63 protein-coding genes, 1 tRNA gene, 1 other RNA gene and 2 pseudogenes (1 of these 67 running past the window's edge) are annotated in these 57,671 nt (G+C 42.7%); 10 read left to right on the top strand and 57 right to left on the bottom strand.

Annotation, left to right across the window (positions count from 1 at the left end):
- The 4 genes from KVG29_RS05585 to KVG29_RS05570 all read right to left on the bottom strand — a co-directional run.
- A protein-coding gene (locus tag KVG29_RS05585) for a 4Fe-4S double cluster binding domain-containing protein (RefSeq protein WP_252227253.1) crosses the window boundary here: on the bottom strand, positions 1–1,041 show its 5' portion. Its footprint begins 81 nt before the window's first position; only the first 1,041 of its 1,122 coding nucleotides appear in the window; the start codon lies at positions 1,039–1,041; its stop codon lies beyond the left edge, outside the window.
- Positions 1,042–1,090: 49 nt separating this feature from the next.
- Positions 1,091–2,086, bottom strand: a complete 996-nt coding sequence (trpS, locus tag KVG29_RS05580; RefSeq protein WP_276576418.1) for a tryptophan--tRNA ligase — start codon at positions 2,084–2,086, stop codon at positions 1,091–1,093.
- Positions 2,087–2,337: 251 nt separating this feature from the next.
- Positions 2,338–2,976, bottom strand: coding sequence for a uracil-DNA glycosylase (locus KVG29_RS05575; protein WP_252227251.1), 639 nt, complete (start codon positions 2,974–2,976; stop codon positions 2,338–2,340).
- Between the two features lie 53 nt (positions 2,977–3,029).
- On the bottom strand, positions 3,030–3,611 hold the full coding sequence (locus KVG29_RS05570) for a uracil-DNA glycosylase (protein WP_252227250.1): 582 nt from the start codon (positions 3,609–3,611) through the stop codon (positions 3,030–3,032).
- Positions 3,612–4,048: 437 nt separating this feature from the next.
- Between KVG29_RS05570 and KVG29_RS05565 the strand changes: the two genes are divergently transcribed.
- Complete coding sequence (locus KVG29_RS05565; RefSeq protein ID WP_252227249.1) at positions 4,049–4,345, top strand: DUF6951 family protein; 297 nt, start codon at positions 4,049–4,051, stop codon at positions 4,343–4,345.
- A 214-nt stretch (positions 4,346–4,559) separates the two neighbouring features.
- Here KVG29_RS05565 and KVG29_RS05560 read toward each other — a convergent pair whose 3' ends face one another.
- From KVG29_RS05560 to KVG29_RS05490, 15 genes are all read right to left on the bottom strand, one after another.
- Positions 4,560–5,495, bottom strand: a complete 936-nt coding sequence (locus KVG29_RS05560; protein ID WP_252227248.1) for a thiamine pyrophosphate-dependent enzyme — start codon at positions 5,493–5,495, stop codon at positions 4,560–4,562.
- 12 nt (positions 5,496–5,507) lie between these two features.
- Positions 5,508–6,689 carry a pyruvate ferredoxin oxidoreductase gene (gene porA / locus KVG29_RS05555; RefSeq protein WP_252227247.1) on the bottom strand — a complete coding sequence of 394 codons (1,182 nt, stop codon included), beginning with the start codon at positions 6,687–6,689 and terminating at the stop codon, positions 5,508–5,510.
- 17 nt (positions 6,690–6,706) lie between these two features.
- On the bottom strand, positions 6,707–7,015 hold the full coding sequence (locus KVG29_RS05550; protein ID WP_252227246.1) for a 4Fe-4S binding protein: 309 nt from the start codon (positions 7,013–7,015) through the stop codon (positions 6,707–6,709).
- Positions 7,012–7,590: a 2-oxoacid:acceptor oxidoreductase family protein gene (locus tag KVG29_RS05545; protein ID WP_252227245.1), complete on the bottom strand. Its 579-nt coding sequence runs from the start codon at positions 7,588–7,590 to the stop codon at positions 7,012–7,014. The genes KVG29_RS05550 and KVG29_RS05545 overlap by 4 nt, the downstream gene beginning before the upstream one ends.
- 284 nt (positions 7,591–7,874) lie before the next feature.
- Positions 7,875–8,150 (bottom strand): pro-sigmaK processing inhibitor BofA family protein, encoded by a 276-nt coding sequence (locus KVG29_RS05540; protein ID WP_252227244.1) that lies wholly within the window; start codon positions 8,148–8,150, stop codon positions 7,875–7,877.
- 273 nt (positions 8,151–8,423) lie between these two features.
- Positions 8,424–8,693 (bottom strand): YaaL family protein, encoded by a 270-nt coding sequence (locus KVG29_RS05535; protein ID WP_252227243.1) that lies wholly within the window; start codon positions 8,691–8,693, stop codon positions 8,424–8,426.
- Between the two features lie 159 nt (positions 8,694–8,852).
- Entirely contained in the window at positions 8,853–9,440 is a 588-nt protein-coding gene (rbr, locus tag KVG29_RS05530; RefSeq protein ID WP_252227242.1) for a rubrerythrin, read from the bottom strand.
- Between the two features lie 238 nt (positions 9,441–9,678).
- Positions 9,679–10,062 (bottom strand): desulfoferrodoxin, encoded by a 384-nt coding sequence (locus tag KVG29_RS05525; RefSeq protein WP_252227241.1) that lies wholly within the window; start codon positions 10,060–10,062, stop codon positions 9,679–9,681.
- Positions 10,063–10,253: 191 nt separating this feature from the next.
- A complete protein-coding gene (locus KVG29_RS05520; protein WP_252227240.1) occupies positions 10,254–11,105 on the bottom strand; it encodes a glycosyltransferase family 8 protein in 852 nt (283 codons plus the stop codon).
- A gap of 37 nt (positions 11,106–11,142) precedes the next feature.
- Complete coding sequence (locus KVG29_RS05515) at positions 11,143–11,967, bottom strand: MBL fold metallo-hydrolase (RefSeq protein WP_252227239.1); 825 nt, start codon at positions 11,965–11,967, stop codon at positions 11,143–11,145.
- A 35-nt stretch (positions 11,968–12,002) separates the two neighbouring features.
- Entirely contained in the window at positions 12,003–12,506 is a 504-nt protein-coding gene (locus KVG29_RS05510; RefSeq protein ID WP_338084619.1) for a GAF domain-containing protein, read from the bottom strand.
- A 248-nt stretch (positions 12,507–12,754) separates the two neighbouring features.
- Positions 12,755–12,997 (bottom strand): (2Fe-2S) ferredoxin domain-containing protein, encoded by a 243-nt coding sequence (locus KVG29_RS05505; RefSeq protein ID WP_252227238.1) that lies wholly within the window; start codon positions 12,995–12,997, stop codon positions 12,755–12,757.
- 31 nt (positions 12,998–13,028) lie between these two features.
- Positions 13,029–14,726: a 2Fe-2S iron-sulfur cluster binding domain-containing protein gene (locus KVG29_RS05500; protein WP_252227237.1), complete on the bottom strand. Its 1,698-nt coding sequence runs from the start codon at positions 14,724–14,726 to the stop codon at positions 13,029–13,031.
- 6 nt (positions 14,727–14,732) lie between these two features.
- A complete protein-coding gene (locus tag KVG29_RS05495; RefSeq protein WP_252227270.1) occupies positions 14,733–16,598 on the bottom strand; it encodes an NADH-ubiquinone oxidoreductase-F iron-sulfur binding region domain-containing protein in 1,866 nt (621 codons plus the stop codon).
- Positions 16,594–17,082, bottom strand: coding sequence for an NADH-quinone oxidoreductase subunit NuoE family protein (locus KVG29_RS05490; RefSeq protein WP_252227236.1), 489 nt, complete (start codon positions 17,080–17,082; stop codon positions 16,594–16,596). The genes KVG29_RS05495 and KVG29_RS05490 overlap by 5 nt, the downstream gene beginning before the upstream one ends.
- 349 nt (positions 17,083–17,431) lie before the next feature.
- On the opposite strand from KVG29_RS05490, the gene KVG29_RS05485 reads away from it, so the two are divergent.
- Complete coding sequence (locus KVG29_RS05485; RefSeq protein WP_252227235.1) at positions 17,432–18,601, top strand: iron-containing alcohol dehydrogenase; 1,170 nt, start codon at positions 17,432–17,434, stop codon at positions 18,599–18,601.
- A 100-nt stretch (positions 18,602–18,701) separates the two neighbouring features.
- On the opposite strand, the gene KVG29_RS05480 is transcribed toward KVG29_RS05485, so the two are convergent.
- From KVG29_RS05480 to KVG29_RS05455, 6 genes are all read right to left on the bottom strand, one after another.
- Positions 18,702–19,415: a LytR/AlgR family response regulator transcription factor gene (locus KVG29_RS05480; protein WP_252227234.1), complete on the bottom strand. Its 714-nt coding sequence runs from the start codon at positions 19,413–19,415 to the stop codon at positions 18,702–18,704.
- Entirely contained in the window at positions 19,384–20,445 is a 1,062-nt protein-coding gene (locus tag KVG29_RS05475) for a sensor histidine kinase (RefSeq protein WP_252227233.1), read from the bottom strand. The genes KVG29_RS05480 and KVG29_RS05475 overlap by 32 nt, the downstream gene beginning before the upstream one ends.
- A 26-nt stretch (positions 20,446–20,471) precedes the next feature.
- A complete protein-coding gene (locus KVG29_RS05470) occupies positions 20,472–21,644 on the bottom strand; it encodes a SpoIIE family protein phosphatase (protein ID WP_252227232.1) in 1,173 nt (390 codons plus the stop codon).
- Positions 21,641–23,380 carry a [Fe-Fe] hydrogenase large subunit C-terminal domain-containing protein gene (locus tag KVG29_RS05465; protein ID WP_252227230.1) on the bottom strand — a complete coding sequence of 580 codons (1,740 nt, stop codon included), beginning with the start codon at positions 23,378–23,380 and terminating at the stop codon, positions 21,641–21,643. The genes KVG29_RS05470 and KVG29_RS05465 overlap by 4 nt, the downstream gene beginning before the upstream one ends.
- 314 nt (positions 23,381–23,694) lie before the next feature.
- A complete protein-coding gene (locus KVG29_RS05460) occupies positions 23,695–25,362 on the bottom strand; it encodes an FAD-dependent oxidoreductase (RefSeq protein WP_252227228.1) in 1,668 nt (555 codons plus the stop codon).
- 213 nt (positions 25,363–25,575) lie between these two features.
- Positions 25,576–25,731, bottom strand: a complete 156-nt coding sequence (locus tag KVG29_RS05455) for a hypothetical protein (RefSeq protein WP_252227226.1) — start codon at positions 25,729–25,731, stop codon at positions 25,576–25,578.
- A 968-nt stretch (positions 25,732–26,699) separates the two neighbouring features.
- Here KVG29_RS05455 and KVG29_RS05450 point away from each other — a divergent pair.
- The gene (locus KVG29_RS05450) at positions 26,700–27,572 is read left to right on the top strand and encodes an EamA family transporter (RefSeq protein ID WP_025748657.1); all 873 of its coding nucleotides are present in this window, start codon (positions 26,700–26,702) and stop codon (positions 27,570–27,572) included.
- Between the two features lie 645 nt (positions 27,573–28,217).
- Here KVG29_RS05450 and istB read toward each other — a convergent pair.
- A pseudogene (istB, locus tag KVG29_RS05445) lies at positions 28,218–28,769 on the bottom strand (IS21-like element helper ATPase IstB); the annotation flags it as partial.
- A 529-nt stretch (positions 28,770–29,298) separates the two neighbouring features.
- On the opposite strand from istB, the gene KVG29_RS05440 reads away from it, so the two are divergent.
- The 4 genes and pseudogenes from KVG29_RS05440 (at position 29,299) to KVG29_RS05420 (ending at position 31,141) form a co-directional block, all read left to right on the top strand.
- The gene (locus KVG29_RS05440; protein WP_252227224.1) at positions 29,299–29,520 is read left to right on the top strand and encodes a hypothetical protein; all 222 of its coding nucleotides are present in this window, start codon (positions 29,299–29,301) and stop codon (positions 29,518–29,520) included.
- Between the two features lie 154 nt (positions 29,521–29,674).
- A pseudogene (locus KVG29_RS12600) lies at positions 29,675–30,287 on the top strand (helix-turn-helix domain-containing protein); the annotation flags it as partial.
- Positions 30,288–30,612: 325 nt separating this feature from the next.
- The gene (locus KVG29_RS05425) at positions 30,613–30,843 is read left to right on the top strand and encodes a hypothetical protein (protein WP_252226406.1); all 231 of its coding nucleotides are present in this window, start codon (positions 30,613–30,615) and stop codon (positions 30,841–30,843) included.
- 16 nt (positions 30,844–30,859) lie between these two features.
- Positions 30,860–31,141: a TIGR04540 family protein gene (locus KVG29_RS05420; protein ID WP_252227217.1), complete on the top strand. Its 282-nt coding sequence runs from the start codon at positions 30,860–30,862 to the stop codon at positions 31,139–31,141.
- A gap of 408 nt (positions 31,142–31,549) precedes the next feature.
- On the opposite strand, the gene KVG29_RS05415 is transcribed toward KVG29_RS05420, so the two are convergent.
- From KVG29_RS05415 to ffs, 16 genes are all read right to left on the bottom strand, one after another.
- Positions 31,550–31,888, bottom strand: coding sequence for an ArsR/SmtB family transcription factor (locus KVG29_RS05415; protein WP_252227215.1), 339 nt, complete (start codon positions 31,886–31,888; stop codon positions 31,550–31,552).
- Positions 31,889–31,910: 22 nt separating this feature from the next.
- Positions 31,911–32,276, bottom strand: coding sequence for a putative zinc-binding protein (locus KVG29_RS05410; RefSeq protein WP_252227214.1), 366 nt, complete (start codon positions 32,274–32,276; stop codon positions 31,911–31,913).
- A 142-nt stretch (positions 32,277–32,418) separates the two neighbouring features.
- Positions 32,419–32,559, bottom strand: coding sequence for a hypothetical protein (locus KVG29_RS05405; RefSeq protein ID WP_252227213.1), 141 nt, complete (start codon positions 32,557–32,559; stop codon positions 32,419–32,421).
- A 90-nt stretch (positions 32,560–32,649) separates the two neighbouring features.
- The gene (locus KVG29_RS05400) at positions 32,650–33,573 is read right to left on the bottom strand and encodes a permease (protein WP_252227212.1); all 924 of its coding nucleotides are present in this window, start codon (positions 33,571–33,573) and stop codon (positions 32,650–32,652) included.
- A complete protein-coding gene (locus tag KVG29_RS05395; protein ID WP_252227211.1) occupies positions 33,557–33,874 on the bottom strand; it encodes an ArsR/SmtB family transcription factor in 318 nt (105 codons plus the stop codon). Before KVG29_RS05395 ends, KVG29_RS05400 begins: the two co-directional genes overlap by 17 nt.
- Positions 33,875–34,064: 190 nt before the next feature.
- The gene (locus tag KVG29_RS05390; RefSeq protein ID WP_252227210.1) at positions 34,065–34,625 is read right to left on the bottom strand and encodes a DUF2703 domain-containing protein; all 561 of its coding nucleotides are present in this window, start codon (positions 34,623–34,625) and stop codon (positions 34,065–34,067) included.
- A gap of 84 nt (positions 34,626–34,709) precedes the next feature.
- Positions 34,710–35,246: an RNA polymerase sigma factor SigZ gene (sigZ, locus tag KVG29_RS05385; protein WP_338084620.1), complete on the bottom strand. Its 537-nt coding sequence runs from the start codon at positions 35,244–35,246 to the stop codon at positions 34,710–34,712.
- Between the two features lie 273 nt (positions 35,247–35,519).
- Positions 35,520–35,723, bottom strand: a complete 204-nt coding sequence (locus tag KVG29_RS05380) for a hypothetical protein (protein WP_252227209.1) — start codon at positions 35,721–35,723, stop codon at positions 35,520–35,522.
- A gap of 34 nt (positions 35,724–35,757) precedes the next feature.
- Positions 35,758–36,819: an ACR3 family arsenite efflux transporter gene (arsB, locus tag KVG29_RS05375; RefSeq protein ID WP_252227207.1), complete on the bottom strand. Its 1,062-nt coding sequence runs from the start codon at positions 36,817–36,819 to the stop codon at positions 35,758–35,760.
- A 130-nt stretch (positions 36,820–36,949) separates the two neighbouring features.
- Positions 36,950–37,384 carry an ArsR/SmtB family transcription factor gene (locus tag KVG29_RS05370; RefSeq protein ID WP_252227206.1) on the bottom strand — a complete coding sequence of 145 codons (435 nt, stop codon included), beginning with the start codon at positions 37,382–37,384 and terminating at the stop codon, positions 36,950–36,952.
- A 186-nt stretch (positions 37,385–37,570) separates the two neighbouring features.
- Complete coding sequence (locus tag KVG29_RS05365; protein WP_252227205.1) at positions 37,571–37,951, bottom strand: HEPN domain-containing protein; 381 nt, start codon at positions 37,949–37,951, stop codon at positions 37,571–37,573.
- Positions 37,952–37,955: 4 nt separating this feature from the next.
- Positions 37,956–38,315 carry a nucleotidyltransferase domain-containing protein gene (locus KVG29_RS05360; protein WP_252227204.1) on the bottom strand — a complete coding sequence of 120 codons (360 nt, stop codon included), beginning with the start codon at positions 38,313–38,315 and terminating at the stop codon, positions 37,956–37,958.
- Positions 38,316–38,965: 650 nt separating this feature from the next.
- Positions 38,966–39,565 carry a recombination mediator RecR gene (recR, locus tag KVG29_RS05355; RefSeq protein ID WP_252227203.1) on the bottom strand — a complete coding sequence of 200 codons (600 nt, stop codon included), beginning with the start codon at positions 39,563–39,565 and terminating at the stop codon, positions 38,966–38,968.
- Between the two features lie 253 nt (positions 39,566–39,818).
- Positions 39,819–40,166 (bottom strand): YbaB/EbfC family nucleoid-associated protein, encoded by a 348-nt coding sequence (locus tag KVG29_RS05350; RefSeq protein ID WP_252227196.1) that lies wholly within the window; start codon positions 40,164–40,166, stop codon positions 39,819–39,821.
- A 64-nt stretch (positions 40,167–40,230) separates the two neighbouring features.
- On the bottom strand, positions 40,231–41,871 hold the full coding sequence (dnaX, locus tag KVG29_RS05345; protein ID WP_252227194.1) for a DNA polymerase III subunit gamma/tau: 1,641 nt from the start codon (positions 41,869–41,871) through the stop codon (positions 40,231–40,233).
- A gap of 269 nt (positions 41,872–42,140) precedes the next feature.
- An RNA gene (ffs, locus tag KVG29_RS05340) (signal recognition particle sRNA large type) lies at positions 42,141–42,407 on the bottom strand.
- A 210-nt stretch (positions 42,408–42,617) separates the two neighbouring features.
- Here ffs and KVG29_RS05335 point away from each other — a divergent pair.
- From KVG29_RS05335 to KVG29_RS05325, 3 genes are all read left to right on the top strand, one after another.
- Positions 42,618–42,711 (top strand) — tRNA-Ser (locus KVG29_RS05335).
- A 527-nt stretch (positions 42,712–43,238) separates the two neighbouring features.
- Complete coding sequence (locus KVG29_RS05330) at positions 43,239–44,561, top strand: type IV secretory system conjugative DNA transfer family protein (protein WP_252227192.1); 1,323 nt, start codon at positions 43,239–43,241, stop codon at positions 44,559–44,561.
- Entirely contained in the window at positions 44,539–45,198 is a 660-nt protein-coding gene (locus KVG29_RS05325; protein WP_252227190.1) for a replication-relaxation family protein, read from the top strand. The genes KVG29_RS05330 and KVG29_RS05325 overlap by 23 nt, the downstream gene beginning before the upstream one ends.
- A gap of 32 nt (positions 45,199–45,230) precedes the next feature.
- Here KVG29_RS05325 and KVG29_RS05320 read toward each other — a convergent pair whose 3' ends face one another.
- From KVG29_RS05320 to KVG29_RS05250, 15 genes are all read right to left on the bottom strand, one after another.
- On the bottom strand, positions 45,231–45,521 hold the full coding sequence (locus KVG29_RS05320; protein ID WP_252227187.1) for a hypothetical protein: 291 nt from the start codon (positions 45,519–45,521) through the stop codon (positions 45,231–45,233).
- Between the two features lie 13 nt (positions 45,522–45,534).
- A complete protein-coding gene (locus tag KVG29_RS05315; RefSeq protein ID WP_252227186.1) occupies positions 45,535–45,918 on the bottom strand; it encodes a helix-turn-helix domain-containing protein in 384 nt (127 codons plus the stop codon).
- Positions 45,919–46,021: 103 nt separating this feature from the next.
- A complete protein-coding gene (locus KVG29_RS05310) occupies positions 46,022–46,528 on the bottom strand; it encodes a hypothetical protein (protein ID WP_252227184.1) in 507 nt (168 codons plus the stop codon).
- A 183-nt stretch (positions 46,529–46,711) separates the two neighbouring features.
- Positions 46,712–47,035, bottom strand: coding sequence for a hypothetical protein (locus KVG29_RS05305; RefSeq protein ID WP_252227182.1), 324 nt, complete (start codon positions 47,033–47,035; stop codon positions 46,712–46,714).
- Between the two features lie 206 nt (positions 47,036–47,241).
- Complete coding sequence (locus tag KVG29_RS05300) at positions 47,242–47,754, bottom strand: hypothetical protein (protein ID WP_252227180.1); 513 nt, start codon at positions 47,752–47,754, stop codon at positions 47,242–47,244.
- A 184-nt stretch (positions 47,755–47,938) separates the two neighbouring features.
- Positions 47,939–48,352 carry a phage holin family protein gene (locus KVG29_RS05295; RefSeq protein WP_252227268.1) on the bottom strand — a complete coding sequence of 138 codons (414 nt, stop codon included), beginning with the start codon at positions 48,350–48,352 and terminating at the stop codon, positions 47,939–47,941.
- A gap of 2 nt (positions 48,353–48,354) precedes the next feature.
- A complete protein-coding gene (locus tag KVG29_RS05290; protein ID WP_252227178.1) occupies positions 48,355–48,933 on the bottom strand; it encodes an N-acetylmuramoyl-L-alanine amidase in 579 nt (192 codons plus the stop codon).
- 53 nt (positions 48,934–48,986) lie between these two features.
- Positions 48,987–49,136, bottom strand: coding sequence for a CD1375 family protein (locus KVG29_RS05285; RefSeq protein ID WP_252227176.1), 150 nt, complete (start codon positions 49,134–49,136; stop codon positions 48,987–48,989).
- Positions 49,129–49,440, bottom strand: a complete 312-nt coding sequence (locus tag KVG29_RS05280; RefSeq protein ID WP_252227174.1) for a hypothetical protein — start codon at positions 49,438–49,440, stop codon at positions 49,129–49,131. The genes KVG29_RS05285 and KVG29_RS05280 overlap by 8 nt, the downstream gene beginning before the upstream one ends.
- 2 nt (positions 49,441–49,442) lie before the next feature.
- The gene (locus KVG29_RS05275) at positions 49,443–51,182 is read right to left on the bottom strand and encodes a glycoside hydrolase family 55 protein (protein ID WP_252227172.1); all 1,740 of its coding nucleotides are present in this window, start codon (positions 51,180–51,182) and stop codon (positions 49,443–49,445) included.
- Between the two features lie 16 nt (positions 51,183–51,198).
- Positions 51,199–52,047, bottom strand: a complete 849-nt coding sequence (locus tag KVG29_RS05270; protein ID WP_252227170.1) for a hypothetical protein — start codon at positions 52,045–52,047, stop codon at positions 51,199–51,201.
- Between the two features lie 82 nt (positions 52,048–52,129).
- The gene (locus KVG29_RS05265; RefSeq protein WP_252227168.1) at positions 52,130–52,435 is read right to left on the bottom strand and encodes a DUF3006 domain-containing protein; all 306 of its coding nucleotides are present in this window, start codon (positions 52,433–52,435) and stop codon (positions 52,130–52,132) included.
- Between the two features lie 69 nt (positions 52,436–52,504).
- Positions 52,505–54,529 (bottom strand): phage tail spike protein, encoded by a 2,025-nt coding sequence (locus KVG29_RS05260; protein WP_252227166.1) that lies wholly within the window; start codon positions 54,527–54,529, stop codon positions 52,505–52,507.
- Positions 54,529–55,233: a distal tail protein Dit gene (locus KVG29_RS05255; RefSeq protein WP_252227164.1), complete on the bottom strand. Its 705-nt coding sequence runs from the start codon at positions 55,231–55,233 to the stop codon at positions 54,529–54,531. The genes KVG29_RS05260 and KVG29_RS05255 overlap by 1 nt, the downstream gene beginning before the upstream one ends.
- On the bottom strand, positions 55,230–57,542 hold the full coding sequence (locus KVG29_RS05250) for a phage tail protein (protein ID WP_252227162.1): 2,313 nt from the start codon (positions 57,540–57,542) through the stop codon (positions 55,230–55,232). Before KVG29_RS05250 ends, KVG29_RS05255 begins: the two co-directional genes overlap by 4 nt.
- Between the last annotated feature and the right edge of the window lie 129 nt (positions 57,543–57,671).

Genomic DNA, 57,671 nt, shown 5'->3' with positions numbered 1-57,671 from the left:
ATCTTTCAGCGCATCGGCCAAAGCGTTCATGCTATCTTTACCGCCTATTTTACCCAGTGCCCATGCGCTGTACGCACGGATTGGAGGATGAGGATGCTTCAATGTTTTAACTAGCAACGAAATAAATTTGGGCTGACCAAAATTGCCTGCCGCAATGATAGCACTGGATAGCAATCGCTGAGGCCTTACATAATTGCGCCCTATCAAAGATGCCACGGCCTCTATCGCTTTTCGATCGTTCTCAACCAATGCCTTTATCAATGTATAAACGTCAAACGGCCGTAAATGATCATCTTCTGGAAGACCAGCCTGGCGGGTTATCCTGCTGTTTCTGGGACATACCTTTTGGCAGACATCGCACCCCAACAATCTGGTACCCAGCTTTTCCCTTATATCCACCGGCACAAATTTCGAAGTCAACATATAGGCCCTCAAACAACGCCCCAGCAAAACAGCGCCATCATCGGCAATAGCACGGGTAGGGCAGGCACGTATGCACCTCTCGCACTCTCCGCAAAAGGAGAGAGCTTGAGGCTGACCATCACAGGGCAGAGGCGCATCGGTCAAAATGAGATGCAGAGTAACCCATGAACCGTATTCACCTACATATATAATGCCGTTTTTCCCAAATGTCCCCACTCCCGCTCTATAAGCCGCGGCCTTGACCGGCAAGGGCGGCTCAACCATGGCCTTATAACCCCACTGACTTATAACGCCGGCCAGCTCCTCAACCGCTTTCCTGGCCCTTGGATATTCTACATAATGCGCAGAATACCTGGCCACCCCTTCAGGAAACTCCTCCGGGTACGGTAGATAAGGATGAACGGCCACCACGATGGCTTTGGCATCTGGCATCAAATCTTTGGGATAATGGGCAAGCCTGCTTACAGCTCTTTCTACCTCTCTGTCCATCGTTTTTCGTACCTCAACAGCCCGGTACCATCCGTTAAACGGTCCTGCATCGGTAACCCCTATAACAAGAAATCCCAGGTGCCTACCCCGCTCTATAAGTTCCGCTTTTAAAATATCCAATTCTTTCACAACAGCTGCCCCTTTTTTCGAGCAATTTTGGCATCTGCAATAAATTAAATCATACAATCAGGCCTACCCGCTCATACACCTTTTTGAGCGTCTGGGAGGCCACGCTTGCTGCCCTTTGAGCCCCTTCCTTCATCAATTTTACCAGATAATCCTCGTCCTTCATAAGCTCATAGTAACGCTGTTGAATTGGCTTCAATGCTTCAACCACGCACTCACCCACGGCTTTTTTGAAGTCACCGTAACCTTTACCCTCAAATTCTCGTTCAATCTCATTATAGGTCTTACCGGTAATGGCGGCATATATGTTCATAAGATTGCTTATGCCGGGCTTGTTTTCTTCATCGTATTTTACTTCTCTTCCCGAGTCGGTAACGGCTCTCTTAAACTTCTTCATGATCACGTCCGGCTCATCCATCAAAGAAACGTAGGCATTGGGGTTTTCATCGGATTTTGACATCTTCCTGGTGGGGTCCTGCAGGCTCATCACCCTGGCAGCCACCTTGGGAATATACACCTCCGGCACGACAAACACGTCACCATAAAGGCTGTTAAATCTTTGAGCGATATCCCTGGTCAGCTCCAGGTGCTGCTTCTGGTCCTCACCCACCGGAACAAGGTGGGTCTGGTACAGCAGTATATCAGCCGCCATGAGTACGGGATAGGTGAACAATCCCGCATTGATGTTGTCCCTGTGCTTCCTGGACTTCTCCTTAAACTGGGTCATTCGGCTCAGCTCACCCATGTAGGTATAACAGTTCAAAATCCAGGCCAGCTCGGCATGGGCGCTCACATGCGACTGAACGAATACGGTGTTCTTTTCCACATCCAGCCCGCAAGCCATGTAAAGCGCAAACAGGGACAAGCTCCTGCGCCGGAGCTCCTCAGGGTCCTGCCGCACCGTCAAAGCATGGAGGTCAACTATGCAGTAAAAACAGTCATACTCCTCCTGAAGCGACACCCAGTTCTTAATTGCTCCCAAATAATTGCCAAGGGTGATATTGCCCGATGGCTGTACTCCGCTAAAAATCCTCTTCTTTTGTTCCATCACTTATTCATCCTCTCCGTCAATTATGTTTAATGCAAGTTGCTGTTTTACAAATTTATTTGGAAATTCGATGACTTACGAACATTACAACTATCGAATTCTTGAAACCTTAAATAGTAAGCTCCCTTTTCCCAATAAGAATTCTTTTTTATTAAAAGTATCGGTGTACCTTTTAACATCCTAGTCTTAATGCCTTGCTAAAGCATTTTCTATACATCATACAAACCCAGGTATATCCTAACATCTTATCACTATAACACTCCTATATCCTGCAAGTAACGTTTCAACCTTTTTACATCTTCAAGGTATATCTCCTTCAACTGCGGACGGTATATTATGCTGGCCGGGTGATACAGCGGGAACAGGGTCATCTTTAATCCCTCTTCGCCTATCGCTATCTCGATTGGGGTACCGTGTACCTGCCCTATGGCAATTTTATTGTCATCAGTCAGTACCTTTAGGGGAATATTGCCCAGGCTCACCACCAGCACCGGGCGGATGATACTGAGCTCGTTGTAGAGCAAGCCCCTACAGAGTTCTATCTCCTCCCTGTTGGGCGGGCGGTTGGATACTCGGCCGGTCGTCGTGTCAACCTTGGTGGGCCTAAACTTGACAGCGTTGGTAATGTAAATATCCTCTCGCTTTATACCAAGTATTCCCAAAAATTTATTGAGATTTTCGCCGGCCTGTCCCACAAAAGGCCTTTGCTGCACTACTTCCTGGTGCCCGGGTGCCTCACCTACCAACACCAACGGCGCATCGGGATTTCCTTCACCAAACACCAGAACCTTTCCCTCATCCTTATATATCTCCTTAAAAAAAGAAATGCTTTCCTGTCTCAATTTCTGGAGCTGCTTAGCTTTTCTACTAGTTTTTCTACTTACCGGCACTCTCACATCTCCCTTTTAATAGAAGGCATTATTAGTTTAGATAATATTTTTTGCTACGGCTTTAACCCTAATTCGTGCAATTTATCCCTTATTTTTTTAAAATCTTCCCAGGCATCATACTTTTTGGCTGGATCCCGGAGCAGCGCAGCAGGATGATATGTGGCCATCAACCAATAACCTTTTTTCTCAAACCACTGACCCCGTATCGATGTTATGGAAGCATTCTTGTCTATTACATAGCGCATTGCTGTGGCACCCAAACACACTATTATTCGCGGGCGTACAAGGTAAACCTGCCTTCTAAGATAAGGCAGGCAGCTCTCAGCCTCGCTCTCCCGCGGCACCCTGTTGCCCGGCGGACGACACTTTACAATGTTGGCTATATACACCTCTTCCCTCTTGAGCCCAATGGCCGCTATCATCTTATTGAGCAGCTGCCCCGCTTTGCCCACAAATGGCCTCCCGGTCAAATCTTCGTCACGTCCCGGCCCTTCACCGATAAACATCAAATCGGCATTCCGGTTTCCTTCACCCGGAACGACATGCGTCCGGGTTTTGCACAGGTCACATTTTTGACATGTCTCTACAGCCCGTATCAGCTGTGCCCACAGTTTCTCGGTATCCACAGCATCCATAAAGCAAAAGCCCCTTTGTTTTGTTTATGTCAATTTTACAGAAAAACTCCATGCTTTTTGTGAATTATTTATCCTTTTTACATTATAATATAACTTCATATACAACTTCAACCTGATAAACCATCAAACATTCACCTAGATATCAACTCACAAACAGCACAATATACATTTATCAACAAATCCATCTATACACGCCGTCTGCTTATCTACAATTCAAATGTGTTAACCCCAATACTTTAAGCTTTTATGCTTACGCTAAAAATATAACAATTTAATGTGAAATTTATATCATCACTAATTGCATCTGTCAAAAAATTTACAATTATTAAATAAAAAATACGTTTCTATCCCCTGGTATTCATGGTATAATAATAGTACAGAATATCCGGAAAATCAAGTTCAAAAGTATGGCATTTCTGAGAAAGGAGGTGTTGCAAATGTGTAAATACGCCTCCAGATGTGCGTTGTGTAATAGAACAGTAGAGGTTGAGGCCCAGCAGCAAGATATGAATACCGTAAAAATAAAAATTTCATCTGATTGCCCCAACCTTCAGCCACTGGTAAATAGACCTATTCATTTAGATGCCATATATGAAATAATAGCCTCCAAAGAAAAATCACTGCTATATGAACTGATTAAGCAATATCACACACAAATAGAAGACTGCACAGCATATGAGATAATAAAGGATTCAATAGGTCAAAGCCTAGGTCGCTACTATGAATTGGCTTGAACGCTAAAAATTTAGAATTAAAAATTGACTCTACTGTAAAAATTCCATTTTGCCTTTGAAGACGGAATTTGTGTAAAAGCAAGCCCAAAAATCAGCCGCTGAAAGCTTTGCTGATTAATAGAATTTTTACACCAAAATCAAAAATTTTAACAAAAAAACAAAAAGCACGCATGAGAGGAGACCCCATACGTGCTTTTTTATTTTTAACCAAGCTTTACGCCTCTCCACACAGCTCCAGCAACCTATTCCATCTCCTGTCCACTTCCTTCTGGATCTCCTCGAGCAATCCTTCATTTTCCTTGGTAAACAAGTGACGGAACCTACCCTGTGGCTTTAGATATTCCACCACAGGAAGCTTATTTTTGGGCTTGTAGTTCAAGATAAACTTACCCTCTATAACTTCATAGAGAGGCCATACACAGGTCTCTATAGCCAACCTTACAATCTCCATCAGCTGGGGAGTATTGTATCTCCACCCGCGTGGACAGGGCGCCAATACGTTTAAGAACGCCGGCCCGGGCGTGTATATGGCTTTTTCAGCCTTCTCATAAAGGTCCTTTAAGTTTCTAAATGGAGCGGTCTGAGCCACATAGGGAATATTGTGGGCAGCCATGATCATGGTCAAATCCTTCTTAAACTGAACCTTACCGGGTATCTCGCTTCCAGCAGGCGAAGTGGTGGTATCGGCATATTTAGGAGTGGACGAAGACCTCTGTATTCCGGTGTTCATATAAGCCTCATTATCATAGCAAACATACACCATATCATGACCTCTTTCCATAGCTCCCGAAAGAGCCTGGAAACCTATATCATAAGTACCACCGTCCCCGCCAAAGGCGATAAACTTGGTAGTACCCTTAACCTTGCCAACCTTGGCCAGCGCACGATATGCAGCCTCGGCTCCCGAAACGGTAGCAGCAGCATTCTCAAACGCGCTGTGGATAAACGAATCTTTCCAGGCGGTGTAAGGATACAAGCAGGTCGAAACTTCAAGGCAACCCGTAGCCACTCCAATAACCGCGTGGTCCTCGGGCTTCAAGGCCCTGAGTACAGTTCTCACCACGATAGGAGCACCACAACCTGCACACATCCTGTGGCCCCCGGTAAAGCGTTCCTCTTTTTCTGTCAAAGTCTTCAGATTGTATGCCACCTTGCACACCTCCTATTCTCTTACGCCCAGGTAGTTGAAAGTCGATTTTACCTGACCGGTCCTCGCGATCTCCAGCAGGTCTTGATATACGCTCATGATCTCATCAGGACGCACATCCCGGCCACCTAGACCGTATATATAGCTCACAGCCTTGGTATCTTTCGCGTAATCAAACATGGCGCTTCTTACCTCTGTAAACAACGGGCCACCTGCTCCCGAGAAGCTATCAGCCTTGTCCATAATGGCCACAGCTTTCAAATGCGACAGGGCTTTACCCAGCTCCTCAAACGGGAATGGGCGGAACACCCTCAACTTGATTAAACCGGCCTTGATGCCCTGCTTGCGCAGCTCGTTCACAACAAACTTAGCAGTACCGGCTGTAGAGTTCATTATGACAATACCCACTTCAGCATCTTCCATCTTGTATTCTTCAAAATATCCGTACTTCCTGCCTGTCAGCTTCTCAAACTCCTGCGCAACCTCCAAGATCACCCTCTTTGCATTTTTCATGGCCTCTGCCTGTGCACGCTTGTGTTCAAAGTAATATGCGGGCATATCCAAGGGCCCCATCGAGATAGGATTGTCCCTGTCAAGCAAATAGTGTTGCGGCCTGTATTCTCCGATAAATGCTTTGACCTTCTCATCCTCGATAAGTTCTATATTCTCAACCGCATGGCTGGTGATAAATCCATCGTAACACACCATTACGGGCAACTGCACGTCCTTGTGCTCGGCAATACGAATAGCCTGAATCAGGTTGTCATAAGCCTCCTGATTGTTTTCGCAGTACAGCTGAATCCAGCCCGAATCCCTAGCACCCATGCTATCGCTGTGGTCATTGTGAATGTTGATGGGGCCAGACAAGGCTCGGTTTATAACCGACATGACAATGGGCAAACGCAGCGAAGCAGCTATATACAGCATCTCCCACATCAATGCCAGACCCTGCGAAGAGGTAGCCGTCATGGTCCTGGCACCAGCTGCCTCAGCACCTATACATGCGCTCATCGCACTGTGCTCTGACTCAACGGCCACAAACTCGGTGTGTACCTGGCCATTGGCGACAAACTGAGAAAAGTATTGGGGCACTTCGGTCGATGGCGTAATAGGAAATGCCGCCACGACATCCGGGTCGATCTGGCGCATAGCCACAGCTATAGCTTCATTACCGCTCAACTTATCCTTGATTGCCATTTCCACATTCCCCTCCCTTACTTACCTTCTTCCACAAAATCAATGGCTTTAAACGGACATACCTCTACACAAATTCCACAACCCTTGCAGTGGTCAAAGTCAAAGTCCTTTCTCTTGCCGTTCTCCACAGGAATAGCCATATCGGGACATACCGGCCAGCACAGCAAACACTGCTTGCACTTGTCTGGCAACCACACTGGCCTCATGGAACGCCAGTCACCAGTTTTGAAGTCCTCTGCATTACCGGCATCTATGATATGTCCACCCTGCGGCATCTCTCTCCATGACATGTCCTCTCTTATGTTCATCTTGCGCTCTTTGGTCATAGCCCCTTCACCTCCTGCATGGCCCGCTTGAGAGCCCTCATATTCCCTTCTATCACATGGGGTTTAGTAGCAAACTTGTGATGGAACGACCTCTCCATAGCTTCAATGAAGACATCCTCGTCCATCAACTTGGTGATTTTGGCAATCGCACCCAACATAGGCACATTGGGAAAGTAACGTCCCAGCTCCTCTACCGATATCTTTCTCGCATCTATGGTATAAATCTTGCCCTCAAAACCCTTCAATAACGGTCTGAACTCCTCAGGATCCTTAGCTGAATTTATCACAATAGCCCCATCTTTCTTGAGGCCAGCCGTTACGTCCACCGCCGATACCAGCGTCTCGTCCACCACTATAACGTAGTCAGGTTCATAAATATTGGAATGTATGGTAATTGGTTCATCGCTGATGCGGTTATAGGCGGTAATGGGCGCTCCCATTCGCTCCGGACCATATTCCGGGAACCCTTGCACATACTTGCCAGTGTCAAAAGCAGCTTCAGCTAGCAAGAGAGATGCGGTCTTGGCACCTTGTCCCCCTCTTCCGTGCCAGCGAATCTCTATCATCCTACCCATTTAAAGATTTCCTCCTTTCGTTTTACGATGCATAATTCCTTAAATTTACAGCATCTGTACTAATACAAGCGGCAAAAAATAAAATTGTATTATAACAGATGCTCAGATATAATTATAACAGTTTCACAAAACCCACTATTATAAATACTTGGTGTGCATATAACACTTATCAGATTAATTATAACAGATGAGTTTTCCACTGTCAACAAATTATAAAAATAAAACCAGAAAGGGGATGAATTATAGATGATGAGGATGTGGCTTGGGAGAAAGGAATCGATAAATCAAAGCAAAATGAACTGCAAAACCAAAATGAGAATAATCCCTGGAATTCCTAGAAAACCCACAATTAAAGCGGTAACCGGATTTACAGCCACCGTAACGCCAATTAAACCTCCTACCAGGTTTAACAGCCACAATATAATGCCGCCGATAATGGCGTTGTATATCAATTTGAGGATCACTTTAAGCGGTACCAACAAAAACCATCCCACGATATATAAAAGCACCAGACCAGCAGCATAAGCCAGTATTACATCCCATGGAATTACCCCCGGCATATCAATCACACCTTAATCCAGATTCACAGTCAACAAGTCCAAACATAAATTATCGATATTTTATAATTATGATGTTGATCCAACTTATATGACAATGCGGCCAGTATTTTACCCACTGATTCAGACGGCCTGCGTACTTGAACATTTGCACAGTCACAAATCCCTATCCGATTAAATTATCATGATGTTATTACTCTGTTGTATACACTCTAAAATATAGCACATAAGCCACATACTGTAGCCACAAAATCATCAGTAATAAATTTCGATGCTTTACTCGTTAAAATATTGCAAAGTCTGTATGCCCTCAATGCCTCTCAGCTTAGCCTGCTTGAGCATGTACATGTACTTTTTCCTAGCGGCTTCCATGTTGTATATGGCATAATCTACCAATTCAGGTTCGCTTACGCTATTGAAATAATTTTGTGCATTTATCCATTCAGCGTGTGCCTGGTTGACAGCCTGCAATATGTCAAAGTACTCTTCGTCATAATGCGAATCATTATGGCGTACATCCAAAAGATTTAGTATTCGCATCCTCATATATCTCCCTCCAATGGTGCTCGTTTTTATTATATTATTGCCATATTTTCTCATGATTATCCCTTTTTTATGCACCACATGAAAACAGCCTTGCAACCAAAAATAAAGAAGGAACGAGATATCTTTCTCGTTCCTTCATCTTGTGCATACCCCCTGTCATCAATAGGGCTCCACAAATACCTCAAAGAACCCCTGAGGATGAGCACAGGCCGGGCATTGCACTGGAGCATTTTTGCCCTCATGTACGTATCCGCAGTTGCTGCACTTCCATAGAATAACCGTATCCTTTTTAAACACCTTATCATTTTCTATATTCTCAAGCAATTTTCTGTATCTTTTCTCATGGTTTTGCTCGCTTACACTAACCCTTCTGAACACCTCTGCGATCTCCGGGAAGCCCTCTTCATCAGCAACCCTAGCAAACTCAGGATAGAGGTCGGCCCACTCCTCGTGTTCACCGTTGGCAGCAGCAAGCAGGTTGGCCTTGGTATCTCCCAGCGCAACGGGATAGGATGCAGAGGTTATCTCCACCATCTCGCCATTAAAGCTTTCATTTAGGAATTTGAAGAACCTTTTTGCATGCTCCTTTTCATGGTCTGCCGTTTCCAGGAATATATTGGCTATCTGTACATAGCCCTCCTTCTTGGCTACAGAAGCATAATAAGTATACCTGTTCCTTGCCTGCGACTCGCCAGCAAATGCTTTTAATAAATTCTCTGCAGTCTTGGTACCCTTAAGCGATTTCATACAACCATCTCCTCCTTTTTGCATAATTTAAAATAGCTTTTTATATGTCTAAACTTAAACACAAGATGACATTCATATTCCCAAAAAGCAGTTTCACTGAAAAATTAGTCCATACCTTGCATTCTCAAAATACATACCAACCGTCAATTATTTGCCCAGCGGCACATTATCCATTTGTTTTTAAATCATGCGCGCTTGCCTCAAACACAATCCACTTCCATCTTGTAAACGATGGAGTTTACTTCACTTCTGCTTTCCAAAGCCCATGAATATTGCAGTAAGCGTAGACATCCACCTCTTCCCCGGTATCAACCACTTCAGCTTTTGGCTCCTGACCAGGCGTCAGCGCAATCCTCTGCATAGTCTTGTCGCTCACCACTGCTACCCACTCAATGTAATGTTCGGGTATCATAGGATGAGGAACCGAACCTATCTGAATATACAATTTGCCATCCTTTCTGGTAACCGCTGGAACATGTTTCTCAACAGAGGCATCCACGGTATTGGGCTTAAGCTCGGTCATGGGCTGGCCACAACATACCAGTTCCCCTCCACCCCTGTTAATAAGCTCAACCAGATTCCCGCAAATTTCACAACGGTAAAAAGCCACTTTATTTCTCATAACATTCCTCCTTCCATTAAAATTTTCAAATTCTTTAGGTGATGTAAAATATATACCACAGCAAATTTGGTTTTAAACCAATTTTTAAACTCGTACAACAACAGTCGTCAAAAGCACAACAAAAAACGGGGCAGCATTGATTATGCCTTTCCCCGTTTTTATGTTCATGTTAAACTCCTCTAAAGTTTTAATTAAATATATCTGACGGCTTCAGCTGTTAGCTCATACTCCTGGCAGTTCTCGGTCCTTTGAACCAGCTTTTGATAATGTTTATAAAGAATGCCAAAACGATACTTATAATTTGGGTGCCATGGCTTCTGCCTGCCACAGAAATGCAATATAACGGTATTGTGTATGACGAAATCCAGATTGACACGGCCCTTTGTGGCAATTAAATAAGTATGATAACGCCTCGCATCATAATTATATAAATATTCATTTAACGGTTTGATCTTATGCCAAAAAAGTCCGTTCAGTACATCCTGGTCAGGCAGTATGAGCTCATGAGCATGTTTCTGTATATAATCAAATATTTGTTGAATATCCACTTCCTTCCTTAGCAGTTCCACATTGATGAGCAGCACACCCGAATTGTAATATTTGTTCGACTCAGTTCTGAGGCGGAGCCTGTTTATATAGTCTATCACTGGCTTCGAGTGTGCGGCAGCAGCAAAATAATAGCCATCCAGCTCTGTATAATAAAGCGGTTCAACTGGATTAAGCACAAGTATATCAGGGTCGAGGTACAATATCCTGTCAACATGCTCAGGTAGCACGGTATGCGCGATAAGGCGATAATACATCTCAGGAGGGTAATAAAAATTAACTGGTGCCTTGGCAAATATTTCCCTATCAACCGTCAGCAGGTAAAGTGCATGTCCATAAGCTTCTACAAATGCTGAAAGCCGCTCAAGTTCCGGTTCTTTTATGTCAGAGTGCATTAGATATACCTCTACCTTCTCAGAGCAATTATCAAACAGCGATCTGAGCATCACCTTAAGCGGCGGAACGTAAGCAGCATTCAAAGTCACCAGTATATTCACACACACCCACCTCTCGCGCACAAAAATGATTTAACGCCTAAACAAACACCTCAAACCCATCATAAGCAACGTCAAATCCATAAGGCTTTGCAAGCTCTACCAGTTCATCGTGCAATAGACCACCGTTATGCGAAAAATGCGTCACCACAAACTTGGTGGCCTCATCGGCACACCCCATTTCAATTAACCTCTCCTTGACCTTTATGTTATCGGGCAACCCCATATGGTTATTTCCATCTTGTCCTGACCCCATGGTACAGTCCAAGCTCACCAAGTTGAAGTAATATCCTTTTATATATTCCCATGTTTCTTTCGGGAATATTCCGGTGTCGTTTCCATATAACATACGCTTTCCATCTCTGTCCTCAAATATATAAATATAGCAATCTTCGGTTCGGGCATGCAGCGCCAACAACGGCGTCACCTTTATATCTCCCGCCTCAAATGTTTCAAAGGGCGGTACATAATGGATATTCAAATATTCCTTTAATACAGGATTGTTGTGGAGTATTTCACTCATAATAGACTCAACGGCCCTGTTACCATATATATCCAATACACTCCCCTCATCAAGGTGAGCAAACACTGACCTTCTGAGCTCCAAATCATCGGTGTAAAAATGGTCCTGATGTGAATGCGTTATAACCAGGTGCTTCAACTGGCTAAGATCAATCCCAAAATTGATGACATGGTAATATGTATCGGGCGGGAAGTCCACCATCAAGCTGTCATTAATGAGAGCGCTTGAGCGCGTGCGGATATTCTTTCCTCCCCTTTTTCTTGCTTCTTTGCAGTGTTGACACCCGCAGAATATCCCTGGCCACCCTTCGGCAGCAGCAGTACCAAGATATTTAACTTTCACCCCAATCTCCCCCTCCACAAAAATCCTTTGCAAACTCACTTGAATTCTCCGGGCCAATCGATATACCGATTCAAAATTTCTACAAACGAGCTTAAACCCTCTGCATCTTGCCGATCAAACCGCGCTCTATATGGGCTGTCAATATCCAAAACCCCTATCAACCGGTCATCCTTTACAATAGGTACAACTATCTCAGACCGGGATGATGGATCACAAACAATATGCCCCGGAAAGAGGTTCACATCTTCAACCAGTTGAATTTGCCCTGTGCTGGCTGCCGTCCCGCAGACGCCTTTGCTTAAAGCAATCCTGGTGCACGCTGGCTTCCCCTGAAACGGACCCAGCACCAATTCCCCTTCCCTGTAAAGATAAAAGCCCGCCCAGTTGATGTCAGGAAGCAACGTGTACAGCAAGGCAGCAGCATTGGATAGCGCTGCAAGCCAGTATCCCTCTTCTTTGAGCAGTCCAGCAAGATAGCCATTAAGCTGCTTATAAAACTCCGACTTATCACTGGTATCTATTTTATCTATCACAAACACAATGCATTCCCCCTCTCCATACGCCATAATTCCTGCATGTTAAAAGGTCCTGTCTGGCTATGTCTGTACATGTCTGGACACGTCAGACCATATTCATTTTACCACATGATTATCCAATAAATGAAGTTATTTTTTTAATGTACCTTCATCTGCTCAGAATTTTGGTATCTCTCAAAAAAGCATATAATAATAAAAAATGCCAGAGAAAGCATCTCTGGCTATTTTACATATATTGCATAGAGGATGGATTATCCGCCCATTACATATTCTCTAAAAAAATCCTCCAGATTATCGTCGTTTACCGACAGCACGGGCCCATCATCTATTCTTACACACACTCCCCTGGTACACTGCCCCAGGCAGAACGCAGCCTTGATAAGCACACTATCCATGAGCTTATTGTCGTTTATAAGTTTTTGCAGTCTGTCTATTATGTTGTACGACCCCTTCAAGTGGCATGCACTGCCTACGCACACGTATATTGTCTTCATATTATCCCCCCTACAAATTTGGCTACATTAATTATTTCTGATGATGCAGGTATCTGTGCAGCAGATACCTTTTTTCGCTTAAAAGGCCACTGTAAAGTGCCATTATTATGGGGTTTTCCTCAGATCGCTTTATCTGGGAAGACCTGTCCACATCATACAATCCCTTGGCCCTTTGCATTTTTACCAGAGAACTTTGAGGGATTGGCTGACCGGCTCCGCCTATACACCCACCAGGGCATGCCATAACTTCAACAAAATCATATCTCTTTTCACCGGCTAAAATTGAACTTATAAGTTTACTGGCATTCCCCAGTCCATGCACCACAGCCACTTTTATCTCTCGCCCATCTATGTTTATCGCAGCCTCCTTGATGCCTTCCATCCCTCTTACACCAGAAAAAGAAATCTCTTTGAGTGCACCAGGATTTTTTTCCTTTAAACAGCGCCTGATCACCGCCTCTGCTACACCACCAGTCACCCCAAATATTAGCCCAGCCCCGCTGGCCAGGCCAAAGGGCATATCCAAAGATTCCGGTTCCAGTTCATTAAACACAATCCCCGCCTGTTTTATCATCAAAGCCAATTCCTGTGTGGTAATCACTACGTCCACGTCCGGTATTCCATTGTTTCTGTATTCTGGCCTCGCGGCTTCATACTTCTTTGCAGTACACGGCATGACGGATACAACTACAGTCTCTTTACCCTGAGCCTCATCAATTTTCTTATAATGCTCCTTAATCAATGCGCCAAAAATCTGCTGTGGCGACTTACAGGTGGATAAATTTTTTAAAAGCTGAGGGTACTTATCTTCAACATGCTTTACCCAAGCAGGGCAACATGAAGTAAATAACGGCAAATTTTCTTCTTTCTCCAGCTTGCCCATAAACTCCCTGCTTTCTTCCATGACGGTCAAATCAGCCGCCATCCCTGTATCATATATCTCATCAAAACCCAGCTTCCTCAAAGCGGCAACTATTTTGCCAGTTACAATTTCGCCAGGCTTTAGGCCAAATTCCTCTCCCAGCGCTACCCTAACAGCTGGTGCTATCTGTGCTACCACTCTTTTGTTTTTGTCATTTAATACATCCCACACCTTGCTGGTTTCATTTTTCACCACCAGTGCTCCGGTGGGGCACACGGCAGCGCATTGCCCGCAGTTTACACACTCTACCTCAGCGATAGGCCTCTCAAAGGCAGTGGTCACCTTTATTTTCGAACCCCTGTAGGCAAACCCCAGCACACCAATTCCCTGTACTTCTTCACACATCCTCACGCAGTCTCCACACATTATGCACTTGTTGGGGTTTCTTACAATCGATGCGCTGCTTTCATCAACGGGCAGCTGTTTACATAAAGGGCCAAATCTTATATTCTTTATGCTGAACCTTGCAGCCAACTCTTGAAGCTTGCATCTTCCGTTCTTTTCACAAACGGTACAATCCCTGTCATGGTTGGACAAGATAAGCTCCAGCACCATCCTTCTGTATTTTTGAAGCTTAGGGGTATTAGTCTTTACAATCATACCATCTCTGGGTGGGGTTGAACATGCAGCCATGGTCCTGCCGCGTTCATCCTCCACCATGCACATCCTGCAGGCACCATAAATGCTGAGCTCTGAATGATAACAAAAAGTGGGCAGGTCAATTCCAGCTTTTCTTATTACATCCAGGATATTTTTTTCTTTGTCAAATCCAACCCTTTGTCCATCTATAATCATCGTTCCTGCCATAATCCATTACACCTCCTCTATCGCAGAAAATGGGCAGGCTTCCCGACAAGCACCGCACTTTATGCACTTTTCCCTGTTTATCTTAAAAGGCTGTTTTACCTTCCCCTCTATAGCACCTACAGGACATACCCTTGCGCATTTACCGCATCCCCTGCACAGCTCTTCGTTTATAACAAATGTTCTTAAAGCGATGCAGGTGCCGGTAGGGCACTTTTTATCAATAACATGCTTCAGGTACTCATTCCTGAAATATTTTAAAGTGCTCATCACCGGATAGGCCGCTGTCTTACCCAGTCCGCACAGCGAAGTATTACTTATCATATCAGCCAGCTCTTCCAAAAGTTCAAGGTCATATACTGTTCCCTTACCCGCTACTATCCTTTCCAGTATCTCCAACATCCTTTTGGTTCCTTCCCTGCAGGGTACACATTTACCACAGGATTCATTTTGCGTGAAATTCATAAAAAACCTGGCTACTTCCACCATACATGTATCTTCATCCATGACCACAAGACCGCCAGAACCTATCATAGCCCCCACTTTCTTTAAAGAATCAAAATCCAGCGGAAGGTCAAGGTGCTGTTCGGTAAGGCATCCTCCTGAAGGGCCACCTATCTGCACCGCTTTAAAAGCTTTGCCGTCCTTTATCCCACCACCAATATCAAATATAACCTCTCTGAGGGTGGTTCCCATGGGTACTTCTATAAGACCGGTATTTTTTACATTACCGGTTAAAGCAAAGGCCTTTGTACCCGGACTGTTGTCAGGGCCTATGGACCTAAACCAGCTACTCCCTTTAAGAATTATCAAAGGCACATTGGCAAAAGTCTCCACATTGTTGAGTACAGTGGGTTTACCCCACAATCCGACCTCGGTGGTGCGGGGCGGTTTTACCCTTGGCATGCCCCTCTCGCCATGTATCGAAGCAATTAAAGCACTGCCTTCGCCGCACACAAATGCGCCAGCACCTTGATTTATGTGGATGTCAAAATCGAAACGACGGCCAAGTATGTTGGTTCCAAGCAGCCCGTATTCGCGCGCCTGTTCTATGGCTTTTTTAAGGCGTTCCACCGCTAGAGGGTATTCCGCTCTAACATAGATATACCCTTCACTTGCACCGGTGGCATAACCTGCTATAATCATTCCCTCAAGCACCCGGTGGGGATCTCCTTCCATAATGCTCCTGTCCATAAAAGCACCCGGATCCCCCTCATCACCATTGCAAACGACATATTTTACAGGGCTTTTCTGTGCCAGTACCTGAGACCATTTCTTACCAGTTGGAAATCCTCCGCCTCCACGCCCTCTTAAATTCGATTCGGTTATCACCCTGCACACTTCCTCGGGAGTCATCTGTTCCATGACATAAGCCAAAGCGTGATAACCACCTTTTGCTATATACTCTTCAATGGACTCAGCATCTATATGACCGCAGTTTTCAAGAACAATGCGCATCTGCTTTCTGTAGAAAGGAATTTCCTCCTGGATGGGATATACTTTGCCGTCCTGCTTATACATAAGTCTCTCTACAGGCTGCCCCTTTAAAAGAGTGGTTTCCACAATCTCTTCACAGTTTTCAAGCTTTACTTTCACATAAAGATAGTTATATGGCTCTATCCTTACAAGCGGCCCCATTTCACAAAACCCATGACAGCCGCTTTTTTTAACCCCAATTCCTTCCTTTTCCTCTTGAAGCCTTACATCTACGTATAAACCTTTATCCTCAATCATTTTCTTTAATTTCTTGTATATCTCAAGGGATCCCCCTGCAACACACCCCGTCCCGGCACATACAAGCACTCTTTTCTTTTGCCTGCTGAGACAGTCAGAAAAAAGGCGTGTACATTCCTTAAGATGCTGTATATCTTTAATCTTCAAGTCGGTTCGCCTCCCTTATCTCCTTTACCAGCCGAATGGCTGCTTCCGGAGTCATCTTTGGATATACTTTATCATTGATGGTAATGACGGGAGCCAATCCGCATGCCCCCAGGCAAGAAACCGTCTCCACTGTAAACATCATGTCATCGGTTGTACGTTTGTTCTCGTTCAGACCAAGTTCTTTTCTCAACGCATTTAATATAGGTATGGATTTTTTCACATGACAGGCCGTTCCGTCACAAATTTTTATGACATACTTGCCCTTTGGTTCCAGCGAAAAGTTCTCATAAAAAGTCGCCACTCCAAATATGCGGGCACGGCTTATTCCCATTTTATCACCAATATAACTTAGCACTTCTTGGGGCAAATAATGATATTCTTTCTGTACTTCCTGCAATACGGCAATAAGCGCGGACTTTTTATTACCATATCTGTTTAAAATTTGATCAACTTTTCCATAAATGATTGTGGTATTCATTACAGCCCTCCCCATCATAATATTCAATACAATCTGCAGAGATATTGTTAATTTATTATCAAACTTGGTAAATATGATAATGGTTTAAAATAAATCGCGCAATCAAATGCCCTTATGATGCACATAATGGACCCTAACTTACACAATTGGCGCTATAAGTTGAGTTTTGCATTAATTTTCATTAAAAAATAATCACTAAATTACATATCACAGTGCATTTTAGCATCCTACTAATGCAACTCAACCTTAAAATACATCCACTTACAGCCCAACACTTTTGTTAACTATTTGTCAATATTATAATAGCATCGAAAAATACAATTTGATTTGGAAAGGAGTTGACCAACCCATGGCGCGATTTACACTGCCCAGAGACATATACTTCGGCAGAGGTGCAATGGAAGAACTAAAAAACCTTAGGGGATACCACAGGGCAATGATTGTGACAGGTGGTTCCTCGATGCAAAAATACGGCTTTTTAAAAAAGCTACAGAACATATTGGAAGAAGCCGGGCTAGAAACCAGAGTATTTGAAGGAGTAGAGCCTGACCCCTCGGTAGAAACGGTTATGGCAGGGGCAAAAGCCATGCAGGAATTTCAACCCGACGTCATCGTTGCCATAGGCGGTGGTTCACCCATTGATGCCGCCAAGGCCATGTGGGTATTTTATGAATATCCCGAACTGTCTTTTGAAGACATAAAGAAGCCGTTTTCCATGCCAAAGCTCAGGAGAAAGGCCATATTTATAGCTATTCCTTCAACCAGCGGAACGGCTACAGAAGTGACAGCTTTTTCAGTTATTACCGATTACTCAACAAAAATCAAATATCCTTTAGCCGATTTTGAAATCACCCCCGACATAGCCATACTGGATTTTGATATACCCATGACCATGCCTAAAACGCTTGTAGCCCATACAGGAATGGACGCTTTAACACACGCTGTAGAGGCATACGTGGCATCAAACAGGTCTAAATTCACCGATCCTCTGGCAATGGAGGCAATAGTAACGATTTTTGAGAGCTTGGTAGACTCATACAATGGCGACAAGGAAGCAAGGGAACGCATGCACGTTGCCCAGTGCATCGCCGGCATGGCCTTCAGCAACGCGCTACTTGGGATCACACACAGTCTGGCTCATAAGATAGGTGCACAGTATGAAATACCCCATGGATGCTGCAACGCCATACTTCTGCCCTACGTCATCAAATACAACTCTAAAGTCTGCATGAAGGAATACGCGGAGATCGCCAGGAGATTAGGGCTTCCCGGTCAAACTGACAAACAGCTTGTTGATTCCCTTATAGCTAGCATAAATGAGCTCAATGCCAAGATTGGAATAGCACCCACCCTTAAAGAACACGGGATAACCGAAGAGCTGTTTACCTCTAAAGTAGATTTCATAGCCAAAAACGCCGCACAGGACCCCTGTACGGCATCAAATCCAAGGCAGGCATCGCCTGAAGATTTAAAGAAGATACTGGAATGCGCATTTTACGGCTTCCCTGTAAATTTCTAATAGAAAAAGGGCTACCAAACATTTCTGGTAGCCCTTCTCTTTTAGCCGTAAAATCCCATACTATTGGTGGCAGGCCTCTTAAGGTACATGCGCGTCATCTTCAATCGATGCCCATCACATTCTTGAATTTTTTCATATAGCTCCTACTCACCGGCACCTCGTCCTTTTCATATCCCTTCATCACCAGCATATAGGTATAATTAAACCACGGCACTATCTCCTTGATATGTTCCAGGTTGACCAAATAGCTCTTGTGAGTTCTCAAAAAGGAATATTGCTGAAGCTTCTGTTCTAGGGTCGCCAGAGTCAAATTGCTAGTAAATTCCCCTTTAAATGACTTAACCTCAGTCTTGTTTCCCGAAGTACAGCAGTAAACTATATCCTTATGATCCAGTACAACCATCCTGTCGTTTTTCCATACGGTAATCACGCCAGGTAGAAGGTGCGGCTTCACCCTGCTCTTAAGCCGCTTCACTGTCTCTGCAATCCTTTCATCTTCAAAAGGCTTAAGGATATAGTCCACTGCATCAAGATTAAAGGCATTGACAGCATAATTGTCATAGGCTGTCGCGAAAACTATGTGAATATCCCTGTGTTTTTTCCTTATCTCATGGGCAATATCAACGCCGTTTTTATCGTTTAGGTGAATATCGAGAAATACCACATCGGGCACCTGCTCATCCACCAGCTTTATACATTCTTCTCCCGAGTCGGCTTCTCCACAAATTTCAAAATCGCTATATTGGTTGAGCAGGTATTTCAATTCCTGAAGGGCATACTTTTCATCGTCTACAATAACGACCCTTAATGACATCAGCCTTCCTCCTCTCCCTAATGGGTACCACAATTATTACTTCCGTGCCCTTACCCGGCTCGGAGTTGATGATCATACCGTTATCCTCTCCGTATATCTCCTTAAGCCGCCTATTTACATTGGATATCCCGATCCTCTTATCGTCGTTTGTATTGGTAAGAAGATTTCTCGCAACCTCGGGTTCCATACCACAGCCGTTATCCTTTATGCAAACCTGGTAGCAGTTATCCACACTTTTAACAGAGATAACTATTTCCCCATCCTTTTTCCCAGCCAGTCCGTGTTTTATGGCATTTTCTACAATTGGTTGAATGGTAAGCGGTGGTATCAAAAAGGAGATGTTGGGCTGTATATCCCACTCAACCCTTATGCGATTCCCGTACCTGGCCTTTTCAATCTCCAGGTAACTCCTAACGTTCTCCAGCTCCTTATGAATGTCTATAAGGTCGGGCGAAGTCTGGATGATGGCCCGAAAATGCCTGGCCAGGTGGATAAGAAGCCTTCTTGCCTCAAGCGGTTCGGTCCTGCACATGGCCGCAATGGTATTGAGGGCATTGAACAAAAAATGGGGATTAATTTGAGCCTGAAGCGCTTTAAGCTCAGCTTTTGCCCTTAACCTGGCGTTATAATCCTTGCTGTTCTGCTCCAGCTGGGCCGAGATCACCGCCCCCGCTCCCCTGGCAATGGCCTCATCCTCTTCAGTTATGACATCGCCAACTTTCTTGTAAAACTTCAAACTGGCCAGCATAGCATTTCCTTTTTTAACGGGAACCTCTATATAATTGCCGGCCTCACCCTTGCCTATTACCTCTTCTTCGCCGGCAAACACACCAATGCCATTTTGACACTCCAGCACCACAGCGTTGAATTCTGTCATTACATACAAAATAGATATAATCCTTTTGCAGTCATCTTCATCCTTTAGTTCGCTTCTCAAAAAAGGCAGCATCTTAGTACATATCTCAAAGGATTTATCTATCCATTGGCGGGGCTTTAAAAGACCCTTCTCTGAAGTCCGGGGCAAACCCATAAACACTCCCCCTTTGAGCCAATTTTTCAATAGTAATATTGTTCCACCGTTTTGCCCAGGCTCCTCATCAGCTCGGCCAGCTCTCCAAGCAGCTTAAATTTTATGCTAAGGTTCACAGGAAAGTTAGGATTCTGATGGGCAGGGTTCATTGCCCTTCCTATAAACATCCTCAAATGAGTACAGTTCTCGATAAGAATATGGGCCAGCTTTGCAGCCCCATCCTGGCCTCTAAGAATCTTCAAATCCTTATACCTTACCTTATCAGAAGCATAACAGCGGATGATCTCAATTGTCCTGGATAGCGTCAGCACCCCCTCTGTCACCAAATCAATGCCATCTATCTTTGCAGTAGGCGGCACCAATGGATCATGGTATTCCAGGGAGGTATTTATCTCTCTGCCCAGCACACGGCTGACTATTTGAGCTGTTGTGCCCCCGCACACCACTTTAATACCATTGCCCTTCATAAATTCCTCTACCACCTTTTCGTCATCAGATTTAGAGATGGGCGGTCCGGCAAAAAGGCTGACCTCCTTGACGGGCTGAATCCTCACCGCCACAACAGTGGTATCATCCCCGGGCATTCCCATATACAGGCTATCACACACTGTTATCAATAAAGCGGCAATAGCCTTGGCGGTGGTCTCCCTTTTGACGTTTCTTTCTAAATAGTCGGCTACATTCTCCCATTTCCAGCCAAAATTCAAAGTTGCCCCCACTCCCGCGTGAATTACCCCATCACTGACCATTACAAAGGTATCCCCCAGACTCACGTCAAAAGAGCTTTCCTTAATCATTCTGCCGTTTATCGTACGACACCTGGTAGGAACGCTAATGAGCTTGCCCTCCCTCAGAAAAAATACAGGGGGATTATCGAATTCAAACAAACGCGCTTCTCCGCTATTAAACACCTGCAGTATGCTGAAGGTAGAATAAGCCAACTTCCTGACATTGCATACCGGGAGCGTATGGGCAATCGTCTCCACAGCCTCATCTATATGAGCCCCTCTTTCCAGCATAGTGCCGATTATCTTGGTAGTGAGGGTTGCAAGGATATTGGCCTTGACACCACTGCCCAGCCCATCGGCCATAACCACAACAACGCAGTCATCGCCCCTCACCACCTCTACTTTATCCCCGCACAGCTCTTCGCCGTATTTATTCAGGCTCTCATAGGCTACATCTATGAAAAAGCTCATCGCCCATCCTCCCTGTCATAGAGTATCATGTCTTTCAGCCTGGTCAGGGTAACCTTTGTCTCGGCCGTGGTCTCCCCAAGGAGGCTGGCGATTTGCTGTACCACCATCATCTGCTTATCTATAACCTTCTGAGCCATCTCCACCGTTTCGGCTTTTATCTTGTACATCTGCCGCGCCTGTCTTTCCTCATTTGTAATATCCCTCATTATAACCATCACCAGTTGCTGGTCTTCTACGTATATTATGTCCTGTTCAGTCACAACACCGTATTCTTTGTATTCCACCTTCTTGCCCAAAATGCTCTCATGGGTTTCCCACACCATTTCAAGATCCGAGGTGTCAATCAGCTGATACAGTTTCCTACCGATAGCTGCTTCCCTGGATATCTGAAACATCCTTTCGGCTGCATCATTAAACTCCTGTATCTCCATATCGCCGTTCACAGCGATTATTATGTTAGGAGTTGCTTTCAAGATGACATTAGCCAGTGATTCAGCCCTCTCACGCATATAAGGCAGGCACATATAAAGCTCTGCCTTCCCTTGATAGACCGCGATAGCCTTGTCGCGACAGGACGGATAACCACATGCTCCACAGTTCAGCTCCTGGTCTTTAGTAGGCTTGCCAATCTTCTTGAGTATTTCCCTTATTGTTACTTCATCGGGAACGGCTTGCTTAATGCTACGATCCACGAATACCTTGCCAAGCGAGACGCTTTTGTCAAATTTTAAGATATTCCTGCCTACTCCCAAATCTTTTACTCCTGGATTTTTACCAGCATATTCTTCTACCTTTTGCATCTGCCTTAAATATAAACCCGTGGAGCTCGGCATAGCCGGTCCTCTCAAACACCCCCCCTCGCAAGCATTCATTTCAATGAAGTAGCCTTTTAGCTGTCGCTCTTTTAATGCTTCCAGCACCTCAATACACTGTTCTATCCCATCCACGTTTACTGCATGATAAGAAAAGTCTTCACCTGACTGTTTCAAGTTTCTCAATATACCACGGGGTACAGGATAATACCTGGCCATGCCGGGATCATCGCCGTCAAACCTTAGAGCCTCCTGCTCTTCCAAACGTATATTTTCCTGCTTAAACCACCTGAGCAATTCGTCGAAGGTTAAAACTGCATCTATGACCCCTTCATGCCTGAAATCCTCGGCTTCCATCTTTTTTGAAATGCAGGGGCCAATAAAAACCACGCTGGTATCCCGGCCCGATGACTCCTTGATGAGCTTTCCGTGGGCAATCATGGGCGATACTACCGGTGCAAGATACGGGATTACTTCGGGGTAGTACTTTTCAATCAATTCATTTACCGTAGGGCATGCACTGCTGATGATGTTCTCCATACGCCCCTGTTCCATAAGTTCTCTGTATACACGAGATACATACACAGCCCCTAAAGCCGTCTCCTGAACTTCGGCAAAGCCTAATGCTTTCAACGCCCCTACTATCTGCCCCGGCTCTTTAAGCTCAAACGCACCGATAAACGAAGGTGCAAGGCTTGCAACCACCTTTTTGGATTTTTTTATAATATGTTTAACCCTGTCAATATCACTCCGTATACTCTTGGCATTCTGCGGGCAGGCCTTTAAACATTTTCCACACAGTATGCACGCATTCTCCATGATCCCGGCCTGCTCATCCCTTATGCGAATGGCCTTTATAGGACATACCCTCACGCATTTGTAGCAGTTCTTACAGTTTGCCTTTTTGAAGTTTATAAATTTCATAACCCAACCCCGTTTGTTATTTTTTTAACAATTGCCAGTATAATTATAGTCCATCAAGCTACGTTTGTCAATTTATATGCGGGTTTATCTCTAAGGTAAATTTTTTAAAATTTATAAATATTTATAAATATAAAGATGCCATAAATGCAACGCATTTTATATACACAATACAGCCACCAGAAATTTAAATGCTTATAAAACACCAAAAGCCGCACCCCGTATCCAAAACTTAAAAGCAACCACAGGATGCGGCTTGTTTATGATTTTTATGCCAACGCCGGCAAACAATTACAGCGCCATAACTAGAGTTTTGTTTATTCTAACCCGTGTTTTGCTATGCTATAGGTACTGTAACCCCCGCTCAAGTTAAATACTCTGCTAAAACCTCGCTGCATAAGTATCCTGGCAGCTACATATCCTCTTAACCCTACTTCGCAATAGATGACAATAGCCTTATCTTTAGGAATCTCGCCGATACGTTCCCTCAATGAATCTAAAGGAATATTAATAGAGCCGGGTATGCACCCTCGCTTTTTACATTCGGCCTCGGTTCGAACATCCAGCAGTACGGTATCCTGTGGATCCAGGCTGTCAAGCTCATCCCAGTGAATGACTGGATGCAACCCTTGCAGGATATTTGATGCAACATATCCGGCCATGTTGACCGGATCCTTGGCCGACGAAAAGGGCGGAGCATAGGCCAGCTCCAGCTCCTGCAGGTCATACGCGGTCATCCCGGCGCGAATAGCAGTGGCCAGCACATCTATGCGCTTATCTACCCCTTCATAGCCCACAATCTGGGCCCCCAGTATTTTACCATCGTTAGGACTAAACAGAAGCTTTATGGCCATGGAGGTTGCACCAGGGTAATAGCTGGCATGGGAACCAGAATGAGTGTAGGATTTCAGGTATGGAATGCCGTATTTCTTAAGCACCTTTTCGTTGTTGCCGGTACACGCAGCCACCATGTCAAACACCTTTATAATAGCCGTCCCCTGGGTAGCCTTATAGGTATCCTCGATGCCGCATATGTGATTGGCTGCAATGCGCCCTTGCTTATTGGCCGGTCCGGCCAGCGGTATCAACGTAGGCCTTCCATTTACTAAATCCACCACTTCAATGGCGTCGCCTATGGCATATACATCAGGATGCGATGTCTGCAAGTGCTGGTTGACTTTTATGCCGCCTGTCTCGCCAATCTCCAGCCCAGCTTTTTTGGCCAGGATAGTTTCGGGCCTCACCCCTACAGCCAATATCACCATATCGGCTTTTAGCTGCTTCCCGCTCTTTAAGTTCACAATTGTATGTTTCTCATCTCTGTCAAACGATATCACCCCATCCCCGAGGTGCAAATCCACAGAGTGCTCTTTCAGGTGCCTATGCAAATACGCGGCCATATCATAATCCAGCGGGGGCATAACCTGATTCAACATCTCAACCAGCGAAACCTTTATATCATTCATCCGCAGGTTTTCCACCATCTCCAGGCCGATGAAGCCTCCACCAATCACCACGGCGTTCTCAGGTTTGGCCTGGTCAATGTAATCCTTTAAGGCATAAATCCTGGGTATATCCCTCACTGTAAAGACATTTGCCTTTTCAATGCCCGGTATTGATGGCCTTGCGGGCTCGGCACCAGGTGCCAGTATAAGCTTGTCGAAGCTTTCACGGTACCGTTCACCGGTCATCCGGTTCAATACAATTAACTCTTTTTTATCTAGATCGATCTCCTCAACCTCGCTGTTCAAACGAATATCTATATTGAACCGCTTTGACATCCTTTCAGGGGTCTGGACCAGCAGATCCCGCTTGTCCTTTATAACCCCGCCTACATAATATGGCAGGCCACAGTTGGCATAGGAAATATAACCCCCCCTTTCAAAGATTATGATGTGGGCATCCTCATCCAGTCTGCGTAGGCGCGCCGCTGCACTGGCACCGCCGGCCACTCCTCCAATAATTGCTATTTTTCTACCCTTCACATTGACCCCTTCCTTTGTACGATTTAAAGAAATTTTTAAAATACTTATTTTAATGTGTACCACGTTAACAGATAGTTAAAACGCAAATTTAACCTATCGAACGTCAATATCGTATAAAACATTTTTACAAAAAAGGGCTGAATAATTATTTTCAGCCCTTTTCTTTTATATCTTCTCTACTTGTTTTGCAACACTCTTGCTATTAAACATTCTTTACCCATAAATATGCCAGTAGCTCCCCCAAAGTTCAAAACCTCCGGCTGCTCTAGCAAAATCAAGTATGACTCTTTCACCCTTAATTGAAATCATAACAATTCTGTTCTCTTCCGTACCGTCAATTCCTCTCGGAATTTTCAGGCCGGATGTCATTTTATAAACTCCGCCATCAAGTATAATGGTTTGCCCTGGCCCTACATAACTTACATTGGTGACATAACACGATAGAGGGCTCAATTAATTGTAAAATCACCAAAAATTGCTGAGTAGCAGTAAGAGTTTGGTTCTCTAGATCACTGATGTTTAACACTTTAACATTTGTTTCTTGAGAAGTCTCGGCAATTATTGTAATGGGAAAGGAAGGAATTGCCAATAGAAGAGTCAGCAGCCACACAGTAATGGCTTTAAACCCTCTATTCATTTCCTATAGCCCCCTTCTATATGGGTATGCTCTCGAAAAGTCTGAGAACTTTATTTTAGCTTGTTTGCAGGTTCGGTCTTGGGACTTCACCCCATAATTATTCTGCAAGGTTACCCTACAAAATCAATCGTTGTGCCTATGTTGCTTAACTACTTTTCGAGAGTGTTCAATATAACAGAAATGAAAAATACTTAATTATAATGTCTTTAAACCTTATACATATATTCTATCTTTTAATCATTATTCCTCCTGATTGAAATCAAAAACTTTACTATTACAAAATCAACAAGTTGACCTCCCTCTTTCTATATGGTTAGAATAAAACTAAGGAAACCGGCGAACGGTTAAATCCTTCTTAATTAAAAAGAACTCGATGAATTAGAAGCGCTAGCAATACTCCATGACATTGACAAAATAGGAATAAGCGATAAAATATTGAACAAACCGGACGAATTAATCGATGAAGATGCGACAAATTCCTCCTCTTCCACGTATATTGGCAGTGGCTGAGCTTGTAATGCCATAACAGAAAACGGGGTTTATCGCAAAGCCGTGAACAAAGAAGCAGCAATTGAAGAATAAAAACGGACGCAGGTACTCGGTTTACCCCAAATATTATAAGGATATTCCTGGAAATATTGAATGTACAAGAAGTCCAAGTAAAAAACACTTAATTTAAAAAGAAAGGATGTTGGAGATGATGTGGATAGTCTTTGCATTTAGTTCAGCATTATTCGCAGGAGCAACTGCAATCCTTGCAAAAATGGGGATTAAAAAAGTTGACTCGATGCTAGCCACGGCCATAAGGACCATCATCATACTTATATTCTCATGGCTCATGGTATTTATTGTGGGATCGTGGAATACCATCCCGTCAATTGATTCCAAAGCATACATATTTTTAATTTTATCAGGTTTGGCAACGGGCGCTTCGTGGCTTTGCTATTTCAAAGCGCTGCAGCTGGGCGATGTCAACAAAGTGACGCCCATCGATAAATCCAGCACCGTGCTTACCATGATTTTGGCGTTCATCATACTTGGAGAGCCCATTACCCTCCCCAAACTGATTGGCATGGTAGCAATTGGAGTAGGCACCTATCTGATGATCATCAAGAAAAAAACGCAGCAGCAACCATCCACAAAAGCGGAGGGTAACGCGTGGCTTGTGTACGCCATCTTATCAGCAGTCTTTGCCAGCTTAACGGCAATCCTAAGCAAGATCGGCATCGTTGGCATCGAGTCCAACCTAGGAACAGCCATCCGCACTGCGGTAGTTTTAATCATGGCATGGCTCATGGTCTTCATATTAGGAAAGCAAAATGAGATTAAGGAAATCGACAAAAAGAGCTGGCTATTTCTCTGCCTGTCGGGTATAACCACCGGGCTTTCCTGGCTATGCTATTATAAGGCCTTGCAGGACGGTGAAGCCAGCATTGTAGTACCGATTGACAAGCTCAGCATTGTAATTACAGTAACTTTTTCTTATTTCTTTTTAAAGGAGAAGCTAACAACAAAATCTTTACTGGGGTTGATACTCATCGTGGCTGGCACTATGGCGCTTTTGTTACCATAAAAATATATCAATTTGTTTTTATCTCCTTATCTGTATTTATGATTTCATTTACAAAGGATTATCGCCTGTTAAATCAACGACCAAATACCTCCTTTGACGCCTCCAGTATTTCTCTGACTTTATATTTTAATCCTTCACCAGTGTCAAGACAACAATTTCCGGATGATTAAAAAGCCTTTGAGGAATAACACTGTTCCCCAACCCCCTGCTTACAACCATAAGCGAATTTCGGCTTTTATATACCCCTGATGTATATTTCGGGAAAAATCCTTGATTCGGAGCAACCAACCCTCCTACAAAGGGTAGTCTCACCTGCCCACCGTGTGCATGGCCACACAAGATCAAATCAAAGCCATGCTCACTGTACAAAGGAAACATTTCGGGCCTGTGAGCTAGTAAAATGCTAAACGTACCGGTTTCCCCTATTCCATTCAGCACTTGTTTGATTTCATTTTCAATTATATTTGCTTCTTCTTGCCCAGCTTGATCTGCTGCAGGGACATCTATTCCCATAATGTAAATCCCGTCTTTCCCTTTACTGAATCTGTCATAAGCATTCCGTATAACACGAATGCCATTTTCCTCTAGTAGTTTTCCCAGAACATCAAACTTCCCCGACCACCATTCACTATTTCCAGTAACAAAGCGGTAGCTATTGCCCCTTATGTTGATTATATGGGCATGATGTAATAATCTGTTCAATACCGCAGTTGCAAGTACAGGATCGCCCATAAGTTCTCCCCATTCCCCAAACCCTTTATTGCTCGTCAGAATTATGCTCCCTTTCTCATAACGGGCACTTATTAGCTGGAAAAAGAGATTTGCGCCCAGACCATCTAACGAAAGATATCCTACTTCATCAATTACAAGAAGCTTTGGTCTTGTATATATCCTCATACGCTTTTCCAATCGATTCTCTTCATAAGCCTTTTTGAGGTCCTCAATAAGCCTCGTAAGGCTGCTGAAATAAACCGATATTCCCTGTGACAGGGATTCTATGGCAAGCCCTATAGCAAGGTGCATCTTCCCCACTCCAGGCGGGCCAAGAAATATTACATTCTCAGCCCGGCAAACAAAAGCCATTGTCGCCAGTTCCTTTATCAGCTTCTCGTCAATACTAGGTTGAAAGGTAAAGTAGAACTCCTCTAAAGTTTTCCTATACGGCAGCCGAGCAAGCTTTGTCCTTACCTCTATATGTAAATTCTCAAATTAATTTAGCCCCAATCCAGGTAAAATTGTTAGATTAAATAATCTGACAACAAAATGAATGCTAAAACAATTCGACAAAAATTTTCGATTTATTTTAGCATTCCTTTTGTTGTACAATCATGGTGGAGGTGGTCCACCATGCAAATTATGTTTGAAGCACATTGCACGGTAGAGGAATACGTTAAACAAGGTAAAAACTTTCCTTTCCCTAAAGCACCTGGCCGCTGTACAAATCCTAAATGCAGGATGGCCGTTAAAATGAAAAAACATGGATTCTACGAAAGGTACCATATCAAAGCCGGTTTTTAGTAGGAAAATACTCATTCGGAGGTATTACTGACCTTATTGTGGCAAAACGATATCCTTCATCCCGCACTTCTGCTTACCTAGTTTCCAGTACTGTAGCGAAATTATCATGAAATGTATAGAGAAAGCGTTGTATCGAAAAGGTAGCTTAAATCTATGCTTGCACGAGCTTAAAAAACAGTATCCCACTTTATCAATCAGCAGACAGCACATGTACTTTTATACAAAACGATTTAAAGATAACCTCAATTTTATCGAATACGGCTTAAGGCAGATAAGCGACAGCATAACTCTACCACCTGCAGGCCTAGAAAAAAGGGAGAGGGCAAGGGAGATTCTTGGCATTGTCAAAACCCGATTCCCCTCAATCCACACCTTCTCCCAAAGGTTCTTCGACACATGCCGCAAATCATTCCTCACCCTTCTCAAATAATTTTAGCATCAAAAGAAGGTAATAGGAAGAAGGATTTAAAAAAAGCCCAGCAACACTTGATTTTCCTTTATTTAAGCGACCTGGCGGTTTAAAATACTATCATAAAACACAGCCTGATTTCGAGCAGGCATACTAGTTTAAGGAGGTATGAAAGATGTTGGATGATAGTATCCGGGAAGCTATCGCCTTAAAGAAGTTCTCACTCATAAGCCCGGTTCTCAACGGGCAGGTAGAAAATCAGAAGGCGTACTTCAAGGAGCTTTGTCAGGACCCGATTGAGATGCCGTATTATGGGCCGCGTAAGTATTCATACAAAACCCTGCAGCATTGGCTTAGCGAATACATGCGGGGAGGTATTGATGCCTTAAAGCCGGGCTATAGGACTGACAAAGGTAAAAGCCGCAAGATAAATGCTGAACTGGCTGAAAAAATTATACAGAAAAAAGCAGACAATCCCCGAATGCCGGTCACGGTGCTCCCATTCTCAATTCTATCTAAGTCAGAATTTTGAAGCCATGCGCTTAGCATTCAAAGAGGCGGTAGCCAAAAGGGGTATACCCAAGATGCTTTACACTGACAACGGCCGCATTTACCGTTCTCAACAGCTGGAATACATATGTGCAGCGTTAGGTTGTTCGCTCATTCATTCTCAACCTTTTATGCCGCACGGCCGCGGGAAAATCGAAAGGTTCTTTAATACGGTCAGGATGCGTTTCTTAAGCAGGCTTGACCCTAAGTCCATTAAAAGCCTTGAAGACTTAAATGAATGATATTTTAACTGGCTCAATGAGGATTACTGCGTTAATTTCCACGATAATGCCCACCTAAAAAGGCGGCACACAGAAAACACCAGAAAAAGTGATACCAGCACTTACGAAGAACTCTCTGAGCCTACACCTGACTTGTCCGGCAGCCTTTTCACATCTCTTTCCTTTGCTAGCATGATGAAGGAGGATGAATAGACATGTTTAGGATTCTTCAAACCCTTTTATCCTAATACTCTCTGGTCAGCCGCTTATCAAAACTAAGCTGTCCCTCAATATCAACAGCCCCTTAAGGCAGCGCCTGACTGTTAAGTATACACTGCAAGGTTTGTCTAAAGACGAACTACCAGAATACATAAAAACACGCTTAAAAATTGCTGGCCTTACACAGGATATCTTTACACCAGCTGCACTGCAGGCCATCTATGCCAATACCAAAGGGTTCCCCAGGCTGGTAAACAACTTAGCCACCACCTGTCTTATGTTTGCCGCCAGTCAAAACAAAATGCTGATAGACGAAGAGATTGTCTATCAAGCCCAAAACGAAGTTACCCTGTAGAGGAGGTAGAACAATTATGGTACAAAACAAGTCCAAAAGGTACGAAAAAATACTGAGAAACCCTACAACCGTAAAGATGTTGGCGCTGCAGATTAAGCAAGCCGCTGACGATTACATTGCCTTAAAAATTAGCGAGAATGAGTTTACCGAACTCATTCTCTACTATGCAAGATACCATGGCAAAAAGATGTTTTCAAGAGCGGGTGATTTAAACCCTACACTGCTGAATCGCATTGGTAAAAAGCGTGCTGAGCTGGTTAAAATCGCACTTACAGGATTCCAAATGTGTATGTTTTGATGTATCTCTCCCCAACTTTATTCTACAGAGGCAGCATTTGCTGCCTCAACTTTTTATTATGATACCACAGCAGAAAGATATCTGACAAGACTGCATTTTAACTTGATTTTAAGCTGAATGCCACCTTAATTTGAAAAACGGTCTTATTTAATTTGAAGATATTCACTAATTATTAGTAATTTCCAGCTAAATTAATCTGAGAATATTTTCTGTTTTAATTTGAAAATTGACACTTAGCCTCACCACTTATCCCTTCTCTTGTTTTACTGACTTAATCCTTAATCCTTTTCCCTTCTCTATCAGAACCACTTTTTTCGCATGCGGAAAAGGTCTATATGATATATGCATCGTTTGAAAATAATTGAAAGTTCAATACGTTCATGGATTAAAGAAAATTGATTGCATATTCTAATTCTTTCTTTCACACCATTTCGTCTTTAAACAGAATCTTTGAATATCTTTCTGAAGAACAGGATACCTTTCTTTATTGCTAACTATAGTTTCAATAATACGTTTCATAACGATATCGTCTAAATTCAAGTAATAAAAAATCCATTGTCCTTGTCTTTCGTCTCTCACAAATCCAACATCCCGAAGCTTTGCAAGGTGCCTGGATATTTTGGGCTGCGTTTCTTCCATAATCTCACACATCTCACACACGCAAAGTTCTTTATGAAACAATAAAACCAGAATCCGCAACCTTGTTCCATCCGACAAAACCTTAAAAAATTCTACTAGTTTATCCATCGCTCCATCCTTTCTTTATACTTTATATTTGGTCATGGAAAAAACTTTTAATAATCTCTTCAACCTTTTGTTCCACTTTGTCCATATTACTCTCATCTTTAAAGTTTTTGTTTTTTTCAATACCAAAATCACTGGTCAACACTATTTCTTCATATTCTGTTATTCCTATTTTATCCAGCGTTTTTGATGCACATTTTATTGGACAGCCGTTTAGTGCAATAAACTTATCATTTATCTTTGCCATCTTAATAATATTTTCAATACCTAAGGGAAGACCGAGTGCACAGACCATGTTAATTCTTTCATTGTCTACATACTTCAATGCTACCTTGCTTGTCATATTCCCTACATTACATGCCCCTTGGCAAGGCAAAATACCTAATCTCATAAAAATCCCTCCCATAATTATATTTATTTGCGTATATTCGTATATATGTATATTATATTAGAAAATCGTATTTGTCAATAAAAAAATAGGGCCCCCATTTAAAAAATCTTTTTGGGACAGCCCTTCTTCTTAGTAAAAAATTTCATTTCGACTCTTTTTCTTTTTCCTCTTTATCCTGCACAGCTTCGTCTTTATCTTCATCTACAATCTCCACAGAACAACAGCAACAAGATTTAGATGGTTTAAACAGCTTTGAAAAAATTGACTCCTTTTTTTCAGCCATTTCAACCACCTCCAATTTATCATGACTGAAATTCATTACATTATATGACACAAAATCTTCTAAAGGAGTTTTATCTCCATCTAGATCTACTTAAATGATTATATTAAATACATATCCTGTAATAGTGGCCACCACGAAGATAGATACCACAAAAGCAATCACCATTTTTTTCTTAAAAATGGAACTCAAAAGCAACAGTTCTGGTATGCTTGCCCCCGCTCCACCTATAATCAGCGCCATTACCGTACCGTAACTCATGCCCTTTGAAACCAACACCTGAGCAATGGGTATCATCGTTTCAGTTCGGATATACATTGGAATGCCAATAATTGCAGCCACAGGCACTGAATACAAATTTGACTTCCCTGCCACTCTAATTATCAGACTCTCTGGAACAAATCCATAAATGAACGCGCCAATACCTGCTCCAATTAACAGATACGGAAATACCTGTCTAAATAATCCTACAGCATCAGTCAATGCAGACTTAATTACTAGTTTGTTCTTTTCCCAAAATGACCCCTGAAGTTTATCATAAGTAATTTCTTCCTGCATCTCTCCTTTAACCGTCACCCTTTTAACTTCCTTTTCCATACCAAGCTTATCAAGAACAATACCTATGACTACGGCAAATACGAAGGTAAATGCCGCATATACAAGTGTTACCTTAAACCCGAAAAATGTAAGAAATAATGCTATAATCGCAGGATTTAGTATGGGGGAAGACATAAGGAAAGATATTGCACCGCAAAACGGCGCTCCGCTTTTAAACAATCCTACCAAAATAGGTATTGTTGAACATGAACAAAAGGGTGTCACAGCGCCAAGTACTGCACCAAGAATGCTATTTAAACCCTTCCTAGGTACCGAAAGAATCCTTTTTATTTTTTCTTTTGATATATATCTTTGAATAAGGGCCACCAGAAAACTTATGCCGATAAAAAGAAGTATAAGCTCCCCCATTATGGTAAGAAATACTTTTCCCGTATCCAGCAAATTAACCGTTGGCAACATTTTCTATCAATTCCTCCTGACTTATATTTCTGAATATTTCACACAGATAAGGATAAAGGCTACTCTCGGTGTTTAAGGAATAATAGTTCCACACTGCCACTCGCTTTTTGTTGATTAAATTTGCATCGGAAAGCAATTTTAAGTGATATGAAATATTCGATTGACCCATATTAAAAAACTTGCAAATATCACATACACATTTCTCTCCGTTTAAATATAAATACAAGAGAATTCTTAATCGGAATTCATCGGAAAGAGCTTTAAATTGATTGGCCTGCTGGGCTAATAACTTATTCATCATCGATGTATTCACCCCTTAGTTCCATATTATATATCAAATATTTTTGATGTCAATATCAAAAATATTTGATATATTTGTTTTAAATTTGTGGATATTTCTCCCAATATTAGGTGCTTTATTCAGCGCAAAAAGAGCTTTATCATGGGATAGCAAAAATAAAATAAAAGGTACAAAAAAGGAAAAGGGAGGTCTATTTTTCACCCTTTTCCCGCATGGCTTGAAAAAATCTTTTAAGATTTTCTGGCAGCTGATATTTTTGTTCTTCTTTATTTTCATCAATATCCGATGTACTACTGCCATATACCTCTCTCAGTATTGCGTCTACTATCATAGCTTTAGGCGGAACATTATATTCTTTTCCATTATATACCCATACTCGGCAGTCAACCTCGTCACCGCATAAATCACCGCATGACTCACAAAGTGATTCCTTCACTTCTAGCTGTATATCTTTTCCATTAATTCGGATAGTAGGTGAACTCTTGAACTTGTACTGTATAGCCTTTTCCTCACTGTCGATGTGGATTTTGTTTACAATAACCTCTGCTCCTGTCAATTCAAGCACTCTTGCAACATCAGAAATAGCTTCCTCAAGGCTCTCTTCAGTACCCTTGCACCTATCACAAACACTTAAGTCTAGATACATAAAGTCGATTACAATTTTCTTCTTTTGAGCACTACCATTTTGTTCTCCACATTCGCAAACTGTACTGCAACAACTGTTATTCTTTTGACTATCACAACACTTCATAATAAAAACCTCCCTCTATAAAAAATTTAGCTTCAATTTTATAGACGGAGGTTTCTTAAAAAGGACGCAAATATTTAATACGATTCAGCAGTACTTACAACTGTTTTCTTTTTGGTGGTACTCAATAATGTTCCCGTATATATCAAATTGAAACTTACAGCACTCAAAAAACTTCTTCTTCAGCATGGCTCTCCCGCGTTGAACTCTCGACTTAGCTCCTGATATGGACATTCCGAGTTTCCGAGCCAATTCTTTTTGTGTCAAACCACCCAATTCTGTCAGCATAATAGCCTCCTTATATTTGTTTGGAAGGCTCTCGATCATATTTTTAAGGCATAACACTAATCCATTAATTATTTCATTTTCATCACTATCATTTACACTCATTTCAGGCAATTCCGAAATTTCAATCGTATCTCTTTTGTTCCTATAATAATCGGCAATTGTATTTCTTGTTATTTGATATATCCACGCATATATTCTACCATTATCCTTTATCTGGTCAATATTTGAACATATTTTTAAAAACACATCTTGGAGGATATCTTCCGCATCTTGTTTTTTTCCTACTTTTTTTAAAATAAAGGTTTTTAGCTTGAAATTTAACTCCTCCCATAAAATACCAACATCATCTCTTATGGCTTATACCTCCCTTGGCATATTAGTACGCTCTCGAAAAGTCTGAGAACCTTATTTTAGCTTGTTTGCAGGTTCGGTCTTGGGACTTCACCCCATAATTATTCTGCAAGGTTGCTCTACAAAATCAATCGTTGTGCCTATGTTGCTCAGCTACTTTTCGAGAGTATTCATATTATAGAATTGCTTTAAATCGCTGTTAAAACGTCTTATCATTCAAATAATAGCATTCTCCAAAAAATTTGCCTTAATAACATATTATTCCATTTTTATCGCCATTCCACAGCATTCCTTTGCGCAGGTCCCACAGCCTGAACATTTTGTATAATCAATCTCTATTCTGCCCCCCAAAGGCTCTTTATCATCCTCAACATAAATTACTGCGTTATTAGAACATGCAATTATGGCTTTGCAGATATTTGCCTGCGCAGGACATTTCTTCTTTAAAATAACTGGTTTCACACCTCCCACCCCCTTATTTGCTGTGACCATCTTTTTATCCTTTAAACCAATGTCTCGTGCTGTTGGCTATCTTAACGAGAGTTAGCATAATAGGAACTTCTGTTAACACACCAACTACTGTGGCCAGTGCTGCACCTGATTGCAGGCCGAAAAGTGAAATCGCAACCGCAACGGCCAGCTCAAAAAAGTTGCTTGCGCCAATCATAGCTGCTGGTGCTGCAATGTTATGAGGTAATTTCCACGCCTTTGCCCATCCATACGCAATACCGAATATGAAGAAGGTCTGTATGGTCAACGGTATTGCTATAAGCAATATGTGCACGGGATTGTTAATAATTATTTCTCCTTGGAAAGAGAAAATAATAATCAAAGTAAGAAGCAGTCCTACTATAGTGGTATTGTCAAATTTTTTCAAAAACTGATTTTCAAAATATTCTATTCCCTTATTTTTAATAACGTACCTTCTTGTCAGGTATCCTGCCGTCAAAGGAATAACCACAAAAAGTACGGTAGATAGTATCAATGTACCATAGGGCACTGTAACATTGCTTACACCCAGTAAAAACGCTACAATGGGAGTAAAAGCAAACAGAATTATAAGATCGTTAACGGCCACCTGTACCAAAGTATATGCAGCATCGCCTTGAGTTAAATAACTCCAGACAAATACCATTGCCGTACAAGGCGCTGCTCCGAGCAACACCGCTCCCGCTAAATATTCTGTAGCAAGATTCTCAGCTATAAATGCCTTAAATACAACTTTTAAAAAGAATGCTGCAATCAAATACATGGTAAACGGCTTAATAAGCCAGTTTGTCGTACAGGTTACTATAAGCCCCTTGGGCTTCTTGGTTGCATTGACCACGCTGCCAAAATCTATTTTAAGCATCATCGGATAAATCATAAGCCATATCAATATCGCCACTGGTATGGAAACATTATAGTACTCGAACTTGTTTAGCGTCTCAGGTATTGATGGTATATATTTCCCAATAAGTATACCTGCTATAATACATAATATAACCCATATAGTCAGGTATTTTTCAAAAAATCCCAATCCTTTGTTATTTGCTTTAATATTGTTGTTGTTTTCCATATTAACGCCTCCTCCAATTTCAAATATTTTTTGTTTTTTCCTTCAAAAATCCTCTTTAATATGGATTATATGTGTATATAATCCATATTCCCTCTAATATTTAAAATCGCATTCAGTTATAAGCATTATCCTACTCGATAAACAAATTTTGATTTTCTTCCTCAAAGCAAACCTTATTCCGTCTTAAGTCATCACAAGAAAGCTTGCTTTCTCTATACCTTCTTAATTTCTCCAAATCTGTCCTATACAATTCTTCCCTAATCAGCTCATTGTCTAATATTTCTTTAATGAAACTATATCTCTTTAAGATATCTTCATTAATTTTGTAATAAACGTACTGTGCCTTTTTATAAAACTCGACTATATTGGCATATGTCAACTTATTAAGGTGTCGCGATGTATTTGATTGAGTAATGCCTAGAATTGTCTCAATTTCGCACACACATAGCTCTCCTTGTCTTAATAAGTTTAAAATCCGCAGCCGCGTCTCATCAGACAATGCTTTTATTATCTGTATAAGACCCATTCCCTCACCACCTATATGATTATATTCGTTTATATTCATATATTATGCTTTTAATTTTTATTCGTCAACCCTAAATAAAACTCTATTTTGTGTGAAAAAAGTCGTTTCGAAAGTTCAGTGTCAAGATTCAAGGAAAATGCTTCATTCTCGTATTTTTCGAAGCCTCATCACCTATCCCTTCTATGTTTTATAGAAGTAAATTTTTCCCTTATTTTGCAAACAAAATCACTTTGTCTTCATAGCTTCATCTATTTTTTCCATAACTTTCATAGCTATTCTTATGCATTCTTTTGCATCTTCCTTGCTCACCAAAAGAGGATCTTCTGCAGGATATCTGGTTTCAATATAATATGTATTCACAAAAGCCATGTCCTTAATAAATTCACCTAAAGCCTTATTATAAGCCATAGCCTTTTTGCAAAGCCTAACCAAATTATGCCCTTCCTGAAGCTCTCCCGTAGCATATATAAGAAAACCTTTTAAATATTTCTCTATAGCTTGTTGACAATGGAAACATACTATCCCATTATCACCATCATGCTCATACAAAATTTCGGCACTTCTTATATCCTTTTTTGCCATTTCAAACCATTCTTTATATTTCATAGAATCAACCAAGTAAACTCACCCCAGTCCTCTTTATAATATTTGCAAAGCTTGCCCTATCATCCTTATATCTTGACCACTCGGAAGGTGTATATATGACTATATCCAAATCAACATCATATTCTATATCAACAAGCATCTCTCTCAATGTTTGCCTCTTATCAGGTGTATCCAAAATTACACAAATATCTATGTCACTATCCCGTTTGACCAACCCTTTCGCGCATGAACCAAAAAGAATAATATCATCTGGATTATACTTATTTACAATCTGGTTTTTTATCTTTTCAATTTCATCATAGCGACACATATTATCACCTTCTAACCCTGTATAAGTTCCTGTTAATTCAAATTGAACTGCCATTTTTTATTTTTCTACTTTGTACTAAAAATACATTCTAGTTACTAAATAATAAAGCACTAAGCTCAAAGCTTTCTTAATACCAAATATACCCTATCTCAAAAATTATTATACCATCATCACTAGCATCCCTATTTTTTCAGTCCAAATATAACACAACTTTATTTTAATTTTGACACAACTTACTAGTTTTCCACAAGTATAAAAAGATATTTTCTTGATCCTTTTTCCCAAAAACCTTGATCCTAACTATGTCCTCTTCAAACAAACTCTTATCATTTTTCAAAAAAACTCGTGTCACTTGATACCTTGAAACCCTTGATCCTTAAGCCTTTGTTAATCTCTGGCATATTTCCTTCTTTTACCTCATCTGAAATATTTGTCACTTTTGTTCCTAAAATGTACCCAGAAAATTAAAAAATTGTCGTGGCAAAATTGAAAAAACTTGTGTTAAGGATCAAGGAAAAAGGGATAAGTTTTTATCTCACTTATCCCCTTCAACCCTTGATTTATAAGGCTTTTCAATGATTCTTTCACAATACCTTCCTTATCGCCTTGATCCTTTTCTACTTATCCCTTACCCCTATCCCCTAACACGACTTTCTTTTAAGTAACACGAGTTTTTTTGAAATGCACAAACACATTTAGACATGCTACATCTCACGCCGACCTTCCAGTGCTTTGGATAGGGTAACCTCATCAGCATATTCCAAGTCCCCACCCACAGGCAAGCCATGGGCAATGCGGGTAACCTTTATGCCTATGGGTTTAAGCAGCTTAGAGATATACACAGCCGTTGCTTCGCCTTCCACATCGGGATTAGTGGCCAGTATAACTTCTTTTACCGTATCGTCGCTTACCCGCGCAATGAGCTCCTTTATCTTTATATCATCGGGCCCTATACCGTTCATGGGGGATATAACTCCATGAAGCACGTGATAAAGGCCACGAAAATCCCGCGTCTTTTCCATGGCAATGACATCCCGCGGGTCCTCTACCACACAGATTAGGGAAGGATCCCTCTGGGGATTGGAACATATCCTGCAAGGATTCACATCGGTGATATTCTGACAGACAGAACAATATCTGATCTTATTCTTCACTTCAGCAATAGCGCTGGCAAGCTGGCCCACCTGCTCATCGGGCATATTTATGATATAGAATGCCAGCCGCTGGGCGGTTTTATTCCCTATGCCTGGAAGTTTAGACAATTCACTGATAAGCCGTGCAATGGGTTCAATGTAGTAGTCCATACCATTACCTCTCAATCAAACTTCTGTGGTATTTTTACACAAAGCACATTGCAGACCTCTTATCAAATCATTTACAATCTTATAATCCTTAAAAATCTTTTTTACGCGCCAACCTCATCGTAAAAGCCTTGCTGGCTTTAAACGCTCCGCATATGGATACAAATCCAGCCTAGCATCACACTGATTACGCAAATTCACCACAACCGCACCGATTCAATACCTTCCAAAATATAAAGCCTTATCGCCCATTTCCTTAAAACAGGCCAGGTATAGACAAACCTCCTGTCAGCTTGCTCATCTCCTCCTGTACTATTTCCTCCGCTCGCCTCAAAGCCTCATTCACAGCTGCTAATATAAGGTCTTGAAGCATTTCAACATCATCGGGATCCACAGCCTCAGGGGCAATCTTTATCTCAACCACTTCCTTCTTCCCGTTTGCCACAACAGTGACCACGCCGCCACCTGCAGAAGCCTCAACGGTCTTTTGTTCCAACTCCTCCTGAAGCTTGGCCATCTGTTCCTGTATTTTCTTGGCCTGCTTCATGAGTTGATTCATATTGCCTATCCCGGCGAAACCACCCGGAAATCCACCTTTTGCCATGATCTAATTCCTCCTTTTCCACTCACATCGTGCAATCCTTTTCTCTATTATATTGTCTTTACAGTCAATCATCAACTATTTCCACAAAATCTTCGCCAAATATATCTATGGCTTTCTCTATTATCTCCTCATTCTGCGATTTTCCTTCAGGTTCGCTCCTAGCAGTTTTTTGATCGGCTAAGACGCACCGAACCTTGACCTGCTTGCCAACCACCTTTTCAATGGCTTTCTCAACAAAATTCCGATTGTCCTCCCTGTCCATCGATTCCATAAAAAACTGCTGATCTGCAGGAAAACTTAAAACAGCCATACCCTTTTCATTCAGCGCAAAACCACAATCTTTTAAAAAGCCATATAAGGCTATGCGCTCTTTTTTGATAATCCCCAGCACCTCTTCCCAAACATGAGCATCTGCCGCACCTCCATCATCATTACTGCCGTTATCTCCACCTTCTTTTCCTACTGTACTGCCCCCATCAACCGCTTGGGATTTGCTTGCAGCACGTGCACCTTTTCTAGAAGGCGATGTCTGTTTGACCACTACGCCACCCTCAAGCTGCTGTTCCAACTTTGCCACCCTGTCCAGTAGAGCATCCAGCGTCACTTCCTGCTCGGGCCTGCAAATCTTAACCAGAGCCATCTCAAGCGAGACCCTGGGCTGGGAGCTCCATCTCATTTCAGATTCTGCAGCACACAAAATATCTATAGCCCTCATCAACCTCTCCTGGCTGGCCTTTTGTGCCTGTTCCATATAAGCCTTAAAGGTATCCTCACCTACATCTATCAGCTGCGCCGCGTCGTTGCACACCTTTATCACCAGCAAATTTCGCATATGATTTATTAAATCTTTCAAAAATACGCTTACATCTCGCCCATCGTTTATCAGCTGTTCAACCTGATAAAACAGCTCAGAGACATTTCCTTCGATAATGTTCTCTGCCACAGCAAAGACAAACCACTGGTCTGCCGTCCCCAGAACAGCCAGCACATCTTCATTGGAGACAGCATCACCACCAAAGCCTATGCACTGGTCCAAAAGGCTCAAAGCATCTCTCATGCTGCCTTCCGCCCACCGGGCTATGGTATACAAAGCCTCTGGTTCAACCTGTATCTCCGTCCGTTTGGCTATCTCTGCCAGCCTGCTTACAATCGACTTATTGGCTATCCTCTTGAAGTTAAACCTCTGACATCTTGATAGAATAGTGGCTGGCAGCCGATGCGGCTCGGTGGTAGCCAGAATAAATATTATATGCTCCGGAGGCTCCTCCAGCGTTTTAAGCAAGGCATTGAAAGCTCCGGTTGAGAGCATGTGCACCTCATCTATGATATATACCTTGTAACGTCCCACCACAGGAGGATACTTGACTTTATCTCGCAATTCCCTTATCTCATCCACTCCATTGTTGGAAGCAGCATCTATCTCAATTATATCCATGCTGCTACCTGTTGACAATTTTTGGCATACTTCACATTTAAGACACGGATTCCCATCTATTGGATTCAAACAGTTAACGGCCTTTGCAAAGACTTTGGCCGTGCTCGTCTTGCCTGTACCCCGTGAACCGCAAAACAGATACGCGTGAGCAATGCGGTTGCTCTTTATCTGATTTTTCAGTATGCGTATGGTGGCATCCTGCCCCACCACTTCATCAAAGGTTTCAGGCCGCCACTGACGATACAGTGCCGTATACCTCAAAATGCTCACCTGCTTCCCGCTATAGAATATAAGGCTAATACTGATCAAAAAAATTTTGGTTAAGAAAATTTTAAACACCACATAAATTGCTTTAGTGTCATAAAATCATATAGTTTCAAGTGTAGCATTTTATGTAGCGCTTCCGACAAAGAGATCAAGATACGTAAAAAAACCACACTTCATTATTCAACCTAATTTATTATAACACAAACAGCCATAAAATGTAGTCAAAAAATAGACAAGCCGCGATCAAATCGCGGCTTGTTATAATGGTAATGCCGTGCACCTGCCTTCGATTTAACACCTACAGGCGGGAACCGAACAGTTTACTCCGACCAGGCTACCCTGCGGCACACGAAAACATCTACTTACTGCTGCTTCCTTCCGGACCTGACAGGGTTCGTAGAGTTTCGTTGCACAGGACCCAGTCATCCTCGTAGCTTATTCGACCCCAGTCCCTACAGGTGCAAACCTCCAGCAGGAATTCGACCCCGCTATAGCGGATTGCGGGTTACAGGGCACCGCTAACTCCCCGTCTAGCACGGCAAATTTTTTACTTTTTAAATGTCATTAAAGATAGTGTTCCTTTTGGCATATTAATTATACTATTATCTCACATCATTTGCAATACAAAAATTCTTACAATTTTACAGAAATATCCATCCTTTTAAACCAAATAATATTCATTATGCCTCTTGATTTTTTTGGTTTTACGAGGTATACTATTAAAGCGCTAGGAGTAATATATTCGACGCGGAGAGATGGCTGAGTGGTCGAAGGCGCACGACTGGAAATCGTGTGTACCCCCAAAAAGGGGTACCGAGGGTTCGAATCCCTCTCTCTCCGCCAAATCAAGGGTTCCAGCGAAAATCGCTGGAACCTTTTTATTTGTTTTAAACGCCAAAATTGTGACATTATTGTGACATTTCACCCTCCCAAATAAAAAGAAGGGTTTCAACCTTTAATTCATTCCTTACTTGGCAAAAAGTATTTTCATAGCACAATTATGGCACACGAGATTTTATTTTAACCCCATAAAAATCAGATCTATATGTGAAAAGGAGACAAGGTACAAGATAACAAAAGGTCTACGTTCGCATATACTGTAAACTGTCAGGCAACTATCAGTCAAAATGAGAGCTCAAAAAGAAGAAGGGGGAAATTGTCCCGGTTGCGCCGAGCAGCTGCGGCGATGAGCCAAGGCGGGGAGGCAAGCACGGCTTGTCAAAATTTGGCGATCGGTTTGGCAGAGCGTTGCCGGACCCTGCCCCTTTTAGCTTTCTCGCTTCCCTTCCTCCTTCTTTCTCCTTCCTTACTTTTCTTTTGCGTTCGTTTTTGTCTTTCTTCTCATTTCAATCTTCAAAGGGGGATGCTTTGTGGAATTGCTCGAAACCATTTTAAGACTTGTCCAATTCTCCGCTTACGCAACAATAGGCGGAGCCGGGGTATGGTGCTTGTCCAAATTGCTAAGCGCGAATGAGGAGCAAACAATTCAGGATCTGCTAAGGCATACATGGACGATCGGCGAAACTGGCACCGGTAAAAGTACAAAGGCAAGGAACGATATACTTAGCGTTATCAAACAAGGTTATGGCTGCTTATTCATTGATGTACATGGGCATGATTCAAGAGAACTGCTGGATGAAATCCCCCCTGAACACATAGATAGAACAATCTACATAGATGCGGCAGATTACAAAAGGCCAATCGGAATCAGCATCTTTGATAAAAGCATGGATCCATTCCAGAACGAATTACAAGCCGATAACCTAGTATCCATATTTGACATACTCTGGCCAGGCTTTATAGGTCCTTCTACGGAAGATTTATTGCGCATGGCTGCTCTTGCTGTAATTGAACAGGAAATATCCACACTGTACGAGATATACCTAATACTCGTATCGGAAGAATATCGAAACAATCTCAAAATACAAGACACCACCGTAAAGGAATTTTGGCAAGTAACATTCCCAGAGCTCATTAAAAAAGATAAATCAAGGCTTAATCCTCCAACTAATAAACTTAGGAAACTCATTATGAGCAGAACGTGCAGGCTCATGTTATGCCAATCATCTCCTAAATTGAATATAAGAAAAGCCATGAACGAAGGCAAAATAATAATATGCAATTTCGCCAAAGGACATATAGGCCATATTACAAGCAGGCTGCTTGCGGCCATCATGATGGTTAAAGTGCAATTGGCCACGTTTACAAGGAATAACAACGCACAACCATTTTTTGTGTTTTGTGATGAATTCCAAAACTATGTAACAGAATCTTTTGTAGAGCTTTTGAGTGAGGCCAGAAAATACAAAATAAGTCTCAATCTGTACCATCAGTTTTTTGCACAACTACCCAGACAATTGCAGCACGCCATTCGTGGGAATGTTGGCAGCCGATATGCTTTTCGTGTAGATGATGACTGCGAAATGGTTGCAGAGATGCTCGGCGTTGACCCGGACGATATACGAAACCTTCAAAATTACTGGTATTACGCCAAACGGCTCATAAATGGCAAAAGGGAAGATAAGGCAGTTAAGAAGAAATCTCCGCCACCACCTAAAAAATATAACTTATCGCAGCACATAATAAATAACTCCAGGTTGTCCTATGGGGTGTCTTATACGCATATACTTAAAGAGATAGAAAAACGTTCTGAATTTGGAGGTGCTAATGATGGATACATCGAGATTGACTGAAAGGGATAAAAAGGTGTGGGAGTACATTGCTAAAACCAGATACGTGACAACATCGCAACTTGCACAATTGTTCTTCTGGTACGATGAAAATGGGAAACGAAATAAATATGCCCTTGACATTTGCAGAAGAAGGCTGAAATACATGGAAGAAAATCTGCCCATTACTAGCTTTTACAGAGGCGCCAGGTCCGAAAAAGTATATTGCTTAAAAAAGCCTGGGAAAGAAGTGATGCTAACTCCCGGGGCCTTGGATCACTCCATTGAACTGAATGATATTATGATTAAGATTAAGCACCATGCAGATAGGAATAAACACAATATAGTCGATTTCAGAATTGAACCTGTGCTGCTTAATAAAGTTATGCCGGATATCTTGCTAATATACGAGATCAATAAGCGCATAAAGATATTTTTTATCGAATATGATAAAGGCACCATGACACTAAACAGGATACGAAAAAAGCTTTTGCAATATAAAGAATACTTTGCTAAAAAGTTGTATTTGGAAGAAGATTGGCAGCCTGGGGATATCAAACCAAGCATTGTTTACCTGTGCGAATCAGAAGCAAGAGCTCAAAATATAAGGCAATTGGGGAGTGTGGACGTGGTAACCGATATCACAAAAATCTTGTGGTAGCAAAATAAAAGAGCGGCGTTTATAGCCGCTCTTTATATGACCGTTTCTTGTTCGCATGGGATACCCAATTGCTTTAATTCTTGTTCAAAAATATCTACATCGCGAGTAAAATCCTTTGTGTATGGTGAATCCCTGTAGAATTCACCATCATAAATGCACAAAGTGTCCTGTCCCTCATCATAGACAACCGTAATACCAAACCAGCCCCACATTGCTGTCATTATAACTTTCTTGACTCTGGATTTATGCAACTTTAAATCATCAATGACCAAATAGTCGTCATCCACTCCATAGGGTGCCCCGACACAATTCTTGAAAAGCATCTCTTGCACCTCCCTATAGTTTTTTGTATATTTCTCGGAGCAACGCTCGCTGTTGCTCCGTAACCTTCATCGGCTCATCAAATTCCGGGAACTGCCGACCGTCCAACCAGTCGGCAAGCTCGTCCCCGGATTCGAAATCGTCGTAGTCTATCCCGAGGTTTTTAACCCCGAGGATAGCCTCGATTTCGTCGATGTCGGCTCTTGTGAACTTGGGCCTCCCGTACAGCCTTCTTATTGCCGATTCTTTGACCAGCCATACGCCGCCGTAGGGGCCATAACCGGTTTTTTGGCATTCATCTGACGTAATACGACCTTCTTTGATTGCACGGCGGATTGTGGAATCTGCGATACCCCAGCGTTGACTTATTTCTGTGGTGGTGAGCCATTTTTCACTCATAGATATACCTCCTTTCACAAATTAAAAACGCCCCACCCGAGACAGCTTCCCGCCGTCTCTAATGGGGCTTCCTGCCTAGCAATATATTTGAAAATTTGTGGGTTTAGAAGTCAGCTTCCGCTTTCACTTGCTGTAGGGCTTCCTGTTCGGCTTTATGAATAATGTCACTATAGCTAGTTCCTTTGGGCGTTTTATAAATTGTCACATAATAATAGTCTTCGTATTCGCTGCCATCCCAGTCTGACAAGTGATCACGCACCCATACAATATACTGGATATCATCAGCGGAGAATTGTTGTTGTAACCTGTAAATAGCCTCTAATACTGTTTCGCCTTCGTCATATCTATGCTGAGAATGTGCGTAATTTGAACCGCTTTCGTATGAGGGCTTGACAGCATCTTGCAGGATTGTTCCGTCCTTCAAAATGAAATATACTGCTTCTTTTGTTTTGGTGTATCCCTTGCTTCCATCCCAATAATATTCCTCTGGAGTGGCCTTTAATAAGTTTTCGTCTGCTCTTTTAATTTTAATGTCTGTGGGTTCGCCTTCTAGAATTTCATTCAGAAACGGGAATTCTTGTTTGAAGGCTTCAAGTTTAAATCTATTCATAAAAACCTCCTTTTCCCAGCAGGGCACCGCCCTAGCAGGTATTTGTGTATCCGCCCCTGCTCTATGGCTGGGTAGGCAGTATTTTTGTGGTGGGCGCTGATTTACCGCTCAACGCCCGAAGCATAAACTAAATTCTTTCTAAAAATTCTAATATGTTTGTGTCGGTTATCACGAAGATGATACTTAGTCCTGAGTCGCCTGCCGTACAAGGGGGACAATGCCGATAATAGAATTGAGCTCACCGTCGTAGATTAGCTCGGCCTCCCCCCTCCGGACATCTTCTTGAATAATTTCCCGCCGAGCTGTGTACTCTTCCGTGTCATCAGGGGTGTTGTCATATGCGAAAAGCTGCACCCCCTTTTTGTTCCTGACAAGTATGATTTTTATGCTATCTTGTTTTTTGCGCATATTTATACCTCCTTTCAATCCGGCGGTATTTGTAATCGCCCCGCCGGTGGCGATTATGGTGTGGTGGCAGCTGATGTCGCTCAACTGCCGAAGCGCCACTTTTGCTTATCCCCGCACCGGGACCCCGTGGCGGGTTGCCCGGCTTTCCCTGCTGGGGCTCTTGCGGGTGTACCCTGCACACCTCCAGGTACATATTCCTCGTTCGGCTCTCGTGTCTCCCGCCTGGTTCGGTGTCGCCAAAGTGGTGGCAGCTGTTGCGCACAACTGCCGAAGCGTGCCCGGTTTATGCCCCGGGGCGGGGCGGTTTAGCGAAGGATGAATCTGTACTCGACCGTCGCTCCCCAGTTTTTCTTCCATTCCCCAAGCGGATAAGCTTTGTTTCGGTCGGGGTGGAAGGTGTTTGTTTTAAGATCCACATAAGCACCCCGACCGTAGCTGTCGAAGTACAGTCTCCTGTGTCCTCCCTTTTCCCAAAGCTGTCCGCCGGGATAAACCTTGTGCTCCTCTATCCTGCCATCCTCGTATCGCCACTCCTGCACGAGAGTGGTAGGTTGAGTGGCGGGCTGTTCTTCTGGTTCTTCTTCGATAACGAGCTCGTATGTAACCTTTCGGCCTGCATACTCGAAAGTTTCGCCGATTTTGATATTCGGTTTACCAATCCCCTGTTGCTTGTCCGTTTCCCCCGTTTCTGGATTGAATGAGAAATCTAGCTGTGGGCAGTAAAATTCTTTCTCTGAAATCTGCTTGACTTCCCAAACATACTCTTTCTTCTCGCCGTTCCTCCTGATGATGGTTTCTTTCAATCCCTTAATTTTCATTTTTCAATCCCCCTCTTGATTTTTGTTTTGGTAACGTCATCGTTGCCTTGCGATTATATAATATCACGATGTCGTTACCTTGTCAATAGGGTTTCAAAAAATTTTTTGAAAAATTTTTGTCCAAAAACAAAAAAGCCGTGCACCTCGAAAGATGCACGGCATCCAAAAACAAAAAAGAGGGGCATCACTGCCCCTCTGTCTTTTCTGTTTTACTAAACTGTTCAAGCACTACCTTAAGTTTATCCGGTACAGGCAACCCTGCCCTAGCGCAGTTTTCTAATATGCTTATGCCCTCATTGGATACATAGAAAAAGATAATGGCCGTTCTTATTGCGCTGCCATTGCCGAGTAAATATACGTCTATTATATTGCCCAGGCCCACCAATAAAAATATAAGTATTTTCCGCATTATGCCTATAAAACCTACCTTGCTTGAAACTTTTTGCTCTACTCTTGCCGCTGCTAACCCCGTAAGATAATCGGCTACTACAAAGGCTATTAGGGCATACAATAGCCCATCCAGGCCGCCTAGCAACCATCCCAAAAACCCTCCAACAGCCGTTAAGGCTACTTGAATGCTGTTTATAATGCTCTTTATGTTCATTCTATAACCTCCTCTCTAATAAATGCAGCAAAACCTTTTTCTTTGAGCAATTGCACCATTTTTTCTGCGTTCTCTCGATTTTTGAAAGCACCCACTTGAACCCTGTAAATTTTCTTCTCTTCTGGCTCCTTGAGTGCAGCTATAAGTTTGTCCCATGGGAAGTATTTGCCTGGACAAGCCGTCGCTGCGAATTGTTTGTGTGGCGCTATCCCTCGCAGATTTGGGAATCGGGCCTGATTGTATTTCACCCTCTCGACCAGCGCCCTGAACTGCGCTTCCGGCATCTCCGTCTCTTCCTCATAGTTGCCCTCGACACAGATGCCATAACTCTTATCGTTCCAGCCTGCCGTGTGCGCCCCCACGTGGTCACCACGGCAAATGTAAACCGTTCCGTCCTTGGCGATGTATTCGTTGTATCCTATTCCGGCCCACCCTCGGCCAAGATGGTGCTTGTGGATTGCCTCCGGCGTTGCCTGTTCAACGGCGGCATGGTGGATGATGATATACTGCACATCTTCTAACTTAAGCGGTGTTAGTTTGCCCCGCCAGTCAAAGTTGGGTTGTACAATTTGCATAGTTTATCCCCTCCTTACAAATGACCTATTCGCAAAGAAAACTTGTTGCATATTTAAGACCTACTAGAAGCTATATACTCTGCTACTACTTGACGGTATTCTTCTGGCACTACATTCCTTGTATCCCCTTCAATAGGTTCAAGAATCCATTTGCCAGTTTTCACCAGGTATGCATAAGCTACAATAAGGTATTGCTTAAGCATTTAACCTCGCCTCCAATACTGATAATCTTGTTTCTAAGTCAATAATAGCTTCAACCAAAGCTATCTTTTCCTCATCTACTGGTTCGTAAATTGGTGGTGGCGTTGGGTCATGGGCATTAACTATAGTAGTAATCTGGTCTATGATTTCTTTTGGCGTGTTGTCTGGTACAAAAATCCATACCTCCTCATTAGTGCCTTGAATAGAAGCAGTACCGTCATGTTGTAACGGCGGTACTAAACTAGAAGCAAAAAGTTCGTCTGCAAGTTTGTCCAGTAAAACAGTCTTACGAAACGTTAATTTCATACTTATCCCACCTTTACAATTGCAAGTATTGGGCCGGCTAAGCCCGCATTAGGGATTGTCAAAGCAGCCCCACTTGTCTGCTTGACAAAAAGCTCCACATAATCATCTCGCTCAAGCTTAGCTAAAGTAGTTACTATTACATGCGTCGGTGCATCTGCTGCAACTGCCTGCATACGGGAAATATGAAGCAAGCTCCCGTTAACATAGATACGAGCATCACGTAAGCCAGTACCATTATTGTAAAACTGAACGGAACCGATAATAAGATATCGTCCTCCCTCCTTAATAACTAATCTGCTATTTGCGACGTCATGTAGCATGCCATAATCAAATATTGTGGTAGGTAATGTCAGTTTTGTGACGGTATCATGAGGTATACTTTGATCTGCATTTGCCGTAATGCAAGCAGTGTAGTTACTCCCTATTCGATTATTGTTCAAGTCAAACCAAGTATTGAAGCCAAGAGAATTACCATACAAGATGATGTTTTCGTCTGGTACGATAGGTGTATATAATGGAGATACCATCTTTGCTGGATTAGTTAAACGAGACGCAATAGTATTCCCTGTCAGTAGAATTATCCTCGAATACTGATTTACTTTTATTAGAGACTGTGCTATCTGTTCCCCAGTACCTATTAAGTCAAAACGACAATTTATTATCCTGCGTATGTTCCTAAAGGTGTCTACATACTCGTTATCGGTTGCAAAATCGAAAATTCCTTGGCATGTGTAAATTTCAGGTTGTGTACCCGGTTCAAAATAACAATCTTCGTAAGTTGTATATCTACCACTATCTTTAATCATCCAATAGTTGGCTGCTGCAGTATTACGAATCTCAAAATCACAGTGTGTAAACTTGTTTTGGCTTCCGTAAGTGTTCTTGTAAGTAATGTTAAGCCATTGTCTACAATTGGTGAACTGGCAGTCTTCAAAATGGTTCAGATCAGAACAGTGAAGGTCTACAGCCAGTGCCCAACCAGCGAAATGCACGTTCTTAAAACACCCGAAAAAAGCGGCGGTCATTGATAAACCGATACTAGTATCTGCATCGTCTGCGTATGGGTATCGTAGAATACGGCATCTTTCAATGATAGGATTTAGTATGTGAGCTACGGGCTGAGGATTGGGCGGCACCGCCATATCTACTTTGGGGTTTAACTGACAAAACCCTCCACCATTTGATGAAACAAAATACAGATTATAAAACTTTGGCGCTCTAACCTGAATCAAAGACGCATCAGGATGATACTGAAAGCAGTAGTCTGTACCGTAATACCATATTTTACTTCCAGAAAAAGTTTCTCCTGGTTCAACCCAGCCTACTCCCCTGATTGTTACTCCTTTTTTTAATACGATACTACTAGTAATTTTGTATTGACCATACGGCAAAAGAACCTCTAAACCACCCGCTGCAGCAGCAGCATCTACAGCCGCCTGGATAGCTGCCGTATCATCCGCCACCCCGTCACCTTTTGCCCCGAAATCCTTTACATTTATCGCATAACTGTCAAGCTTCTTCCTCAGCGTATCAAAACCGCCACGTGCATCGACGATTTCAGCATTGCTGTTGCCTGCATTGATGATAAGCTGTTCAAACGTTGTTTCAAGACTTGCTTGCCTCGCTGTCGTACTTTCCACTTCTTCATTTATAGCCTCTATCCCGCTTGCTATGCTTTCCCTTACATCCTTGCCATATACAGCCTGCCTGATTTGCTGTACTTTATCGCTTATGCTTGCCATCTATTGTACACCTCCGTTAAGATTTTAAGACAGCGCCCACACTGAATGTGAACGATGGCGTTGTGCCGCCTATTGTATAGAACACGGCTATCTGAGAGCCAAGCAACCCTGATACCGCCTTCATTTCCGAAGTAACAGCCGTTACCTGTGTAAAATTGACTAAATCAAACCATTTACCACTAACCGGGTCTTTGGTTTTAATTTTGACATCCAAGGTTGGCGCTGTGCCGGATACTGCTGTTACATCCAAGAAAAATACTGCTTCCTTGTATTTCTTTACATCCACCGGCGTTGCTGATGTATCGCCGGATGCCGTCCTGGCCGCCGAGGCCAGCATGGTAACTTCCTGTGTAGTTTGTACAACCTGGACTTGCACCACGCCATTAGCATCTGTCAAAATCCTTCGTGCGTTAGTACCATCGCTACCAGCTATCAATATTGCTTTTGCCGGATGTGCGCTGCCCGGTGTTGCATCCGCAGGGGTTGAAACTATGTCTACATTCCCAATGTTATTATCGCCCGCCGGTAACGCAGAAACAATCTGAACGCCATTTGCTGTTTGGTCTATTCCTACCTTGCCAATGACGTTGCTACCTGCCGGTAAAGGCTCCACTATGGCTGCTTTGAAGTTGCCGCTTGTCGTTTTGGATGTTGGCAAGCCTGCCAACAGCGCTTCAATCTCTGTTGCCCGTACTTCGAGCTTACCTGATACCACCGATAGAGGATTGCCGTCTTTATCATACAGCACGTGTCTAGAAGCGCCGTTGTCACCAAGCAACACTTCATAATCATCAATTGCCGGATTGAAGTGTTGTGGAATTGGTTTGCCATATACCACCTTTATTGGCTTAGTATTGTATGGCATGTATCGCTCACTCCTTTTTTTAAAGTTTGGGCAATAAAAAAGCAGCACTTTTATAGCACTGCTTTAAGAGAATTTGCATTGTTTATCTCAATAGTTTCTCAAACAAATTTCCTATTTTCTCACCATATTTTTGTTCGCTTTTAGAGTCTAATTCAAGAGAAAATTCTAACCAACTTATTCCTGGCTTGACACCCTTGGGAAGTAATTTACGAGGTATATTAACTGGTATTTCTTCTTCTCCTACTAAAATAACAGCATAATCTCCTTCAAATCTATCTACAGCCGCTTTCATCGAAGTATTATTATCATCTTTCAAAAAAACAACGAAAAGCAAGACAATAGCTACAGCCACAATTGAAACCAGGGCAACTAATATCTTCTTTTTCATTATCGATTCCCTCCTAAATATCCTTTATTTCTATGAATAATTATACCACTTTTACCATATTGTTGCCACTTATTTTGCTTGTATAAATGCTTGTATACTTACCCAAGCGTTTATTCTTCCATTCCTACTGCTTGTAATTTCGATGATATAAGTTTGCCCTGGCATTGCGATATAAGGCGTTAAATCTATATCCACGCTAAATGGATTACCATCTGCCCCCAAAGGTCCTGCTACTGTTTGGCCATTCACTTTAACATATACATTCTGGGGATAGGTATCTTCAAAAATTCCGTACTGTAGGACATGAGCATGGTCTGGTATCGTAACGGCATGTGAATGGTTTGGTATCGTAACAGTATGCGAATGGTCTGGCACTGTTACTGTATGCGAATGGTTTGGTATTGTAACCGAATGGGAATGCTCTCCGCTAGCCTCATATGTGTACAAATGGTTTCCACCAGGGCTACTAAGCATCAATAAATATACTTCTGCTGGGCTTAGCTGGCTTGGTTCTCTAGAGTAAGTGAATCCATAAGCATTTATAAAATCGCTTGCTGGAGCGCTAGTTTCAATATTATTGAACATTTTATGTCTATGGCTAGCCGCAGAAGAACTGGTCACAGTAGTCCCACCGCCACTCGAACTAGTTGCAGTTGTCCCACCTCCAGCCGATGAAGTAACAGTAGTTCCGCCACCTGCTTCGCTGGTCACTGATGTTCCGCCTCCAGCTGCTGCCCCCTTCTCATATGCCCTATACTTTTGGCTATCTATATGCAACCTAACCCTATTGACATTGAGTATATCTGGTGACAGCCACACCGGAAGCTGGAACGGATGTTCGGCGTCGATATTTTCGGCATAGCCATAAGTGTCAATATACGTTGAGCCTTGCGGGGCATTTTCCAATGTAGCGTTGCGCTGTTTCAGGTCGATTATCTCATCGCTCAGCCGCACTGGCCTCGTGCTTATTACGATGTCGGGGTTGAATGGCTCAGACAACAAGTCATTGAAGCTTCGCTCCACAACCCTGGCATATACGTCAAGAGCGGTTTCTTCAGCTATAAAGTTTTCGGTTAAATAGTAGGATGTTGGCATTCTATCATTAATGATATGCAACGTATCGCCAAGACTAAATTTCTCGCCTTCGTGGCCTGTTAACACCGATAAATCCAAAGCTTTGCAGCTTATCGTCAATTTTGGCTGTTTTTTCTCGTTCAAAACCGTCTGTGTTTTCTGCAACAGCGTATATGCATTTTGTATATCCTTATCGACCATGATGCCTTCTATGACGCCATACTTTGCGATAGCCTCTGCGTCTTCAATATAATCTTTGCCATTGTTAATAGACGCAAAGGTGAGCTGGTTGATGCCTTCTCCATATCCCAAACCTATTAAGCGAGTTACAATCTCTGTTGGGTCGTATTCCCTTATATAGGATTTCGTGTTGTAACCAATACGTATTTCTACATTGTTATTCTCACCCTGGGCTTTGAGGTAATCAAGATACAATGCAGTTCCGTCGTCCCTAACCCTTATATCGCCTCCTAAAATATTTCTGAGCTTGATAATGCAATTAAGCACCGTTTCATAGTTGTAATCCACCGTAATGGGCTGTGTTAATTCTACTGTGCCGAGCTGAATTGGGTTGCTGGAGCTTGCGTTGTAGCGTGCAAGCAAGTCGCCCAATATCTCCGCCGGGGTTTTATTAATGTAACTGATACGCCGCACATGAATATCGTTGAGATAATTTAGCGCTCCTTCGCATGTAACCTCCTTGACAAACATGCCATTCTCGTCCATGCTGTCAACGATATTCAGCACACGCCCGGAAAAGAGTACCGGGCTTTCTTCGAGAACCATGCTTTCGGTTAAAAAGTAGCTATCTGGCCGCACATTGACAACCTTTACCTTTGTTGTCAGCTCCGCAATCTGGCCATACCCCGGATTGTTGGCGGGTATTGTAAAAGTAATAACGTTAGCTTGATTTAACGCTTCTTTGTACGATAACCTCAATAAATGCGGCATATCTTTATCTGCGGTTGGATAATGTATGCATGTTTCTACGCCGTAATTGTAAATATAAACCGCATACATTACAGCAACACCTTCCTGAAGAGGAATTTGATGTGCCCTGTGCCAATGATATCAATAACATTAGCTCCCGGCAATAGCATGAAGTTTCTGTCTATATTATCTCCTTGCTGCAAGGCAACAGTATAGTTATTAAGCGTGGCAAACATGGCTGCATTAACGTTTATTGTCGGTATAACTGGCCTGCCTGGGTTATATATCGTTACTGTTTCCGAGCCAATCACATCGAATTCGGTGTCCTGCATGTAATCCGTTTCAAAATTGAATGGGTCCCAAAGCTTTTGGCCTTCATAATCCACACCATATCTGAACGGCTCAGCTATAAAAGTGATTTGAAACCTTCCAAGCCGTGCCACAACTTCCCCAAAATCCGGCGCTTCTTCTACTTCTGCCAAGAAGTACGTATCTGGCATATCGGTAAATATCAGTTCGCTTTGCCCTGCTCCTAAAAGCCATTCCAGTGCCTGCGAGTACTTGTTGTACAGGAGGCCTCTATTTATCTCACTAAACCAAAAATTGACCTTGATTGTGCGCTCGGTGTACACTATTTCACCATTACTTCCAACCATTGAAAAATCATAGCTCCCATTCATGAATGGCACACTTTGCTTAATTTTTTTCTTGGAAGGAGGCTGTATATTAAAGCTTTCAATTACTAATCCAAAATCATCATAACTTTTTTTATCAGCAAAGATAATCTGTGTCAAATTCCAGCCCCCCTCGCCACTATCTTAATATTTCTACCTTGCAATAGGTCAACGTAAGGCAACATTGTTTCGGCAATTACCCTGCCATCCAAAAACACCTGTATTATCGGCGCTTTCCCAGCTTGCATTTCATCTCTTCCTCGTGTGTTGTTGCTAATATATTCATTCGCTAGCGTTGTCTGTCTTACATTTACATTCGGCAAAACTACCGATGGCGCTTGGAATTCCGTCGGAATAGCTGCTGCCATCTCTTCTGAGACATCTTTCATGCTCTCGATGAAGCCTTCGCCAATGCCAAGTGCGAGATTTTTACCTACAACATCCCGGAATAGTGTCGATGGCGAGCGTATCCCCAGCACATTCTTGATACCATTTAAAATACTCCTACCAATTCGCCCAAAATCAATGCTCCTGATGCCCTGCCACAAGCCGTTCACAATCCCACGTATTATATCCAAGCCAACCCTAAGCCAATTAACAGAGGTTAAACCATCAATAATGGCGGCAATAATTTCGGGCAAGGCCCGCATAATTGCCGGTATACCCTGAGGCAAGCCACGTGCAAGCGCAACTATGAGGTCAATACCGGCTCTAATGAGCGCCGGCAGATTATTCACTATGGCTTGAGTAATAACAGGAATTAAGGCAACCACGGCATTTATAAGCTGTGGAATAGCGTTTGTAATGCCTTGTATTAAGCTAATTAATAACTGTATGCCTGCTTTAATTATTAAAGGCAAATTCCGTATCAAGGTGTCAGAAACTTTCTGAATCAATTCCGGAAGCATAGCCAAAAGCTGTGGAATAATCCGATTAAGCCCATCCAGCAAGCCCTTAAACAGAGTTACAGCAGCATTTATGATTACTGGTAGCAATACCGGGACCTGCGGCAAAAGGCCTTCTATTAAATTGGTGAAACCATCAATGAGTGTTGGCAGGATAGTATTTATTGCATCGGGTAATAGTGCCGAAATAGCGGTTACTAGGCTTATAATTATCGCATTAAACCCCTCTAAAAATGTGGGCAGTTGAGCAGCAACGTTGGAAATAATTTGCTTGCCTCCGTTTATTAAGTCATTTGTGAGCTTTTGCTGTGCAGCCGCCATGTTCTCTCCACTGAATATTTGCGCAATGGAGCCGGTTATCTGCGGGATCATGGTGCCAATTAAATCAGTTGTCTGTTTAAGGCCTCCTGCAAATACACCCGCAAGAACATTCCCGGCCTGCCCAGCATTTGCCCTAAGTATACCCATGCTGTCATTGAACGCATTAAGGTTATCCAGCGCCTGCTGTGATAATATTAATCCTGCTTTTGTCGCTTCGTCGCCCAATTTTTTAAGAGTTTCAGCACCACCGAGAATCAGCGGATTGAGCTCTTGGGCCGACCTGCCAAAAATCTGCATTGCCAGAGCGTCTCGTTCAGTAGCATTCTCTACCTTGCCCAGTGCTGCAATAACATCGTTAAAGACTGCTTCATTGTCTCGCAATTTACCATTTGCGTCAGTTATTGGGACCCCCAATTTAGCAAATGCAGCCTGGAGTTTCTCATTCCCATCCCTGGCATTTGCCATATTACGGGTTAGTCTAGACAAAGAGCCTGTCAGAGTTTCTAAAGGAACATCGATAAGATCAGAAGCATACTGGAATTTTTGTATTTGCTCTGTTGACAATCCTGTCTGTGCCGCAAGGGTATTAATATCATCTGCAGCAGCTGCCGCTTTAACGGTTAATCCCGAAAGTGCAGTTCCGGCCGCTATTACGGTGCCTGTATAAACCTTAAGCCCTTTTTCTGCTAGATTAACCGCCCCGGCCACCGTTTTTATACCGGCATCAGTGATTTGTGCAGCAGCTTTGCCTGCAGTTTTTAAGCCATTTATAAAAGGAGTAAGTTTCGAGGCCGCTTCAGCAATCTTATTCTTAACGTTCTCAAATGCAGCACCGATTACAGATACCGATTTTTGCTCTTCCCTTAAACTGGCCAGCTTCGCTTTTGTGCTTTCTAACTCCCTCTGAAATGCCCGGTACTGCTCTGCGCTTATCTCGCCTCGTTTAAATTGCTCGTTTACCTGCTTTTGAGCTTCTTTGAGTATGTCCAGCTTTTCCTTTGTTGCCGCAATCTCTTCTTTCAGAATTTTTTGCTTCTGGGAGACCAGAGTGACATTGTTTGGATCTAACTTTAAAGCCCTATCTACGGCTCTTAATTCGCTCTGTAGGTCCTTGGTTGTTTTATTGACATCCTTGAGTGCCTTTTCAAGCGGTGCTGTATTTCCGCCAATTTCAATCGTTATGCCCTTTATGCCTTTTGCCACGTCTTCACCCCCGTTCTGGGCGGAACTTCTCCCTCAATGCCTTTCTATCTGGTTCTGTCTGCTGCAAGCGCCAGCATTTTTCGAGATATTCTCTGCCCTCTTCCGTCTGACTAAGCATGTATATATAAG

Source organism: Caldicoprobacter algeriensis (assembly GCF_023838525.1).
GTDB classification, from domain to species: domain Bacteria; phylum Bacillota; class Clostridia; order Caldicoprobacterales; family Caldicoprobacteraceae; genus Caldicoprobacter; species Caldicoprobacter algeriensis.
Note: the sequence above shows the minus strand (reverse complement) of the source record. Positions and strands in the feature narration are given on the sequence as shown.

Excerpts from the sequence above, each read along its gene's own strand:
- trpS (WP_276576418.1), bottom strand. The coding sequence starts at position 2,086 with ATGGAACAAAAGAAGAGGATTTTTAGCGGAGTACAGCCATCGGGCAAT.
- KVG29_RS05570 (WP_252227250.1), bottom strand. The coding sequence starts at position 3,611 with ATGGATGCTGTGGATACCGAGAAACTGTGGGCACAGCTGATACGGGCT.
- KVG29_RS05565 (WP_252227249.1), top strand. The coding sequence starts at position 4,049 with ATGTGTAAATACGCCTCCAGATGTGCGTTGTGTAATAGAACAGTAGAG.
- porA (WP_252227247.1), bottom strand. The coding sequence starts at position 6,689 with ATGGCAATCAAGGATAAGTTGAGCGGTAATGAAGCTATAGCTGTGGCT.
- KVG29_RS05550 (WP_252227246.1), bottom strand. The coding sequence starts at position 7,015 with ATGACCAAAGAGCGCAAGATGAACATAAGAGAGGACATGTCATGGAGA.
- KVG29_RS05545 (WP_252227245.1), bottom strand. The coding sequence starts at position 7,590 with ATGGGTAGGATGATAGAGATTCGCTGGCACGGAAGAGGGGGACAAGGT.
- KVG29_RS05540 (WP_252227244.1), bottom strand. The coding sequence starts at position 8,150 with ATGCCGGGGGTAATTCCATGGGATGTAATACTGGCTTATGCTGCTGGT.
- KVG29_RS05535 (WP_252227243.1), bottom strand. The coding sequence starts at position 8,693 with ATGAGGATGCGAATACTAAATCTTTTGGATGTACGCCATAATGATTCG.
- rbr (WP_252227242.1), bottom strand. The coding sequence starts at position 9,440 with ATGAAATCGCTTAAGGGTACCAAGACTGCAGAGAATTTATTAAAAGCA.
- KVG29_RS05525 (WP_252227241.1), bottom strand. The coding sequence starts at position 10,062 with ATGAGAAATAAAGTGGCTTTTTACCGTTGTGAAATTTGCGGGAATCTG.
- KVG29_RS05505 (WP_252227238.1), bottom strand. The coding sequence starts at position 12,997 with ATGAAGACAATATACGTGTGCGTAGGCAGTGCATGCCACTTGAAGGGG.
- KVG29_RS05500 (WP_252227237.1), bottom strand. The coding sequence starts at position 14,726 with ATGGCAGGAACGATGATTATAGATGGACAAAGGGTTGGATTTGACAAA.
- KVG29_RS05490 (WP_252227236.1), bottom strand. The coding sequence starts at position 17,082 with ATGAATACCACAATCATTTATGGAAAAGTTGATCAAATTTTAAACAGA.
- KVG29_RS05485 (WP_252227235.1), top strand. The coding sequence starts at position 17,432 with ATGGCGCGATTTACACTGCCCAGAGACATATACTTCGGCAGAGGTGCA.
- KVG29_RS05480 (WP_252227234.1), bottom strand. The coding sequence starts at position 19,415 with ATGTCATTAAGGGTCGTTATTGTAGACGATGAAAAGTATGCCCTTCAG.
- KVG29_RS05475 (WP_252227233.1), bottom strand. The coding sequence starts at position 20,445 with ATGGGTTTGCCCCGGACTTCAGAGAAGGGTCTTTTAAAGCCCCGCCAA.
- KVG29_RS05470 (WP_252227232.1), bottom strand. The coding sequence starts at position 21,644 with ATGAGCTTTTTCATAGATGTAGCCTATGAGAGCCTGAATAAATACGGC.
- KVG29_RS05465 (WP_252227230.1), bottom strand. The coding sequence starts at position 23,380 with ATGAAATTTATAAACTTCAAAAAGGCAAACTGTAAGAACTGCTACAAA.
- KVG29_RS05455 (WP_252227226.1), bottom strand. The coding sequence starts at position 25,731 with ATGACATCCGGCCTGAAAATTCCGAGAGGAATTGACGGTACGGAAGAG.
- KVG29_RS05450 (WP_025748657.1), top strand. The coding sequence starts at position 26,700 with ATGTGGATAGTCTTTGCATTTAGTTCAGCATTATTCGCAGGAGCAACT.
- KVG29_RS05440 (WP_252227224.1), top strand. The coding sequence starts at position 29,299 with ATGTACTTTTATACAAAACGATTTAAAGATAACCTCAATTTTATCGAA.
- KVG29_RS05420 (WP_252227217.1), top strand. The coding sequence starts at position 30,860 with ATGGTACAAAACAAGTCCAAAAGGTACGAAAAAATACTGAGAAACCCT.
- KVG29_RS05415 (WP_252227215.1), bottom strand. The coding sequence starts at position 31,888 with ATGGATAAACTAGTAGAATTTTTTAAGGTTTTGTCGGATGGAACAAGG.
- KVG29_RS05410 (WP_252227214.1), bottom strand. The coding sequence starts at position 32,276 with ATGAGATTAGGTATTTTGCCTTGCCAAGGGGCATGTAATGTAGGGAAT.
- KVG29_RS05405 (WP_252227213.1), bottom strand. The coding sequence starts at position 32,559 with ATGGCTGAAAAAAAGGAGTCAATTTTTTCAAAGCTGTTTAAACCATCT.
- KVG29_RS05400 (WP_252227212.1), bottom strand. The coding sequence starts at position 33,573 with ATGTTGCCAACGGTTAATTTGCTGGATACGGGAAAAGTATTTCTTACC.
- KVG29_RS05395 (WP_252227211.1), bottom strand. The coding sequence starts at position 33,874 with ATGATGAATAAGTTATTAGCCCAGCAGGCCAATCAATTTAAAGCTCTT.
- KVG29_RS05390 (WP_252227210.1), bottom strand. The coding sequence starts at position 34,625 with ATGAAGTGTTGTGATAGTCAAAAGAATAACAGTTGTTGCAGTACAGTT.
- arsB (WP_252227207.1), bottom strand. The coding sequence starts at position 36,819 with ATGGAAAACAACAACAATATTAAAGCAAATAACAAAGGATTGGGATTT.
- KVG29_RS05370 (WP_252227206.1), bottom strand. The coding sequence starts at position 37,384 with ATGAATATAAACGAATATAATCATATAGGTGGTGAGGGAATGGGTCTT.
- KVG29_RS05365 (WP_252227205.1), bottom strand. The coding sequence starts at position 37,951 with ATGAAATATAAAGAATGGTTTGAAATGGCAAAAAAGGATATAAGAAGT.
- KVG29_RS05360 (WP_252227204.1), bottom strand. The coding sequence starts at position 38,315 with ATGGCAGTTCAATTTGAATTAACAGGAACTTATACAGGGTTAGAAGGT.
- recR (WP_252227203.1), bottom strand. The coding sequence starts at position 39,565 with ATGGACTACTACATTGAACCCATTGCACGGCTTATCAGTGAATTGTCT.
- KVG29_RS05350 (WP_252227196.1), bottom strand. The coding sequence starts at position 40,166 with ATGGCAAAAGGTGGATTTCCGGGTGGTTTCGCCGGGATAGGCAATATG.
- KVG29_RS05325 (WP_252227190.1), top strand. The coding sequence starts at position 44,539 with ATGGATACATCGAGATTGACTGAAAGGGATAAAAAGGTGTGGGAGTAC.
- KVG29_RS05320 (WP_252227187.1), bottom strand. The coding sequence starts at position 45,521 with ATGCTTTTCAAGAATTGTGTCGGGGCACCCTATGGAGTGGATGACGAC.
- KVG29_RS05315 (WP_252227186.1), bottom strand. The coding sequence starts at position 45,918 with ATGAGTGAAAAATGGCTCACCACCACAGAAATAAGTCAACGCTGGGGT.
- KVG29_RS05310 (WP_252227184.1), bottom strand. The coding sequence starts at position 46,528 with ATGAATAGATTTAAACTTGAAGCCTTCAAACAAGAATTCCCGTTTCTG.
- KVG29_RS05300 (WP_252227180.1), bottom strand. The coding sequence starts at position 47,754 with ATGAAAATTAAGGGATTGAAAGAAACCATCATCAGGAGGAACGGCGAG.
- KVG29_RS05290 (WP_252227178.1), bottom strand. The coding sequence starts at position 48,933 with ATGCAAATTGTACAACCCAACTTTGACTGGCGGGGCAAACTAACACCG.
- KVG29_RS05285 (WP_252227176.1), bottom strand. The coding sequence starts at position 49,136 with ATGCTTAAGCAATACCTTATTGTAGCTTATGCATACCTGGTGAAAACT.
- KVG29_RS05280 (WP_252227174.1), bottom strand. The coding sequence starts at position 49,440 with ATGAAATTAACGTTTCGTAAGACTGTTTTACTGGACAAACTTGCAGAC.
- KVG29_RS05275 (WP_252227172.1), bottom strand. The coding sequence starts at position 51,182 with ATGGCAAGCATAAGCGATAAAGTACAGCAAATCAGGCAGGCTGTATAT.
- KVG29_RS05270 (WP_252227170.1), bottom strand. The coding sequence starts at position 52,047 with ATGCCATACAATACTAAGCCAATAAAGGTGGTATATGGCAAACCAATT.
- KVG29_RS05265 (WP_252227168.1), bottom strand. The coding sequence starts at position 52,435 with ATGAAAAAGAAGATATTAGTTGCCCTGGTTTCAATTGTGGCTGTAGCT.
- KVG29_RS05260 (WP_252227166.1), bottom strand. The coding sequence starts at position 54,529 with ATGTATGCGGTTTATATTTACAATTACGGCGTAGAAACATGCATACAT.